This is a genomic window from Dawidia soli (assembly GCF_018598185.1).
GTDB classification, from domain to species: Bacteria; Bacteroidota; Bacteroidia; order Cytophagales; family Cyclobacteriaceae; genus Ohtaekwangia; species Ohtaekwangia soli.
In genome coordinates this window covers 1-57,671 of the sequence record NZ_JAHESC010000034.1, presented here as the reverse complement: position 1 = coordinate 57,671, position 57,671 = coordinate 1, and the positions used below count along the sequence as shown (strand labels likewise).

39 protein-coding genes (1 of these 39 running past the window's edge) are annotated in these 57,671 nt (G+C 53.8%); 11 read left to right on the top strand and 28 right to left on the bottom strand.

Going from position 1 to position 57,671, the window contains the following annotated elements:
* The 6 genes from KK078_RS20825 to KK078_RS20800 all read right to left on the bottom strand — a co-directional run.
* Positions 1 to 1,771 carry the 5' portion of a SusC/RagA family TonB-linked outer membrane protein gene (locus KK078_RS20825; RefSeq protein WP_254092246.1) on the bottom strand. It extends 1,814 nt beyond the left edge of the window, so the window shows 1,771 of its 3,585 coding nt (coding positions 1-1,771); the start codon lies at positions 1,769 to 1,771; its stop codon lies beyond the left edge, outside the window.
* A gap of 52 nt (positions 1,772 to 1,823) precedes the next feature.
* Positions 1,824 to 2,804, bottom strand: a complete 981-nt coding sequence (locus tag KK078_RS20820) for a FecR family protein (protein WP_254092245.1) — start codon at positions 2,802 to 2,804, stop codon at positions 1,824 to 1,826.
* A 268-nt stretch (positions 2,805 to 3,072) separates the two neighbouring features.
* The gene (locus KK078_RS20815; RefSeq protein ID WP_254092244.1) at positions 3,073 to 6,423 is read right to left on the bottom strand and encodes a VCBS repeat-containing protein; all 3,351 of its coding nucleotides are present in this window, start codon (positions 6,421 to 6,423) and stop codon (positions 3,073 to 3,075) included.
* A 7-nt stretch (positions 6,424 to 6,430) separates the two neighbouring features.
* Positions 6,431 to 9,745 (bottom strand): VCBS repeat-containing protein, encoded by a 3,315-nt coding sequence (locus KK078_RS20810; protein WP_254092243.1) that lies wholly within the window; start codon positions 9,743 to 9,745, stop codon positions 6,431 to 6,433.
* 97 nt (positions 9,746 to 9,842) lie between these two features.
* Entirely contained in the window at positions 9,843 to 11,381 is a 1,539-nt protein-coding gene (locus KK078_RS20805; RefSeq protein WP_254092242.1) for a RagB/SusD family nutrient uptake outer membrane protein, read from the bottom strand.
* Positions 11,382 to 11,393: 12 nt separating this feature from the next.
* Positions 11,394 to 14,543, bottom strand: a complete 3,150-nt coding sequence (locus tag KK078_RS20800; protein WP_254092241.1) for a SusC/RagA family TonB-linked outer membrane protein — start codon at positions 14,541 to 14,543, stop codon at positions 11,394 to 11,396.
* A 259-nt stretch (positions 14,544 to 14,802) separates the two neighbouring features.
* Here KK078_RS20800 and KK078_RS20795 point away from each other — a divergent pair, with 259 nt between their 5' ends.
* Entirely contained in the window at positions 14,803 to 16,653 is a 1,851-nt protein-coding gene (locus tag KK078_RS20795; RefSeq protein ID WP_254092240.1) for a glycoside hydrolase family 13 protein, read from the top strand.
* Here the strand turns inward: KK078_RS20795 and KK078_RS20790 are convergent.
* Positions 16,642 to 19,968, bottom strand: coding sequence for a DUF7948 domain-containing protein (locus tag KK078_RS20790; protein ID WP_254092239.1), 3,327 nt, complete (start codon positions 19,966 to 19,968; stop codon positions 16,642 to 16,644). The genes KK078_RS20795 and KK078_RS20790 overlap by 12 nt on opposite strands.
* Positions 19,969 to 20,211: 243 nt before the next feature.
* On the opposite strand from KK078_RS20790, the gene KK078_RS20785 reads away from it, so the two are divergent.
* Together KK078_RS20785 and KK078_RS20780 are read left to right on the top strand one after the other, a co-directional pair.
* Positions 20,212 to 20,985 (top strand): DUF1223 domain-containing protein, encoded by a 774-nt coding sequence (locus KK078_RS20785; RefSeq protein WP_254092238.1) that lies wholly within the window; start codon positions 20,212 to 20,214, stop codon positions 20,983 to 20,985.
* A gap of 145 nt (positions 20,986 to 21,130) precedes the next feature.
* Positions 21,131 to 21,991: a DUF2911 domain-containing protein gene (locus KK078_RS20780; RefSeq protein ID WP_254092237.1), complete on the top strand. Its 861-nt coding sequence runs from the start codon at positions 21,131 to 21,133 to the stop codon at positions 21,989 to 21,991.
* Positions 21,992 to 22,485: 494 nt separating this feature from the next.
* Here the strand turns inward: KK078_RS20780 and KK078_RS20775 are convergent, their stop codons facing one another.
* Both KK078_RS20775 and KK078_RS20770 read right to left on the bottom strand, forming a co-directional pair.
* The gene (locus KK078_RS20775) at positions 22,486 to 25,053 is read right to left on the bottom strand and encodes an ABC transporter permease (RefSeq protein WP_254092236.1); all 2,568 of its coding nucleotides are present in this window, start codon (positions 25,051 to 25,053) and stop codon (positions 22,486 to 22,488) included.
* Positions 25,050 to 25,721 (bottom strand): ABC transporter ATP-binding protein, encoded by a 672-nt coding sequence (locus tag KK078_RS20770; RefSeq protein ID WP_254092235.1) that lies wholly within the window; start codon positions 25,719 to 25,721, stop codon positions 25,050 to 25,052. Before KK078_RS20770 ends, KK078_RS20775 begins: the two co-directional genes overlap by 4 nt.
* An 83-nt stretch (positions 25,722 to 25,804) precedes the next feature.
* On the opposite strand from KK078_RS20770, the gene KK078_RS20765 reads away from it, so the two are divergent.
* Positions 25,805 to 26,419 (top strand): arylesterase, encoded by a 615-nt coding sequence (locus KK078_RS20765; RefSeq protein WP_254092234.1) that lies wholly within the window; start codon positions 25,805 to 25,807, stop codon positions 26,417 to 26,419.
* A gap of 10 nt (positions 26,420 to 26,429) precedes the next feature.
* Here the strand turns inward: KK078_RS20765 and KK078_RS20760 are convergent, their stop codons facing one another.
* Positions 26,430 to 27,212, bottom strand: coding sequence for a hypothetical protein (locus KK078_RS20760; RefSeq protein WP_254092233.1), 783 nt, complete (start codon positions 27,210 to 27,212; stop codon positions 26,430 to 26,432).
* Between the two features lie 257 nt (positions 27,213 to 27,469).
* On the bottom strand, positions 27,470 to 29,980 hold the full coding sequence (locus tag KK078_RS20755; protein ID WP_254092232.1) for a DUF3857 domain-containing protein: 2,511 nt from the start codon (positions 29,978 to 29,980) through the stop codon (positions 27,470 to 27,472).
* A 199-nt stretch (positions 29,981 to 30,179) separates the two neighbouring features.
* Between KK078_RS20755 and KK078_RS20750 the strand changes: the two genes are divergently transcribed.
* Both KK078_RS20750 and KK078_RS20745 read left to right on the top strand, forming a co-directional pair.
* On the top strand, positions 30,180 to 30,785 hold the full coding sequence (locus KK078_RS20750; RefSeq protein WP_254092231.1) for a Crp/Fnr family transcriptional regulator: 606 nt from the start codon (positions 30,180 to 30,182) through the stop codon (positions 30,783 to 30,785).
* A 38-nt stretch (positions 30,786 to 30,823) separates the two neighbouring features.
* Entirely contained in the window at positions 30,824 to 31,789 is a 966-nt protein-coding gene (locus KK078_RS20745; RefSeq protein ID WP_254092230.1) for an NAD-dependent epimerase/dehydratase family protein, read from the top strand.
* A 186-nt stretch (positions 31,790 to 31,975) separates the two neighbouring features.
* Here KK078_RS20745 and KK078_RS20740 read toward each other — a convergent pair whose 3' ends face one another.
* From KK078_RS20740 to KK078_RS20660, 17 genes are all read right to left on the bottom strand, one after another.
* Positions 31,976 to 32,476: a hypothetical protein gene (locus tag KK078_RS20740; RefSeq protein ID WP_254092229.1), complete on the bottom strand. Its 501-nt coding sequence runs from the start codon at positions 32,474 to 32,476 to the stop codon at positions 31,976 to 31,978.
* 58 nt (positions 32,477 to 32,534) lie between these two features.
* Positions 32,535 to 33,086: a hypothetical protein gene (locus KK078_RS20735; protein WP_254092228.1), complete on the bottom strand. Its 552-nt coding sequence runs from the start codon at positions 33,084 to 33,086 to the stop codon at positions 32,535 to 32,537.
* A 101-nt stretch (positions 33,087 to 33,187) separates the two neighbouring features.
* Positions 33,188 to 33,874: a HEAT repeat domain-containing protein gene (locus KK078_RS20730; RefSeq protein ID WP_254092227.1), complete on the bottom strand. Its 687-nt coding sequence runs from the start codon at positions 33,872 to 33,874 to the stop codon at positions 33,188 to 33,190.
* Between the two features lie 7 nt (positions 33,875 to 33,881).
* Positions 33,882 to 34,136: a hypothetical protein gene (locus KK078_RS20725; protein ID WP_254092226.1), complete on the bottom strand. Its 255-nt coding sequence runs from the start codon at positions 34,134 to 34,136 to the stop codon at positions 33,882 to 33,884.
* A gap of 364 nt (positions 34,137 to 34,500) precedes the next feature.
* On the bottom strand, positions 34,501 to 34,824 hold the full coding sequence (locus KK078_RS20720; protein ID WP_254092225.1) for an RHS repeat-associated core domain-containing protein: 324 nt from the start codon (positions 34,822 to 34,824) through the stop codon (positions 34,501 to 34,503).
* The gene (locus KK078_RS30860; RefSeq protein ID WP_394370581.1) at positions 34,760 to 35,107 is read right to left on the bottom strand and encodes a LamG domain-containing protein; all 348 of its coding nucleotides are present in this window, start codon (positions 35,105 to 35,107) and stop codon (positions 34,760 to 34,762) included. Before KK078_RS30860 ends, KK078_RS20720 begins: the two co-directional genes overlap by 65 nt.
* Positions 35,108 to 35,380: 273 nt before the next feature.
* Positions 35,381 to 35,674, bottom strand: a complete 294-nt coding sequence (locus KK078_RS20710) for a hypothetical protein (RefSeq protein ID WP_254092223.1) — start codon at positions 35,672 to 35,674, stop codon at positions 35,381 to 35,383.
* A 345-nt stretch (positions 35,675 to 36,019) separates the two neighbouring features.
* A complete protein-coding gene (locus tag KK078_RS20705) occupies positions 36,020 to 36,316 on the bottom strand; it encodes a hypothetical protein (RefSeq protein WP_254092222.1) in 297 nt (98 codons plus the stop codon).
* A complete protein-coding gene (locus KK078_RS20700; RefSeq protein ID WP_254092221.1) occupies positions 36,291 to 36,887 on the bottom strand; it encodes an imm11 family protein in 597 nt (198 codons plus the stop codon). Before KK078_RS20700 ends, KK078_RS20705 begins: the two co-directional genes overlap by 26 nt.
* Before the next feature lie 1,080 nt (positions 36,888 to 37,967).
* On the bottom strand, positions 37,968 to 39,401 hold the full coding sequence (locus KK078_RS20695; protein ID WP_254092269.1) for a LamG-like jellyroll fold domain-containing protein: 1,434 nt from the start codon (positions 39,399 to 39,401) through the stop codon (positions 37,968 to 37,970).
* Between the two features lie 143 nt (positions 39,402 to 39,544).
* Entirely contained in the window at positions 39,545 to 40,240 is a 696-nt protein-coding gene (locus KK078_RS20690; RefSeq protein ID WP_254092220.1) for a PQQ-binding-like beta-propeller repeat protein, read from the bottom strand.
* A 532-nt stretch (positions 40,241 to 40,772) separates the two neighbouring features.
* Complete coding sequence (locus KK078_RS20685; protein WP_254092219.1) at positions 40,773 to 41,384, bottom strand: hypothetical protein; 612 nt, start codon at positions 41,382 to 41,384, stop codon at positions 40,773 to 40,775.
* A gap of 894 nt (positions 41,385 to 42,278) precedes the next feature.
* On the bottom strand, positions 42,279 to 42,983 hold the full coding sequence (locus KK078_RS20680) for a hypothetical protein (RefSeq protein ID WP_254092218.1): 705 nt from the start codon (positions 42,981 to 42,983) through the stop codon (positions 42,279 to 42,281).
* 3 nt (positions 42,984 to 42,986) lie between these two features.
* The gene (locus KK078_RS20675; protein WP_254092217.1) at positions 42,987 to 43,550 is read right to left on the bottom strand and encodes a hypothetical protein; all 564 of its coding nucleotides are present in this window, start codon (positions 43,548 to 43,550) and stop codon (positions 42,987 to 42,989) included.
* Positions 43,551 to 43,661: 111 nt separating this feature from the next.
* On the bottom strand, positions 43,662 to 44,186 hold the full coding sequence (locus KK078_RS20670; protein WP_254092216.1) for a hypothetical protein: 525 nt from the start codon (positions 44,184 to 44,186) through the stop codon (positions 43,662 to 43,664).
* Between the two features lies 1 nt (position 44,187).
* Positions 44,188 to 45,003, bottom strand: coding sequence for a prolipoprotein diacylglyceryl transferase (gene lgt / locus KK078_RS20665; RefSeq protein ID WP_254092215.1), 816 nt, complete (start codon positions 45,001 to 45,003; stop codon positions 44,188 to 44,190).
* Positions 45,004 to 46,494: 1,491 nt separating this feature from the next.
* On the bottom strand, positions 46,495 to 49,110 hold the full coding sequence (locus KK078_RS20660) for a DUF3857 domain-containing protein (RefSeq protein ID WP_254092214.1): 2,616 nt from the start codon (positions 49,108 to 49,110) through the stop codon (positions 46,495 to 46,497).
* A 964-nt stretch (positions 49,111 to 50,074) separates the two neighbouring features.
* Between KK078_RS20660 and KK078_RS20655 the strand changes: the two genes are divergently transcribed.
* From KK078_RS20655 to KK078_RS20635, 5 genes are all read left to right on the top strand, one after another.
* Positions 50,075 to 53,041 carry a SusC/RagA family TonB-linked outer membrane protein gene (locus tag KK078_RS20655; protein WP_254092213.1) on the top strand — a complete coding sequence of 989 codons (2,967 nt, stop codon included), beginning with the start codon at positions 50,075 to 50,077 and terminating at the stop codon, positions 53,039 to 53,041.
* A gap of 5 nt (positions 53,042 to 53,046) precedes the next feature.
* The gene (locus KK078_RS20650; protein ID WP_254092212.1) at positions 53,047 to 54,372 is read left to right on the top strand and encodes a RagB/SusD family nutrient uptake outer membrane protein; all 1,326 of its coding nucleotides are present in this window, start codon (positions 53,047 to 53,049) and stop codon (positions 54,370 to 54,372) included.
* 23 nt (positions 54,373 to 54,395) lie between these two features.
* The gene (locus tag KK078_RS20645; RefSeq protein ID WP_254092211.1) at positions 54,396 to 55,496 is read left to right on the top strand and encodes a DUF5050 domain-containing protein; all 1,101 of its coding nucleotides are present in this window, start codon (positions 54,396 to 54,398) and stop codon (positions 55,494 to 55,496) included.
* A gap of 9 nt (positions 55,497 to 55,505) precedes the next feature.
* Positions 55,506 to 56,633, top strand: a complete 1,128-nt coding sequence (locus KK078_RS20640; protein ID WP_254092210.1) for a PKD domain-containing protein — start codon at positions 55,506 to 55,508, stop codon at positions 56,631 to 56,633.
* A gap of 70 nt (positions 56,634 to 56,703) precedes the next feature.
* Positions 56,704 to 57,543, top strand: a complete 840-nt coding sequence (locus KK078_RS20635) for a cyanophycinase (protein WP_254092209.1) — start codon at positions 56,704 to 56,706, stop codon at positions 57,541 to 57,543.
* Positions 57,544 to 57,671 lie beyond the last annotated feature (128 nt).

The window sequence follows — 57,671 nt, the reverse complement described above, 5'->3', positions numbered from 1 at the left end:
TATACGCCACATCGCCCTGCAGCTTCAGGTCGATCATCGACAGGTCCAGCGTATTGTTGGCCAGCTCGTGAATGATATTGAAGGGAGCGAAATTGCGTTTGAAGAACTCCAGGTTGCTGTGCTCGTCATAGGGGGTCAGCGTGCGGCTCGTGTTCAGCGCGTAGCTGAAGGGGTTGATATCAAAGTCGCGGTCGTACTTACCTTCCACCGGGTTGCTGCGGCGCGTCACGGTGCCCGGGGCACGCTGATCGCGGATGGAGCCCTGCGTGATCAGGCCCACGCTCAGGCGGTCGGTAATGGTAAAGTTCGCGCGGGCATTCCCCGTAAACCGTTTTACATTGTCGCCGATCGTCCACCCCTCGTCTTTCAGGAACGACGACGAAAAGTATAGCTGCGACTTCTCCGTACCCGACGAGATGCTCAGCGAGTGTTCCTGCATAAATGAATTGCGGAACAACACATCGAACCAATCGGTGTTCTCGCGGCCGTAGCGTTTTAAGAATGCAGCCTTTGCCTCCGGCGTGTTCGCCAGGCCGAAAGCTCCCGCCTCCGCATTGTAGGAGTCGATCAGGTCATACATCTTTACATATACCCCGCCGCTCGCCATGCGCTTGCTGTTGCCAAAAAGCTCCCAGCCCTTCGTATCCAGCTCGGCATACATCGCCATCTGGTCGGCCGAGTTCATGATGTTAAAGGTGTTGTACGATGGCTTCAGGTACGTCGAGAAGTTCCCCGTGTACGATACCAACGGTTTGCCGATGCGCCCCTTCTTGGTGGTGATGACGATCACGCCGTTCATCGCACGCGCACCATACATGGCCGTGGCCGAGGCGTCCTTGAGGATCTGAAAGCTCTCGATGTCGTCGGGGTTCAACCCGGCCACCGACGAGCCGATCAGCGTCTTGGTGTCACCGGTGGACAGCTGCTCGTTCGAAATGTTGACCACATCCTCCAGGATCACACCGTCGACCACCCACAGCGGCTTGTTGTCGCCGGTGATCGACGTCGCCCCGCGGATGCGGATCTTCGGCGCGGTACCGAATGTGCCCGATACATTCTGCACTGACACACCCGCCGCACGCCCCGCCAGCATCCGGCTCACGTCGTTGATACCGTCCTGCTTCACGTCGGCACCTTTCAGGTTTACCGTAGAACCCGTAAAGAGCTTTTTATCGACGTCCTGGTAACCGGTCACAACCACCTCGCCCAGCACGTTCACGTCCTCCTGCAACGTTACATCGACCGTCGAGCGGCCGGAAACCGGTACCTCCTGCGTGGTATAACCGATCATGGAGACCACCAGCACGGCGTCGTCCTTCACCAGCAGCTGGAACGACCCGTTCACGTCGGTGATCGTTCCGTTTGTAGTACCCTTTTCCACCACCGACACGCCCACCATCGCCGAACGTTTACCGCCGACCACTTCCGTGATCGTACCACGAACAGACAGATCGTCCACCGCGCGCGAGCGTTGCAGGATCACCTGATCGCCGACGATCTTATAGACAATGCCTTTGCTGTGCAACGCACGAAGCGATGCTTCCAGCGAGCCCGAGGGATCGCTTTCGATCTGCAGCCCGCGGTTGATCTCGCCGGCATCGTATACGAAGCTGACGTGGTGCTGCTCTTCCAGCCGTTTGAGGAATGCCTCCAGCGTTTCCACCCGGGGCTGGCCCAGGCTGGCCTGCAACGGTACCGGCAGCCAAAGGACTGTCAGTAGCAGGAGTAAGCGGAATGGGTGTGACTTTCTCCGGTAGAGATTTTCATACATAGTGAATGAGATTAAAGGATTTGGATGGGCTCTGTAAAGTCGTAAGGCAATATCAGGGAAGATTCCGGATGACGACGCGCGAGTCGGTATGTTCCACGGCAATGGGATACGTCGCGGCTAACACATCGAGCACTTCGTCCAGCCTGTTATTCCGGAAGCTCGCGTTGAACTTGCGAAAGTTGGCAATGGAATCTTTCAGGCTGATCTGCACGTGATAGTAATCTTCCAGCGAGGTGAGCACCTCTTGCAGCGAAGCATCGACAAAGCGAAGCTCGTGCGTGATCCACGCGTCGGCATTCCGGTTGGTGGCGTCCACCGCCTGCAGCGTGTGCGTCTTGCGGCGAAAGATGGCGCCGTCGCCCGCTTGCAGTATAGACGCCGCGTTGCCCGCGGTGAACCGCACCGTGCCGGTGCGCACGCCGACATATACCTGCTCGGCGCTGGCTTGGATAGTAAAGCTCGTGCCCAATACGGTCACGCTGGAGCCATCCAGTTGCACCGTAAAAGGCCGCCCGGGGTCATGCGATACGGAAAAGAAAGCGTTGCCCTGATCGAGGTATACCGTGCGGGCATCGCCCGCGATGCGGTCGGGATAACGCAACGTCGTGTTGGCATCGAGAAAGATCCGGGAAGCATCCGCCAGGCGTACAGAATCGGTCATGCCCGCCGCAGTCGTACGGGTAATGTACGACACGCGCGAAGCCGCATACCACCACCAGGCCCCCACGCCCACGGCCAGCACTGCCGCCGCCCGCAAGGCCCAGCCCCACAGCGACACCTGACGTACCGGCGGGGTATAGCGCGGATGCGCCTTTAACCGCGCCGACAGACGCGCCGTAGCCTCACGCACCGGCAATACGTCCAGCGACCGCACGTCGGCCGACGAGGTCCATAAGAAGAATACTTCCTGGTAAAAGGTTTCGTGATCGGGCGACTGCCCGCGCATAGTTTCCATCGCTTCCCTGGCCACAACGTTCTCCGGATCGTTCAGATACTGCACGATCGCGCGGAGATACTCCTCGTCAACACGCATGGTTAGATATTTGTCCCCTAAGACAAATAAACCAACCCCACCCCACTAAAGAATTCTGAAGTTTTTTAAAATAAAATTTCAATCACCCAACAACCCCTGGAATTAAAAACGGATTATTCTACATAGAACAAGAGATTCAATCGTTTCCTGGCATTCAACCTGGGCACCGGCAGTTACTGGCGAAAGTCTGAGCGAAGCGGTGATCCCGATAGCTATCGGGAGTGCCTGGCCGGTAGGCAGTTTGCAACTGCCGTAGCCGCGTAAACACCTACAGACGCGGCTTCAACGTAAAAGCCTCCACTGTATCATTATTCCGCACCGCCAGGTAATGCACCGTACCCCCCACCTGCACCGCCCGCAACTGTCGGGTCTCTCCTCTCACGCAAAATCCCGACCGGCACGAAGGAACCGCCGTAAAGTTACCCTTGCCGTCCCCTGTCAGCAACAACCCATAGCCCGCATCATACCGCCCCATCTGAATATTGACAGGATAAAAGTTGCCGGCCAGCAAAATATCAAGCTTGCCGTCGCCCGTATAGTCACCGGGCAGGATCGCCTGCACCGGCGAGAACTGTGCCGCCGTCGGCAACCGCCGGACACGGAACTTACCCTGGCCCAGGTTTTCAATATACGCGCTCGCAAAAGTATAGGCCGTATACTGCTCGGCCTTGTCCAACGCCTCCCGCCCGAACATCTCTTCGATAGACGCATCCGCAAATTTGTGATACGAGAGATACCGCTTCTTCAGGTACGGCATCTGCTTGGTCATCTCGTCGCGCGTATGGAAAGAATACTCCTTGCCGTGAATATAGTGCGTCAACACCTGGTCCGTGCTGTCGTTCTTGTCAAAGTCGGCTACGTACATCCGCGCAGGCTCTTGTACCGAGGCATGCAGCTTGGCGTTCAACCCCAGGTTGCCACCCACCAGGTCCAGGTCGCCGTCGCCGTCAAAGTCCGCGGGTTGCAATGTATTCCACCACCCCGCGGTGTGCTCCAGACCGGAGCCTTCCAGCGGCAGCGGTGTCAGCGTGCCTCCCTGGTTCAGGAAGATCGTTACGGGCGCCCACTCGGCTGCCACCACCAGGTCTTGTGTGCCGTCGCCATTCATGTCTGCCCACGCCGCCTGCTTCACAAACCCGAACGCCTTCAACGCCGGGGCTACAGTCTCCGTCACATCGGCAAAGTGGCCCTTGCCGTCGTTGCGTAGCAAATAACTATCCGGGCGAACGCCGTAGCGCCACACCGTGGTGCGCGCACCGATGAACAGGTCCTGATCACCATCGCCGTCTACATCCGACGCACGGGCGCAAGACCCCGTCAGGAACAGCTCGGGCAGTCCCTTCGACCGCGACAAAGCTCCCTTCCCATCGTTGAGATACAACCGCGGGCACCGGTGCGGCGACTTGTTGGCAAACTCGTTACCTCCGCTCACCACCACCAGGTCGCGATCGCCGTCGCCGTCCGCATCAAACATCACCGCATCGACATCCTCACTCGTACTGTCCGCAGCCAGCGCAGGCTGCGCCAGCTCCACGAACGTACCCTTCGGCGTCTGCAGGAACGTCTGACCCGTGATCCATTTCGCACCCCCTAAGAAGATATCTTCCCGGCCGTCGCCGTTCAGGTCGCCTACCGCCACGGCCGGTCCTTCCGCCGACATCATGTGCGGGATCAGCTGCTCGCGGTTAAACTCCACGAACTTGTTCTCCTTGTGCCGGTACGACAGCGCCAGCGTATCGGTCGAACGCCGGAATACCGGCGTGTACCGGTGAAACGGCGTATAGTCGAATGTGCCCGACGCTTGCTGCTCGTCCAGCGTGATCCGCTGGTTGGCATGTACCTGGCGCAGCGTTTGGAACGCGCCGCTGTTCCAGACTACGGTAACCGAGTCCGCGCGTGCCGCGTCGCCCAGGCCGAACGTTACGCGTGGGTCTACCGCGCTCTGGTAGCCCCGCGTCGGCATGCACTCCTGCATCTGCAGCCCTCCCTGGCGATACACAAATATCTTGGCGCCTACGCCCACCGCGTTGGCCCCGCGGCCCTTCAGTACGAATTGTAAGTACCCCGGCTGCTTTACCGCTTTATCGGCAGGCCGCGCGGTCAGCGTACGGTTCTCGTATACCGACGCCTCGTCCTCGAGGTTGTTCACGACAAGATCCAGGTCGCCATCGTTATCCAGGTCCACATACGCGGCGCCGTTGCCGTACGACGGCAGGTCCAGGCCCCATTCCGGCGCGCGGTTGGTGAATGTCGAATCGCCGTTATTCTGGTAGAGATAGTTTGCCAGTTTGATCTTGGGCATCTTGTCGATGTAGATCATCTCTTTCTCGGTCATCGACTCCTGCGAGATCTTCCGCTGCACCGTGTCGGCCGAAATAAAGTTGATATAGTCCAGGTCGTTCGAACGACGGTAGATACCGTTGGAGATAAAAATATCCTTACGCCCGTCCAGGTCGAAATCGGCAAACAGCGACGACCAGCTCCAGTCGGTCGCCGCCACGCCGGCCAGCAGGGCGATCTCGCTAAACGTGCCGTCCTGGTTGTTGAGCTGCAACGTATTACGCGCGAACTGATGATTATACCCGAAGTTGATCTTGAAATTATAGACATCATAGGTCTCCTCCGCCTGCGAAGCCTTCAGGATCTTCGGGTCCTCCGGCAGCATGTCCATGGCGATCAGGTCCGGAAAGCCGTCGTCGTTGAAGTCGGCAAAGTCCACGCCCATGGTATACCGGCTGGTGTGCGCCATGGACGCTTCCAACGTCTCCCGAAACGTGCCGTCGCCCTGGTTGATATACAGGTAGTCGTTTTCGTGAAAGTCGTTGCCGACGTATAGATCCGGCCACCCGTCGAGGTTCACATCGCTCACTACAACGCCCAGGCCGTACCCCAGCACCGTACTGTAGATCCCGGCCGCTTGCGTCACCTCCACAAAGTGACCCTGCACGTTGCGCAGCAGCTTGTCGCCGGCCAGCGGATGCGGCACCTTGCGCAAGGTAGACTTGCCAAAGGTACCGTTCTGGTGCAACGAATGGTTGAGCATGAACATATCCAGGTCGCCGTCGCGGTCGTAATCGAAGAACGAAGCCTGCGTGGAAAATCCCACCAGGTCGAGGCCATACTCCATAGCACGATCCTGGAAGAGCGGCACACCGTGCTCATCATTGCCTTCGTTGATAAAGAGCTGGTTCTTGCCTTTGTAGATCAGGTAGTCGCCCAGGTTGCTGACATAGATGTCCAGCCGGCCATCGCCGTTCACATCGGCCATCGTCACGCCGGTGGTCCATCCCTGAAAGCCCGCGACGCCCGACACGTCGGTAACATCTTCGAACTTCAGGTCACCCTTGTTGAGATACAGCTTGTTGGGCTCCTGGTTGGACGTAAAGTATAGATCCGGCAGCGAGTCGCCGTTCAGATCGCCCGTGGCCACGCCCCCGCCGTTGTAAAAATACATGTAGTTGAAGATGTTGAACTCCACGCTTTCGGTCAGCGTGTTCCGGAAGGTGATCCCCGACTCGGCCGACGGCACCCGGCGAAAGCGTTTGTCACCGTCCGACGAACACCCGGCCAGCAGGCAGAGACCCAACAAGAACAAAGAAGAGATAGAAGATCGTTTCATCGGAAAATTAACGTAGCGTATAAAATCGAAGGGTGTCGTTATTGCGGACAAAGGCCAGCAGTTTCTTACCACGTGCATTCAGCACGCGCACATGCCGCACCTCGCCGGGCAGCAACAGCCCCGACGTGCGCGACGGCAACGCCGTAAAGCCACCCTGGCCGTCACCCGTCAGCACCAGCCCGTGCAGCGCATCGTACCGGCCGGCTTCCGGCTTCACGGCAAACAGGTTGCCGCCCAGCAAAATGTCCTGCATACCGTCGCCGTTCACATCGGTCACGGCAATGCCATATACCGGCGACACCTGCGCCTCGAACGGCAGCGCCTGCAACCGGAAGCCCCGGGCACCGTCGTTCAGCAACACGCTGGTGCGCGGCTCATAAAACGTCAGCACCGTGGACCGCTTCAGCAAATTGGCATCGAAGATGTCGGCAACGGACTTGCCGGCATAGTCCTGGTAGTATAAGAATTTCTTTTTGAGCGAGCTCATCTGTTTGATCAGGTCCTGCCGCATCGCCATCGGAAAATCCTTTCCTTCGCGACGGAACGCAAACACCGGCTCGACGGAACCGTTCTGATCGAAGTCGTTTACATACAGTGTGACCGGCGACGAAGCCGTCGGTTTGAACTTGGAGTTTAAGCCCAGGTTACCCAGCACAAAATCCAGGTCGCCGTCGCCGTCCAGGTCGGCAGCCTCCACCCGGTTCCACCAGCCCTGCGTATTGGCAAGGCCCGGCACGTCGGTCACCGGCGTCAGCTGCTTGCCGTCGTTGCGGAAGATCGTGACCGGCATCCATTCGCCCGTGATGAGCAGGTCCGGGAAACCATCGTTGTCATACGCAAACCACACCGCGTCCGTCACCATGCCCAACCGCTTCACCGCCGGCGCATAGGCCGCCGTGGCATCGGTAAACGTCCCTTTGCCATCGTTCAGCAACAGGAACTGGTCACACGGCATGCCGTAATACGTCGGCATCACCCGCGTACCGATAAAGAGATCGAGATCGCCATCGCCGTCCACATCGGCAGGGCGCACGCAGCTCCCGCTCTGGTATAGCAGGGGGATCCGGCCCGTGGTCTTTTCGAACACCGGCATGCCGCCACGCAGACCTTTGTTCTCGTAAAAGCGGTCCGTGCTCTCGGCAGACTGCGTCGTATACTCGGCTCCCCCCGTGACCACGTACAGGTCCAGGTCGCGGTCGCCGTCGGCATCAAAGAACACAGCGTCCACACACTCGGCCAGCGAGTCGGCATCAAAGGGCCTGCCCGGCACCGGCGTAAACGTCTGCCCCGGCCGTTGCATATATAACGCCGCCGCGTTGCCGACCGAGCCACCCACAAAAATGTCGTCCAGGCCGTCGCCGTTCAGATCGGCCGTCGCAAAGGCCGGCCCCTGCGTCGACAGCATGTGGTACAGCAAGCGGTCGCGATCAAAGTCGTTAAAATCATTCTCCCGGTGTGCAACCTCCGTGCGTGTAACCGGCTGCAGCAAGGGCTTGACAGGGGCCGCTGGTCTTATCGCCACCGGTTTTGCCTGCGCATGATCGAGCACCAGGTGCTGATCGGCCGGCACATCGGTGCGGACCTCCACCAGCCCATCCGGCCACATCACCACCAGGCTATCCACCTGCTTCGCCTCGCCGAGGCCCAGCACCAGCCGATAATCCATACTCGACTGAAAGCCCCGGATGGGCATGTGGTCCAGCAAGATCACCTCGCCGTCCTGAAAGGCCTTGATACAAGCGCCCAGCCCAAACGTATTCTTTTCCGTGCCCTTGAACGAAAGCGACAAAGAATGCGACCGGCCACGCTCACGGCTTTGGTTGCGATACACAAACACCGGCGAGTTGACATTGTTGACGACCAGGTCCAGGTCGCCATCATTATCGAGGTCACCGTATGCCGCGCCGTTGGAGAAGCCCGGTTCGTCCAGCCCCCACGCCTGCGCCACATTCCGGTAACGCCACGCCGTGTCGGTCAGCGTAAACATATAGTTGGGCAAGGGTACCGAAGGCATGCGTTCCACAAAGGCATTGAAGTCCACCTTCTTGCCTTCGATCGCCGCCTGCATCTGTTCGCTGCTGCCCAGGAAGTCGATAAAGTCCAGGTTGGTCAGGTCGCGGTAGATCCCGTTGCTGACGTAGATCTCCTTGTGCCGGTCGTTGTCGAAGTCCGCGATCAGCGCCCCCCAGCTCCAGTCCGTCGCCGCCACACCGGCCAGCTGGCCGATCTCGCTGAACGTGCCGTCCTGGTTGTTGAGGTGCAGCATGTTGCGCATATACTGGTGATAGTAGTCGTTCTTCAACCGCAGCGTGTATACATCGTAGGTCTCGAACGACGAGATCGTCTTCACCCGGGCATCGTCTTCCGGTAGCATATCCGTGGAAAAGATCTCCGGGTAGCCGTCGTTGTTCAGATCGGCAAAGTCCGCGCCCATGGAAAACATGCTGATGTGCCCCATGTACGACTCCAGCGCTTCCGTAAAAGTGCCGTCGTGGTTGTTGATATACAGGTAGTCACGCTCGTAGAAGTCGTTGGAGATATACAGGTCGGGCCAGTTGTCCTGGTTGACATCGCCCACCGTCACACCCAACCCGAAACCGATCACGCTGCCATAGATGCCCGCCGCCGCGCTCACATCGGTAAAGTGACCGTTGTCGTTCCGGTAGAGCTTGTGCCCGCCGAACTCGTCGCGCTCATGGCGCAGGTTGCGATAACCCAGCGTCGATACCGGGCGATAGGAATTGTTCAATACATAACAGTCCAGGTCGCCGTCCTTGTCGTAGTCGAAGAAGGCCGCGTGCGTGGAGAAGCCCCGGTCGGCCAGACCGTACCGCGCGGCCTGTTCGGTAAAGGTGAGATCGCCGTTGTTGATAAAAAGCTCGTTGTCGCGGTTGCCGCCCTTCACATCGCCGGCGTTGCAGATGTAGATGTCCAGCAGCCCGTCGTGGTTGATGTCGACCAGGCTCACGCCCGTAGACCATACCTTCAGACCTTTCACACCGGCCTTTTCGGTAATGTCTTCAAACTTCCAGTCGCCTTTGTTGAGGAACAGTTTGTTATCGCCCATGTTGGACGTGAGGTATACATCGGGCAGCCCGTCGTTGTTGATGTCGCCGATGCCCACACCCCCACCGTTATAAAAGTTCCGGTAGCGGAACACGTCGAAGTCGGCATCGATCTTCAGCTCGTTTGTAAAATCGATCCCCGTCTCCGCGGCCGGCAGCCGGGTGAACAACGTATTCCGGTTGGCGGCAGGGGCCGGCACATCGTTCTTCTTACAAGCGCTGACAACGAGCAGACACAGGATCCAATATCTCCACATGAAAAATATACGCATATACGATGCTAAAAATAAAAAAAGAAGGCACGCGGTAAACTACGACGTGCCTTCTTTAATTTATCCGGCGTGACAACCGGTATTAGTAGCCTTCGGTCGGCTGCAGGTTCGGGTTGGTCGTCAACGCGTTGGCCGGGATCGGGTATACATTGCGGAATGCATCCGTATTGTTCATATACGGGAACGGCGACGTGAAGGTACCAAAACGCACCTGATCGTTGCGGCGCCATCCTTCGATGTACAGCTCCCGACCGCGCTCGTCCAGGATATCGTCGATCGTAACACCTTCCGCTTCCGATGCGCCGCGGATGCTGCGTAACGCATTATACAGCGTCAGGGCATCTTCACCTGCGGTACCGCCGCGCAGGATCGCCTCGATCTTCATCAGGTAAGCGTCTGCATAGCGCGCCAGGACATAATACCGGTTATAACTTCCTGTGCTCGGGTGATATTTAATAACACGGATACCGTTACGCTCGTTGTTACCTGTCAGGGTCGTGTTGCTCGCAAAATCCTTCGTGAAGATCAGCGGATTACCCGGACGATCCTTCAGCGGGGCGCCCATGGAATCATACTGCTGACCGATCAGGAACCCATAGCCTATACCCTCCTTTACCCGGTCTTCATAGTTCTGCACATAACCCCGGCGTTCCTCCTGATCGTGGCCAGGCTCGTTGTTGTTTGGATCACCTTCGAACAGAGCGTAGAACTCTGCCGTGGTCGAGAAACCGTTCCAGCCGCCACCGGTGTTGGTCGATACACCCTGATTGTAGTGCAGGCCGTTCCAGATGCGGTTACCCCACTCGGCGTCCGTCCAGAGAATTGTCTCGGGGTTGCTCGCATCCTTAAACGTATCAAAGTAGTCCTCATTGAGAGCAAAACCGTCCGCGGTAATCGCATCGACGTGCGTGATCACCTGCGTCATGTCGCTGGCGGCTGCCGCTGTATTCAGGTAGATGTGCTTGTTCAGATAAATCTTCGCCAGCAGGAAATGTGCGGCAGCTTTCGAAGCCTTGATCGTATTGCCGCCGGGGCCGGTAGACGGCAGCGCAGGCAGCGCTTCGGTCAGGTCTTTAATGATAAAGTCCAGTGCCTCCTGAACACTGAATACTCTCGGGTCCGCCGTCACCGCGTCGTGTACGTCACGGAACGGCACCTGCCGATATAAGTCCAGTACATACCACATGTTAAAGGCACGCAGGAATTTACCTTCCGCCGTTTGTTGCGCATCCGCACCCGACTCGCTGGCCAGCAGCTGGTTCAACTTGTACACGTTGCGGTTCAGGTTGTTCCAGGTATTGAGAATGTACTGATGAGAATCATCCCACTCGTGCTGGCGCAAGCTCCGCCAGATGCCGTTGTCACCCCAGTCAACACCGCGCGTAGGCACCAGCAGCTCATCGGACGCTACTTCCGACAGCGCGTACAGGTTCTCCTGGTTTCCCCAGTCCCGCAGGTCCAGGTAGGCTGAGTTCAGCGTCGCATCCGGAGGAACACCCGCAAATACACCTTCTGATTCGATCAGATAAGAGTCCTTCTCTTTTACTTCCAGGTCGGTACATCCTACGCCCAGTATAGCGACCAGGATGCCCGAGGTTATCTTCAGTTTATGTACGTTCATACTCATACTCAATTAAAAAGTTGCGTTCAGGCCAAAAGTCAGGGTTCTCGCGCGCGGGTACGACGTGTAGTCGATTCCCAGGGAGGGAACGCCGTCACGTGCTTTGTTGGTATTTACTTCCGGGTCCAGGCCCGAGTAGCCGGTGATCAGGAACAGGTTCTGGCCGCTGGCATACAGGCGAACCTTCTTGATCAGCGAGGTCTGCTCGAAGTTAAAGTTATACCCCAGATTTAAATTCTGCATTCGCAGAAAGTCGCCCTTCTCCAGGTAGCGTGTCGAAGCATCCGGTGCGTTGGCCGCGGCTTCGCCGGTATACAGCGAGCTGGCAATAATGTTCTTACCTGTCGCCAGCGAACCCAGCGAGAAGTATGCATTGGCCGTGTTGTTGTATACCCAGTGGCCGTACTGCCCGGTCAGGAATGTTGAGAGATCCCAGTTCTTATAACGGAAGTTGACCGAGAAACCCAGGTTGTATTTCGGGATCGGGTTCTTGCCGACATAACGCTGGATGTCGCCGTTGTAGATCGCGATACCATCCTGGTCGAAGCCCTGAAACTCACGAATGAAGTATGTAAACAATGGCTGGTTGTTGGTAATCCGCTGAGCGAAGGCACCCGACAGACCCTGACCGTTGATCTCGCCCGTATTCAGTGGCGCGCCATTGTAGTTCTTTACTTCATTTTTATTGTAGGAAATATTGAAACCGAAGTTCAGCCCGAAATTGTCGCTCTCGACCGCGATCGCGTTCAACGACAATTCAACACCCTGGTTGATCACATCGGCATCCAGGTTGCGCCAGGTAAAGGGCTGTGGCGCGGGCTGCGCCGATGTTACCTGGATCAGCAGATCCGTCGTGTTCTTGCGGTATACATCGATGCTACCCGTCAGCTTGTTTTCCAGGAAACCGAAGTCGAGACCGATGTTCAGCTGTGAGGTTTGCTCCCACTTCAGGTCAGGGTTCTCGAACGCTACGTTCGATGTGCCCGGAGGCGGGGCCTGACCATCGTTACCGATCGTCGGCGCACCGAAACGATTGGCCGTACCGTTGTTATACTTGATCCGCGCCTGGTGCAGGTTGTGCGGAATCTCCTGGTTACCGGTCACGCCATATCCTACGCGGAACTTCAGGTCGGTGAATGCTTCCGGAACAAACTCCTCTTCCGACAGGCGCCAGGCCAGCGAGCCCGACGGGAAATAACCATACTTGTTGTTACCGCCGAAGCGGGTCGAACCGTCCGCCCGGAAGGTGACCGTCGCCAGGTATTTGTCAGACAGGGAATAGTTCACCCGGCCAAAAAAAGACTGCAGCTCATCCGTTGAGTTGAAGATGTCGCCCGTGACTGAGCGCACCGGCATGTTCGTCGGAAGATTATCCAGGTCGATCGTTGTGGGCTCCGGCGACAATGTATTGATATACATGCGCTCGCGATTGCCGTTTTCCGCATCAATCACGGTATAATACCCGAACTGCTGGTACGACTGATCGATCATGCCCTGTACGATGCCGGCGCCGGCATGCAAGTCATTCACCATGCGGTCCATGTTTTCGCCGGCAAAGCCCCAACCCAGCACCGTCAGACCCTTGCGGTTGAATTCCTGGTACGAATACCCCAACACCGCGTTGAGGGTTCCCTTGCCGATGGTCTTATTGTAATTAAAATAGGCTTCCAGCAAGTTGTTGTCGGTTTCAATTTCGGCAAAGCCACCACGGCCGTTGCCTTCCACACCGTTGCTCAACCGTAGCCGGGGAGAGAACACTTTGTCACGTGTAGATTCCGAACGGTCAAAGCCGCCCGTCACTTTAAAACTCAGGGAAGGAAGAATGTCGTAAGAACCCGTTACATTGATCAGGTGGCGGTCGGTTTGCGTATTGTCCTGATGATACTTCAGATAGGCAAGCGGGTTGATGTTTGTATTGGAGAACTGCGAGTCGGCAAACCGCGGCCAGGTGGGATTGGCCATGATCATGGAACCGATCAGGTCACCCTCGAAGCCCGAGTTTTCGGTGATCGCCGCAGCCTGGTCGTCCACCCGCGAGAAGATCATCTGGGTACCCAGCTTCAGCTTGTCGTTGAGGAACGATTTGTTCAGGTTCAAACGGCCGGTGTAACGCTTCAGGCCCGTACGCTCGACAATACCCTGCTGGTTATCATAGCTGAACGACGCCCGATAGTTCAGGGTCTTGTAGTTGTCCGAGAACGAAAGATCGTGACGGTTGGAAACCGACGTCCGGAGCACGGCGTCCTGCCAGTCCGTATCACCTCCAAAGTCCAGCTCCTCGAGGTTCGACCCCAGCCGTGCCGCGCCGTTCAGGAACTGATCGCGGTTCAGCAGATCGTACTTACGCGCCACCCGCGCAAAGCTCAACGTCGCGCCGTATTCCAGCTGACGACGCTTGCCCTTCCCGCTTTTGGTAGTGATCAGCACAACCCCGTTGGCACCCCGTGAGCCATAGATGGCCGTCGCCGAGGCATCCTTGAGAATGTCGATGCTTTCAATGTCGTTCGGGTTGAGGAAGTTCAGCGGGTTCTTGGCCGAGGCGTTACCGCGACCGATATCCAGGCCGCCGCCCGAAACGTCATCCCCCGCCAGGGGCACACCGTCTACCACGTACAACGGGTTGTTACCCCCGCGCACAGACGACGTACCGCGGATCCGGATGTTAGCGCCCGCACCCGGCTCGCCGCTCGCCGAGGTGATCTGCACACCGGCCGACTTACCTTGTATGAGCTGCTCGGGTGATGCGATCACCCCCGTGTTAAAATCTTCGGCTTTTACAGACGCCACGGCTCCTGTCGCGTCGCGTTTCTTGATCTCACCATAACCGATCACGACCACTTCGTTCAGCGCGGTCACGTCGGCCTGGAGCGTTACGTCGATATTCGACTGCGTACCCACCGCGATCTCCTGCGATGTATAGCCCACAAAGCTGAATACCAGGGTAGCTCCCTCTTGTACGGTGATGGTGTACACCCCGTCGGTACCGGTAATGGTACCATTGCTTGTTCCCTTTTCCAGGATGTTGGCGCCTGGGATAATTCCGCCATCGTCAGATGAACTTACCTTTCCGGTAACGGTTCGCCCCTGCGACCAGGCCATGGTAGTGCCGAACAACAGCGCCACCATGAGATACCTGCTTAAATACAGATAAAACTTCGTCATACGTTTAAGTTTTGGGTTAATTCCTCTCTCCCCAAACGCGGCGGCTCAATGCACACGTTTGAAGACTACTCTGAAAGTAGGGAATTCCGTTCGTAATTCCTGTAAGAAATCTTTAAAAATTTAACAGGAATCGAATGCACAAACGTTTCCGAAAACGTAAACTGCAAAACCGGAAGAGCAAAACCGACGTTTTTTGTATTCTTGGCAGTTCCTCGGGAACATCCGAACTTAGACCTCAAGACCCCTAAATCTCCACCCTATGCACCGACGCCGCGCCGTCTTATCCACCCTGTTCCTGCTCCCCTTTTTCCTCCCTCTCCGCGCTCAAAATGTCACGGTCTATCCCCCCTCCTGGTGGATCGGCATGAAGTCTCCCACCCTCCAGTTATTGGTACGGGCCGACGACCCCGCATTTAACAAACGTACCGTCACCGTAAACTACCCCGGCGTCACCCTGCAGCAGGTGCACCCGCTGGAACACGGCAAATACCTCGCGCTGGACCTCGCCATTGCCCCCGACGCCCGGCCGGGCACGGTACCGCTGGTATTCGCCGCCGGCAAAAAGACCACGCGCGTAGACTGGCCGCTCAAGGCCCGCACAACGGACAAGCCCTTCGCGCAAGGCGTCACCAGCAAAGACCTGATCTACCTGGCCATGCCCGACCGCTTCAGCAACGGAGACCCTGCCAACGACCGCATCAAAGGTATGCGCGACCAGTCCCTACACCGCGACTCGATCTTCTACCGCCACGGCGGCGATCTGCAAGGCATCATCAACCACCTCGACTATCTACAGAAATTGGGCGTTACCGCCCTCTGGCTCATGCCCGTGCTGAAGAACGACATGCCCCACCGTACCGAGCACGGCTACGCCATCACCGACCACTATGCCATCGACCCGCGCCTGGGCAACGAGGCCCTCTACACGCAGCTCAGCGACGCGCTGCACCGCCGTAACATGAAGCTGATCCAGGACGCCGTCTACAACCACGTGGGCCTCTACCACTTCTTCGTACAGGAAAAACCGACACACGACTGGCTGCACGAGTGGCCCACCTATACCAACACCACCTACAAAGACCAACCCCTGCTGGATCCCCACGCCGCCCGCAGCGACCGCGACCGCATGAGCAACGGCTGGTTTACGCCGCAGATGCCCGACCTCAACCAGCACAATCCCTACGTGGCGAACTTCCTGATCCAGCACGCCCTCTGGTGCGTCGAACAGTTCCGCCTCGACGGCTGGCGCATCGACACCTACATCTACAACGACCTGGCGTTCATGAACCGCTGCAACCAGGCCCTGCTCGACCAGTATCCCAACCTCTCGCTCTTCGGCGAAACATGGGTACACGGCGTGCCCAACCAGGCCTACTTCACACGCAACAAATTCGAGATCCCGTTCAAAAGCAACCTGCCCGGCGTCACCGATTTCCAGGCCAACCTCTACGGTATCATCTCCGCCCTGAACGAGCCCTTTGGCTGGACCACCGGCGTCAACCGGTTGTACTACACGCTGGCCAACGACTTTGTGTACGAAGACCCCACCCGCAACGTCATCTTCCTCGACAACCACGACATGAGCCGCTTCTTCTCCGTCGTGGGCGAAGACGTGCGCAAACACAAAGCCGGCATTGCATGGCTGCTCACCAGCCGCGGCATCCCCCAGCTGTACTATGGCACCGAGATCCTCATGAAAGGATTTGCCAATCCCGACGGCTGGGTACGCCTCGACTTCCCCGGCGGCTGGCCCAACGACCCGGCAAACAAGTTCACGGCCGCCGGCCGCACCGAAAAAGAGAATGAAGTATTTGACTGGACACGTACGCTCGCCACCTTCCGCAAAACCTCGCCCGCACTGACTACCGGCAAGCTCACACAGTATGTACCCGAAGACGGTGTGTATGTATACTTCCGCCACGAGGGGCAACAAACCGTGATGTGCATCTTTAACACCAACGACAAGCCCACGACCGTAAACACCCAACGCTTTGCCGAAAGCATCGGGCAATACAAGGGTGGTACGGAGATCACCACGGGCAAAAAATATACCCTGGGCAGCGTGTCCGTGCCCGAATATTACCTGCTGGTATTGGAATTAACGGAGTAGCTGCACCCACCCTTTGCAGGTGGCGTGACCTTGTACGGTCACTTCAAAGAAATACGTGCCCGAGGCCAGGCCGCTGCCGTTCCAGTCGTTCTTGTAGTCGGAAGATTCATAGAGAAGATTGCCCCACCGGTTAAAGATCTTCACTGCCACAGGATAGCCCACATCGACCGGCGACTGCGACGGCGTCTGGCCATATCCGATCACAAACGTGTCGTTCTGGCCCGGCGAAGCATCGGGCGTGATGACGTTCGGCACCTTCAGCGTAAAAATATCTACCGGCTGTGATTGCTCGGTGACACAGGTGCTGTCGCCCGCTTGCCGGGCGGCAATTAATTTTACGATATACGTACCGTCATCCTTATACCGATGGGTAAAATCCGTCAGATCCCACAGGGTGCTATCACCCATGTCGAAATACAGCTCATCCGTAGCCACCAGGCTATCGGTCAGGTTGATGACGTGCACTACGGGCTGAGAAAAACAATCGGTGATGCGGTCCAGCGTAAACTCCGCCCGGATCAGCGGCACCACATTCAACTGCACCGTGTCCCTGCCCATGCACCCGCTCACCTCGGTGTAGGTCAGATAATATACCGTGGTATCGGCGGGCATCACTACCGGCGAGGGTGACGCTGACGTAAAGCTGCCGTCGGCGCTCCGCCAGGAATACACCGCGGCACCGCTGGCCTGGAGCGTATACTCCGTGCCCGCGCAAAGATCGTCATTGTCCTGAACCCGGGCTTGTGCATCAAATACATCCACATAGACCGACATGGAGTCGACGCCTTTACACGTCTCGGGCGCAAGGGCCTTTAGCCACACCGTATAGCGCCGGTTAGATTCTTTGTATCGGTGTACGATCGGATCCGTGTTTGTTGTCGTCAACGTTGTACCGTCGCCAAAATCCCACTCATATACCTTGCCGCCATAGCTGAAATTTTCGAACACGATCTCGTCCGGAATACAGATCTTATTCACCCCGGGGTGACTGAAGTCCACGGTATTGGTGCGCACCGCCGCCCGCAGTTGCGACAGGTCGAACTTAAAGACGGCATTATTACAATTGCTGCTTCGGTTGGTGCGATGCGCCTCCGGCACATTCTCCGCCGGAAAATCCGAGAACCCGCGGCAGCCGGCGCATACTGCATGATACACCACGCCCTGCTTATCAAACCGGCTGGTGCCGCCGTCTACGTGTGTCTGCGAAACAGTCCCGCCCAGGAAGGTTGCGTATAACAAGGTTCGCACATCGCCGCTCAATACCATCAGGTAAAAATCGTGACCGTGCCCCACCCGTTCGTAAGCGTCCGGAGTAGTCTGCAACCCCGTGGTGCTGGTACCGTTGATCTCGCCTCCCCAACCACTCAGGTAGATAAATCCACATTCGCTCACCAGGAACGCCGTGGGCGAAAGGACCGGTAAGAACCCGCCTTTGCCGATCACCGTCGAAAGCAACGTATCGCGCAGCGTGTTGGAGAGCTTCTGGATAAAGTGTCCGCTGTTGGCGTTGTAGTACACCTGCTGCCGCTTACTGACCGGGTAGCGCCCCGTGGTCTGGCCGAAGAGATACACATCACCGTTCTGATCCAGGTCCACAAAATAACATTGATCCGTATCCGATGTGCCCACAAACGTGCCGTTGCGCATGGCGCCCGCCGCCGTAAAGGACATCACCCAACCGTCGATGCCGCCCCACGAAGTCCTGCGGAAACCATTCATGCCGGGCAGGCTTCCGTTCGTACCTCCCGCCACAAAGACGTTACCGGCAGGGTCCAGCTCCAGCGAATACGCCACGTCCATACCGCTGCCTCCGATGAAACGGCTCCAGACAATGCCCGACAGATCGGACGTGAGCTTTACCAACACTGCGTCCTGCCCGCCTCCATGCGTCGTCCCGCTATTCACGGCCGGGAAATCGGTCGAATACGTGCTCGATGCGAAATAGACAAGATCGTTGGCGTCGACAATAATGTCTCCGCGCAAAGCATCGCCATAGTTCCGGTTCAGGATATTGTCATTGATACCGTCTGGCTCGGAGCCGCCCACATACGTTCCCGCCAACAGCCGGCTGCCGTCGCCGCTCAGCTTGGCGACGAACAAGTCAACCCCTGTCGAGAAATCAATGCCACCGATCGGCTCCGTGCCCAACCCCTCCTGGAAGGCCGAGCTGTTCGACACCGGAAAATCCGACGAGCTCGTCACGCCCAGCACCACCAGCTCACCGGCATGGTTCACCACGAGGCTTTGCGGAGTCTCCACACCGTCGCCGCCGAGGTAGGTGGCATATAACATCGCCGTTCCGGCCGAATCGAACTTCATCAGACCGATATCCCAATTTCCTCCCTGGTGTGTCACCTCAAACGCGCCGGGTGTCACCGGGTACTGCAATCCCGGAACGTTTTCAACGATGCCCCCGGAATACGCATGGCCCAGGGTATCGTAGGTTGCCGTGAAGCCCCAGTTGTCGGCCGTCGAGCCCGAGTACCCCGAAAATACCAGCGCCGGGTCGATCACCAACGTATAGGCTGGGTTGTATCCCTCCGGGAAATCATACCCCACCACCTGACCGCGCAAGGTATACCGGCACGGCACCGGTGTGCGCCGGCCGTGGATCTCCTGGTATGCATACGGCTTCAGCTCCCACACTTCGTTGACCGAGGTGCGAACGTACAAACTGTCGTTGACGATCGACACCTCGTCGGCCCCCGTATAGCGCAACGCGATCGCCGACGGATCCTGCATCGGCGATACGATCCATTCATATTTCATACGCCCATCCTGCGAGCCATAGACCAGGTCGATGCCGCAGTACAGGTCGTGATAACGCACCCGGCTATACGCGGCAGCACCGGAAGCCCACCGCGCCGGGTCGTCGCCCAGAAAATAGTTGTATTGCGTCACCACCTTCTCCTCCCCGGCTACATACGTCAACGGATTGGCCCCCACAAATATCACGTCTACAACATGCGCGTTCGTGGCCGGCACCAGGTGATGCCCGTCGTCGGCAACGTGCCCGTCGGGCACACGGTGTTCAGACTTGATGTGTTTCGCGGGGGCAGCGCTCCGCCCTTGAAAAAGAAACTGAAGCTTATCGCGTTGAAAGGTGAGATAACCGCCTTCGACCGGCGCGCCAAAGAGAATGCCGGCATGCCACTGATGTTTGTTCTCGATAAAGTGGATGCTCGCCGCAGGCGTCGGAAGCGGATCAGTGGCCCGCACCGTTGTAAAAACCAGCAGACATAACAAGGCGGAGACCCACCACCGTACCATCCGGTACTTGTATACACCCTCCAACCCACGGAAAAATATTCTCATACGCACGATGGACCGATACCCCGGCCTCCTACCAAGGTAACAAATATCATCCACATCAACGGCCGCCTCGTAGACAACCGGTGGCAATCGGCCTGCCTGCCGGTAGGCAGGTCGACCAGCTGCTTGCTTGCCGGCCGTTACAAATGTCCGGCTGGCGCACGGTTTTGTCCACCTCGCCCGTTTCCACCGAACCTGCCCCCGGCAAGCCCGTATTTTTGGATCAGAAAGCAACAAACAACACGTATGAGATCCACGAACGTAATCATAGCCGGTGTCGGAATCGCACTCTTCATCAGCCTGGCCGCCTTCACGACATCCATCCCATTCACGCACAGCACACCTATCGGTGCCAAAGGTTTTGCCCTGCTGGAGCTGTTCACCTCCGAAGGATGCTCCAGCTGCCCCCGCGCCGATGACATCCTGGCCAAAATTCAAGCCGGGGCAAAAGACAAACCCGTCTACGTATTAGCCTATCACGTCGACTACTGGAACCGCCTGGGATGGAAAGACAAATTCAGCGACCCATCGTTTTCAGAACGCCAGAGAACGTATGCCCGCCGGCTGCAAAGCGGCTCCCTCTATACACCTCAGATCGTCGTCAACGGCAATAACGAACGCCTGCATTGGGATGCCGCCACCTTACAGGAAGACATCCGGCAGGCCCTGACAGCAGCCACCGATGCGACGCTCGACCTCCAGGTAACACAAAACAACCGCACCCTGACGGTGAAATACCAGGCCACCGGCAAAACCAACGCCTGCGAGCTCCTGATCGCCCTGGTGCAAAAACATGCCGTCAATAAGATCATCCGCGGCGAGAATGAAGGGCGAACACTGACGCACGCCCAGATCGTGCGAACGCTCACCACCGTCAACCTCAAAGCCGGTCAGCAAGGCACGAAGGTGATCGAAGCACCACCGGACTTCAATCCCCGCGACTGGGAGGTCATCGGATTTATACAAAACACATACAACGGTTCCGTTACCACTGTAACGAGAACGTCACTAAACATATAGTGGGTGTAGGGGCTACACCCCTACACCCACTGCACCTGGCGCGAGTCTTAGCCCGCCGCGGGCGAGACTTGTGCCCGCCATTGTGCCGGTCTCCAGACCGGCCTATAACTCCGCGCCCTATACAGACACACAATCGAAACAAACTATGAAAGCAAAACACATCCTTTTCATCACCCTCCTCCTACTCGCCGCAATCCCCCCAAACACCCACGCCCAGATCCCCGGCCTGCCCAACCCCAGCGCTACACAAACAATCGACCAGGAGATCGGCCTCGGCCACGCCATCGTGACATACTCTCGCCCCAACGTAAAAGGCCGCGTCATCTATGGCGGCCTGGTACCCTACGGCATCGTGTGGCGCACCGGCGCGAATACCGCCACCGAGATCACCTTCTCCGAAGACGTAAAACTGGAAGGCCACAACCTACCCGCCGGAACCTATTCCCTGTTCACCATACCCGGCAAAGACCAGTGGACCATCATAATAAACAGAGCCGTCAAAGAATGGGGCGCCTATCGCTACAACGCAGAGAACGACCAGCTGCGGTTCACGGTAAAACCGACAGCCATTCACGACAAGCAGGAAACCTTCACCATCCAGTTCGCGAACGCCACATCAAGCTCCGCCGACCTGCAGATCATCTGGGATCACACCACCGTCACGGCACGAATAACCGTCGACGACGACGCCAAGATCACCGCCACGATCGAAGCGCTGATGAACGCCGAGCACAACACCAACCTGGCATACTTCAACGCGATCCAATACTACTACACCAACAACAAAGACGCCGACAAAGCCCTGGCCTGGATCAAAAAAGCAAAAGCCGACGTACCCACCAACCCAGCCTACCACCTCTTCGAATCCCGCTTCCTCCTACGCAAAGGCAACAAAGCCGCCGCCATCACCGCCGCCGAAGCCGGCCTCAAACTGGCCACCGAGCGCAACTTCGACGAATACATCAAACTCCTCACCGAAGCCCTCACCACCGCCAAAAACAAATAGTTCCACGCCGCTTGCCGCGGCAGTTGAGGATTGGAATGCCAGCAAAAGACAGAATCTGAAAGGGCGCAACAATTCGGGTATGTGCGTACCCCGAAGTTGTTACGTCCTTTCAAGGCTTACTATATATTCCACGTTGTTTACCCGGGCCTGCGCTATCGCTTCAGCCCGGGCTATTATATCTCGCCCCTTCAGGGCTGACCGGAATGAAGAACAAATTAACGTACTCTTGGGATTAATTAAAAAGCACCCGATTTCGCGTATAGGCAAACACAGCCCTGTAGGGGCGCAACATACTAGCCCAGGCTGAAGGCCTGGGGTAAAGGTATACGGAAAGGCAAAGCCCTGTAAGGGCGCAACAACAATTCCAGGCAAAGCCCGTGCGTGATTGTTACGCCCTTCAGGGCTTTTGTGTTCGGCTCCTGGTTCAGGTCTTCCGACCAACGGAAGGGCTAAAACAGCGTAAGCGTGCTCGCTCTCACACTCACACTGACTCACTACCCCTCTCCCCGCAATATCTGCAACGGCGGAGCACTAATCACATCACGCGAGTTCCACCATCCGATAACCATCGTCAGCAGGATCACCCCACCACCGATCAATAACAGCTCCATCCAATCAAAAGCAAACGTGATCTCAAAGAAGAACTTCGTCAACAACCAGCCGCCGCCCAGCGACAGGACCATGCCCGTCAAGGCCGAGAACAGCCCCAGCCACGCATACTCGATCAACGTGATCATCGTGATCTGACGCGTGCGCGCCCCGATCGTGCGCAACAGCACATTCTCCTTCTTCCGTATAAACTTACTATTGATCACAGCGCCCGCCAGCACGATCAAGCCGGTCAGTATGCTGAACAAGGCCAGGAAGCGGATCACCAGTCCCAGATCGTTGAAGAGCTTGTTGATCGTGCCCAGGATCAGCTGCAGGTCGATCAGCGATACGTTGGGATACTGCTGCACCAGCTGCTGCTGAAAGCGACCGGCCTGTTGCCGGTCCGTGATGCGCGTCGAAGTAACGTAGATCTGCGGTGCATCCTCCAATACGCCCGTCGGAAACACAAAGATGAAGTTGGGTGGATCCTTCGGCCAGTCGATCTTGCGCACGCCGGCCAGGTATACCGTCATGGGAACACCCTGCATGTCAAACACCAGCGAGTCGCCCATCGTGATCGCCAGCCGTTCCGCCACATCTTCCGACACCGTCACCCACACCGAGTCCCGGCCCGCCTTCTTGTGCTGCACCTCTCCTTTCAACAGCTCCTCCGACCGTGTCAGCGTATCGCGATAGGTTATGCGGTACTCGCGCGTCAGCGCCCAGTTGGACCGTTGCCGCGTCGTATCGGCCGTCAGGCTCTCCACCGTCTTGCCCTTTACCTCGCGCAGGCGGCAGGTAATGATCGGCACCACCTGGTTGACCTTCAGCTGGTGATCCTGCATGAGCTGGATCACACCGTCCCGCTGCTCGCGTTGAATATCAAAGAGAATGGTATTCGATTGATTCTCCTGCCCGGTGAACTCCACCTGCGAGAGCATGCTCTCCTGGATCACGTTCAGCGTGGAGATGATAAGGGCGCCCAGCCCGATCGTGACCAGCAGCACCCGCGTCTGGTTATTCGGCCGGAACAAGCTCGACAGCGAATGCCGCAGCACAAAGCCCGCGTTCGTCGGGAAGAACCGCCGCACCGCCCAGAGCAACGCCAGGGCTACTCCGGTCAGCGCGAGCAACGCCCCCAGCAATCCCAGGAAAAAGAACGTACCCGTCAGCCAGCTCCGGGTCTGCCAGGCGGCAAACGCCAGCGGGAACAACCCGATCAGCGCCATCGCCACCAGCTGCGTCTTGGAACGCCGCGGCGCCGTACCCGGCTGCGCCCGCAGTACCGTCAGCGGCGGCACAAAGCGCACCGCGACCAGCGGCAACAAGGAGAATAAGAATGACACCAGCGTACCCAGCAACAACCCCAGGATCAGCGGACTCCACGAAAAGGTAAAGCCTACCTCAAAGGGAATGATATCTTTCAACAGCAACGGCAACGCCTGCGTAATGCCGATGCCCAGCACCGAACCGATCACACTGCTGATCACCCCCAGCACAAAGATCTGGATAAAGTATATATTGAACGCCTGCCATCCCGACGAACCGATACACCGCAGCACCGCCACTTCCTCGCGCTTCTCGCCGGCATAGATGTGCACCGAGCTGGCCACACCGATGCAACCCAGGATCAGCGCCAAAAAGCCCAGCAACGAAAAGAACCGGTAGATGGACATAAAGCCTTCCCCCAGCCCTTCCTTCCGCGACTGCACCGTGTCAAACGAATATCCCCGTTGCTTTACGATAGGCCCCAGCGATTCTTCCAACTGTTTGGCACCGGCATCGTTCGCCGTTTTAAAATACCGTTTATAGGTCACCCGGCTGCCATACTGCACCAGGCCCGTGGAATCCAGCTCGCGCAGTGGGATATAGACCGACGGCGTAAACGTGCTCATCAATCCGCCGCCACCGGGGATCTCATCGACTACCCCCGCCACCGTAAAGACGCTGTTCCCCACCCGGATCGAATCACCCGAGCTCACCTCAAACTGCGTGGCGAGCGACGCATCCAGCATCGCATACCGCCCGCGTTGCAGCTGCGCGGCGGCATTCGCCGGTTGCGTCTCCACCTTCCCATAGAACGGAAAACCTTCGGTCAACGCCACCAGACGGATCAACCGCGACTCGTTCGACCGCATAAACAACACCATCGACGCCATGTCGGCTTCCGATGCCTGTGGTAATCCCGTCGAGTCGAACAACGCCTGCAGCTCGCTCCCGAATTTCTTATCACCGCTCACCGCAAAGTCGGCGCCCAGCAGTTCCTTCGCATTGCGATCGATGTCACCCTGCAACGTGCGATTTAAGGAGTCCAGCGCCACCACGGCCGTGATCCCGGTAATGAGCGAAGCCGCGAACAGAAAGAGGCGCGAGAAGTTATGCCGTGCATCGCGCCAGGCCATCGACCACACCCAGCGGTCGCGGAACACCGGCCGCACCGTGCGCTTCAGCTTGATATAATATTCCATCATACCACCATGCGCCCTCCCCGCATCTTGATCACCCGTTGCGTCATGGCCGCCAGCTCCAGGTTATGCGTCACCAGCACCAGCGTGGTGTTCTGTTCTTTGTTCATGCCGAAGAGCAGCGACGTCACATGCTGCGCATTCTCCTCGTCCAGGTTGCCCGTGGGCTCGTCGGCAAAGAGGATCTTCGGGTCGGTCATAAATGCCCGGGCGATCGCCACCCGCTGCTGCTCCCCACCCGAGAGCTGCGACGGGTAGTGGTTCAGGCGCTTGGACAGACCCACCCGGTCCAGCAAGGCCTTCGCTTTGGGCGCCACATTGCGCTCGCCGCGCAGCTCGAGGGGCACCATGACGTTCTCCAGGGCCGTCAGCGTCGACAGCAGCTGGAAGTTCTGGAACACAAACCCCACATACTGGTTGCGCAGGTAGGCGCGGTCGTCTTCGCTCATGGCACTTAACTTAAAGTCCATCAGCGAGATGGTCCCCGACGTGGCCACGTCCAGGCCGGCGCATAGCCCCAACAGGGTGGTTTTGCCGCTGCCCGACGGGCCAATGATGGCCAGGGAATCGCCCTGCTCCACGGAAAAGGATACGTCGTCTAATACGGTGAGGAAATTTTCGGCGGTGCGGTAAGTCTTTGTCAGATTTTCGGCCCGGAGCACTACGTTCGGCATAGTTTTGAATATCGATTAGTAGCAATTACGCGTTAAACGTTTAAAATTGTTTCAGAATCCTTAAAAACGTCAAGATTCACCATATGGTCGGAAGAATTGCCCTGTTTATTTCATGCCTCCTGTTATTTCAGGCCACCACGGCCCCGGTAACGATCCTGTTCTACGGCGACAGCCTCACCGCCGGCCACGGCCTCAACTCCCCCGACCAGGCCTTCCCCACCCTGGTGGAGAAAAAGCTCACCGCCCAGGGCAAACAGGTCAAAGTCATCAACGCCGGCCTCAGCGGCGAAACCTCCGCCGGCGGCCTCTCCCGCCTCGACTGGGTCCTGCGCCAACCCGTTGACATCTTCATCCTGGAGCTCGGCGCCAACGACGGCCTCCGCGGCCTCCCCCTCGACCAAACCCGCAAAAACCTGCAAGCCATCATCGACAAGGTCAAAGCCAAGAACCCAGACGTCAAGCTGGTCATCGCCGGCATGATGGTGCCCCCGAACCTGGGCGCCGACTACGGCACCAGCTTCCAAAAGATCTTCCCGGAGCTGGCCAAGAAAAATAATGCGTCATTAATACCCTTTTTGCTACAGGGCGTAGCGGGTGATGAGAAACTGAATATTTCCGACGGGATTCATCCGAATCCCGCCGGGCATAAGATTCTGGCAGATAATGTATTGAAGGTAGTTGGGCCGTTAGTTAAATAACGCCCGGATACTATTCAAAATCCTTTGAATCCATAAACTTTACAGAAACCAGCGAGTCATAGGCAAAACAATATTTTACGGTATCGAACGGATGCTCCGGCTTTCCTCTTCTAACAGAGTACTTTATCAACCCTCGATCATCAAAGTAATCAATAGTGTTTAAAACTCCCCCCCAGTAAAAATCGATTCTCACAAGAATACCATCATTATACGAATACGACCACCTTTTTACGTAGCCCTCATCTCCCAACAGAAAAGTATCTCGTTTTTCGATTAATTTACCATCCTCATACGAGTATTTCGTTATCGTATGATTTAAAGTTGTGTCGATTTTCTCTGTTATTTTACCAGAATCATCCAATCGAAAGAGAAGCCAATATACATCCCTCTCATACAAGCTATCCAATTTATTATCCCAATCTATAGCCGACATTAAACGCATCTTCTCTACATAGAATTTATCCATTGTATCATACGAACAGATATAATATGCAGGAAATTCACCAAGATCCGCTTGTCGTATCACCCTGTGATGCTCATCCCATTCTTTCAGCAATTGGATGCGTCCAAATGACGAAACCCGAATACAGTTTCCATAAGAATCAAAAAAAATCGTATCAATTATACCTCTCCCCATATCGGCTACCATATATTTCACGCCCTTACCCCAAAAGGAACTTTCATATGGATCAATCGAACATAGATTAATGGTTTTGTTTCCATCTTTTTCGCAAGCAGACAATAACAAAACCACGCAAAACAAACAATATTTTAGTCTTATTAATACCGGCATTTCAGTCGTTTTTGTATCTATCTTTCACTGATGGTGATGAGTATCGCTCGTTCATCCTACGAATATATTTCTGATTGTACTCCACTTTAAAGAGGTGCTTATATTGGTAATTGATGTACTCTCGCTGTAGTTTATTTCCATCAGCCATTACACCATCGTCTTCATGAGCCTTCCCTGCCTTGCTACTATGCCCTGCACCGTGATTGATAAACCGTGCACAAAATCATCCCGCTTGTATTCCTGCCGCGATCCCATGATCATTCTCCGCGCGCGGGGACGACAAACGTGCGCTTCACCTGGCTGGAGGACCTGAAATACCCGATCCAGATACCCGCCAGCAGCAGCACAAATATGAGCGATCCGGGCGACCATCCGCCGCCATTGGCATCCTCCGTAAACATTGCGATCGCCGTGAGCAACGGCATGCCCACCAGTGCGCCAAAGAACACCGACGTTACGCGGGGCGTCGACGACCGGCCTTGCTGGAACAGCGCAATCGACATCACACCAACCGGCACCAGTACCGCGCCATATACCTGGTACACCGCATACAGCACAGCGCTCCCATACTGCCCCGCCATCAGCTCGGGGAGCCAAAGGTTGCCTGAGAACAGGTATGGATTGGAGATCACCTCTACGATCAGCATAAAAAGCGTGAGGACCAGCCCATACCGTGCGTAGACCAGGTTGCCGTCGATCGGGCGCGCCCACTCGGGCGAATGATCGGGCACGGGATCATACCGGCGATAGATCCATACCGACAGCAACACCGAGATCGCCACTGCCATGGCCAGCCACGCCATTCCCGCGGCGGTAGGCGACGACATGGACTGACCTGCAAAATCCGTATCGTATGTCAGGCTATACCACAGGTTGTCGCGCATGGCATTATGATCATCGATATACTGCTGATAGAGATCGACGGGAACGGACGCGTCCTTGGTCTCATAGTGTGTTGTGATCATGACCTTCCGGTCCACATACCGGCGGGAGTACTCGTAGGCATATTGGTCGCGGTCGATGCGCTGGTCTTTGTCTTCGATAGTCCAGTCCTCCGGCACGTTGATCACGATCGTGTGCGTATAGTTCAACGGATACGTCAACCGGAACGGGGCGGTACGTTTGGCGAACTTCGACACGCTGATCCGGCTATCGATGGACTGCGCCGACACGTCGCACATCAGCGTCTTCGGATCCTTCTCGTCCGGTTTCCAGAACGTCGGGATCGTATAATACTCATCGATCACCACGATGTTGCTATCGCGCTGATCGGTAAACCGCAGGGGCTGACGCACCTCGATATCCGGATATGTGTCGCCGTAGAATTTCAAATACCGCTTCTGGATCTCCTCCCGGCTGTTGCCGTAAAACTGCGACCGGACGTCGTCGGCCTCACCGCCGATACAGACCGTCCGGACGGTAAGATTCGCCGCGCCGCCGATGCTGTCGATGTCGACGGTCTGCGTTTCCGTGATCGCATAGGGCTGCGGCGTATCCAGCGACACGAAGTCACGGCTCCGGCCATCGATCACAAGGCCCTTGCCATACCGGGGAAAGTAATGCCGCCCGGACATACCACCCTGGCCGCTGATCGTCGCATCGATGTAAAACGTAGAATCGTTCAGCTTGACTTGCGCCACACAGTGGTCGAATGCATAAAGGGATGGCGCCGACTCCGACACATGCGCACGATCCGACGTATGGACCAACATCGGGTACGCCTCGATGCCGCGGGCGTTCAGCAGTGTCGTTAGCAGAAGCGCCTTGTCCTTGCAATCGCCGAAACGTTGATTGTATACATCCAGCGGAGCGTGGGGCTTATGCGAGTTCAATCCGGTTTCAAAGCCCAGGTAGCGCACTTCGTCCTGCACAAACCGGATCACTTCCTCTGCGTATGCTTCGGGGGTTGTCGCGCTGAATTGCCCGGCGGCCATGGCGATCAGCTTCTTCCGGTCGGCCTCCTGTACCGTATACAGCGGCCGTGCCCAGTCCGCCACCTGGCCCCAGTCGGCAAAGGTGGTCATCGTCACCGACGAAAACGCCGAGTACCACGACGGCACTTGCTCGTCCGTTACCAGCCCCGGCACCTTGGTAACGGACCAGGTATATGTACGCTGACCGGCCTGGTCGGCAATAACCGGCTTCTGTTCCGTGTTGGTATATTTCAGGTATACGGGCAATGTCGTCGGAACGACAACGCGCTGAAAAATAGACTCGGTGCCCGAGCTGTAATTCAAGGAGATATACCAGGTGTTATGTCCCCGGTTGACGGGGTTTTCGCCCTTCCGGCTGTAGGCATATTCGATGATGTCACCCACCCGCACGTCGTTCAGGTTGATGACCGCGGTGAGGCTGCCGTCGTAGATAAACCGGTCCATGCTTTGCTCACGCTGAATGGTGCGGATCGTCTTCTGCATCTGGTCGATCACCTGCCCGTTGCGGTGAATGCGCAGCGTGTGCACCGCTAGTTGCTGATACGCCGGATCGAACGACACGCTGATGTCCGACATCGCCTGCAGGCCCTCGCTCGTCAGGATCTTATACGCATAATGCCGGTAGCCTTCCTCCTGCTGCGCATGGTCCTGCTGGTCCACCAACAGAAAATAATACCCGATTCCCTGTCCGTACGCCGGCATGCCCGCAGCATCAAAAGGTCGTGGCTCCACCCAACGGCTGGGCGGCCGCACCGCAACTTTCGCAGACTGGGCCAACAAGCCGGCTATGGGAACAAAAAACAGGCAGAACAGACCAAAAAAGGACTTTTTCATATCAGGCAGGCGCAAAGCAGGTTAGCAAAACTGCGCGTAACAAAGATATACCGCCGGCAATCACCGCGCCTGGAAAAATGCCGGTATTATTACATGGCGCAGAAAAGTCCAAACGCTTCTTCGTGAAGCGTATCGGTGATCGTCCCTCGGACGTCAAAGTAGGAAGTCGCCGGCGTTTACTAAATTACAGGCTGCTTCCATGAAAGAACAGAAACTACTTTCCTATCTCGGCAAATTCTGCCCCTTGAACGAGGCATCCATTTCTATACTCCGCGATTCGCTGCAGTTTGAAACATACGCGCGCGGACAAACGCTTTGGAACGCCGGTGAAAAGCCAGAAGAAAAATACTTCCTCCTGGAGGGCCTGATCCGGCTATATTCGTACAACGAAGACGGTGATGACATCACCGTGCACTTCTCCGACGCCGGAAATTTCCTGGCCGACCTCGACAGCTTCAACAGCGACATCCCGTCATTGGTCACCGCCGTGGCGGAGCGCGACACGGAAGTGATCGCCTTTCACAAACCCACGCTGGAGCGGCTCGCCCGCGAAATACCGGAATGGAGCGGGCTCCTCGCCCGGATCACCGAGAAGGCCCTGTTCGACAAAGTAAAGATCCGGTCCGACCTGTTCCAGCGCGAAGCCCGGGACCGGTACCTGTCGTTTCTTACATACTTTCCAAATGTTGCCAACCACGTCAAAGCCGCCCACGTTGCCTCCTTCCTGGGAATCTCGCAGTACACCCTGAGCCACATCAAAAAAGAGCTCCTGCACTCCGACTTTTTGCGAAATAGCAAAAATTAGTCTCCGCCAACCCCGCTCCTTTGCAGAAAACAAAGGACATGAAAAGAGTATTTGTAACCGGCGGATCAGGCTTCGTGGGGCGGAATCTTATCCAAAAACTAACGTCGGAAAACGTCGAAGTATTCGCCCTGAGCCGCTCACCCGAATCGGACCAAAAGATCATACAAGCAGGTGCCACCCCCGTCCGCGGCGACATCCACAGCGTCGCTGTACTCAATGGCGCATTAGCCGGTATCGACACCGTTTTCCACCTGGCCGCCGCCGTCGACTTCTGGAAGTCGCGCAAGCACCTGTGGCCCGACCACGTAGGCGGCACGACGGTCTTACTGGACGCCGCCCGGAAAAACAACGTATCCAACTTCGTCTACCTCGGGGCCGCCTCCGTCATTATGAACGGCAAGCCTATTCTGCACGGCGATGAGAACACCCATTCCGACAACCTCATCGACGGCTATTCACAAACCAAGCTCGAAGCCGAGCAGCGGGTATTAAAAGCAAACAGCTCCACGCTCCGCACCATCTCCGTTCGCCCGCCGCTGATCTGGGGCAAAGGCGACACCTCTGCCCTGCCGCAGATCAAAGCCGCGGCTGAAAAAGGAAACCTCGCGTTTATCGACGGCGGCACCCACCCGATCGTTACCTGCCACGTAGCAAACGTCTGCCATGCCCTGACGCTGGCCGCCAGGGCTGACGTTGGCGGCGAAGCCTTCTTCATCACCGACGGTGAAAAGCTTCCGTTCCGCCAGTTCATCACGGACATCTTGAAAACTCAAAACATGGAGGCGCCCAACAGAACGGTATCCCTGGGCATGGCCCGCACCATGGCCCGTATCTTTGCATTCATCTGGACTACGTTCGGGCTGAAAAGCACACCGCCGCTCTTTCCCGGCATGGTCAATACGCTTGGGCTACCGTTTATTGTTTCGGATGTTAAGGCAAAAAAGCTATTGGGTTATCGGCCAATAGTTTCGGTCAAGGAAGGACTCGAGGACATGTCGCGCTGAATATGGAATCACTGGTTCTTTCACTTTGTACGTTTTATTGTCAGATATGATCGCCAACCTTTAAGATTCTCTCTTCTCTTCTACAACCCTTCCAGCCAATGGAGACTTCATAATTTAGTTACGACGATGATATGGATGAAGAACTGCGAGAGACGGCTAAGGTTGACAGGCTTAAAGAAAATCTGACTATTGATTTCCCGATTGGTTAAAAAAACGCCTTATATGCGACTGTATTACCAGGATGCCAAATACAAAGGCAATAAAAAGAAGAAAAATTATCTCTACTCTCAGCTTTTTATTTTCCGAGTAGTCTTGATTGATCGCGAAAGCGGTAGATATGAAGTATATTATATAGAAGAATGAGGCTACAAACAAAAATGCGAAGCTTAGGCCCAGTATTGGATCTATATATACATCCTTTAGGACAGACGAGGCCGCTACCGCCAAAACACCATAAAAACAACAGATAATAAAAGGCACATCTGATTTCTGCTCATCCTCTGGCAAATTGTCGTTCAAAGCTGTTCCCGACAGCATAAACCATCCGAATACACCAACTGCTAATAGAATCGATAAAGCGCTCTTCCAAATACCTTGATCATTCGGGATGCTGCTGTATGAAATTATTACAACCCACCAAACAAAAAATATTTGCCAGCCTTCCACAGATACGACAATCTTTTTCATTCTTCCCATATTATCCTTAAACCACTTTACGTCCTTCATTCCTTCAAAGCGACAACTACTACTCGCCTTCTACTTCGTCGTCCATATCGCGGTTATACCGCTGCATGGCTTCGCCCACCTTCTCCATCTCCAGTAACGCGAGTGCCTCTTCATGTCCGGCCATACGCCCACGTAGATAGTCTATATCGACACGCTCGACAACGCCTCCACGCTCGATCTGCATGTATGCCACGTGACGCGGTGAACGGTCGGGATACGGCGAATAACCCTGGATGGCGCCGGTCACCACGCGAAATACCCAGTTATTTCCGTAGGGCAAGCCTACCAGCTTCTCATCTCCATAAACGCGGCTCATACGCACAGTGCTGTCGGGTTTGATAATCTTGAAATTACGGTTGTTGCCTACGATAAAAACATCGCCAATCTCGTACTTCTCGATCCGCCCTTCGCGCACAATGACGTCACCGTTCCTGAGTTCGATTTCATACTGATACCGCCCTGCACCCGGCATGCGCTTGTTAGCGGACCGTCGCGTCGTACCCATGGTATTGAACTGTTGCATCCGATGCATCGTCTCCATGTTGGACTGCTCGACCATGTTTCTTTGCATTTGCTGAACAGCTTGCAGTGCCCCGGGGGGCTGTGCCTGAACATGATATGCGATCAGAAGAATAATAACTATTCCAAAATATTTTGTCATGACAAATTGCTTTATCCGATTCTTTTTAACGCCTCTAAAATCACTTTCTTTCGACTGGATTTAGTTTTAGGCAGTAAGTCCAAAAGCAAGCCCTTTGCCTTTTTTGACCTAATTCCTCCCAACGCCCTTACCGCCGCTTCCAGAAGCTGATCTTCTTCATTCAATAATTTCATTAAAATAGATTCAATGCGATCTGAATCTCCTTTTACTCGTCCAAGCGCTGCCACAAACATAAACCGCGACGGTCCATTCTTTCTGTCTTCTACTATCTGCAAAATTGCTTCCACGTCTGTGCTTGTAAATGTAACATAAACCGCGTTTCCGATCGCCGACCTGTAACTATCCTTATCAAGAGGAGTCCGATAATATTCTTCGATCAAGCGCGGTGCAGCGACACCAATCGCTTCCTTTACAGCCAATGCTCGAACTATACCTTCTTTATTGCGATAGTGAAAATTATTAGAAAGATACCTAATCAAAACAGGAATAGCTTGAGGGTAAGGCTCTTTCGTGTTTACCAAATCCCAAATACCCTTGCATAGAACACCCACGCTTCGAAGATCACCAAGCAATTCGCTCACCTCTTCTCGAAGCTCATTCACGAATTCATCACGAAATCTTTCCAATTGCTGCATTTCATCTCTTGTCTTAATTGGATTATGCAACAATTCAATATATTCTAACTCAACACTACTCATTTTTAACTTACTTAAAGTCCCGGCTAATATTCGCGATCTTCTCAAACTTTACACCGGTGAGCTTAGCTGATTGCAGAGCGTTCTTCATTTCCCAAAACATCCCCGGCACACCAAACAGTGCCAATCCCTCCACTTTGGCAATCGAATAGTAAGGAAGAATCATAATATTGCTACCTTCGACAAATTTTGTTTTTACACTATCCAGAACATCGTTTTGATCCCCAAGACGTGACAAATGATACTTTGGCAAAACAACAGTCAATACTATGGCGTTTTGATCTGCTTTAATAATTTATCAGAACCCCAATATTTCATAAACAACTTCCTCACTTAGGTTTACCAACAAGATAGAACATAATTCTCTATGGTTAGAGACTCCTAAAATGCAGTTTTTAGCAATAGGATACATATAAGAAGCTTATTCAGACCACAAAAAACACAAATTTTTATCGGACCGTAAAATTCAATAGGCTTTGAAATATCCAATTCACCTTCATCTTCAATACAACCCTCTAATCCCCATTCCCAGGTCTGTTCACTCAAGCTCGCTGCGGCACCAGAAGCGGCTCCTGCCCCAATTAGCAATGGAATCGACGCCCCTCCCGTCGCTATTGCCGAACCGACGATCAAATCAACGTGGCCCCCGCAATAGCTCCTGATACAGCTCCTTTCCAGACATTTTCACCCTTCCAGGCAGAAACACCTGCACCAACCAATGCCCCGATGATAGTCCCCGCCAATTCACCATTCGGATCCACAGAAACAACCGGGTTATTCCTCATGGCCAAATAAGGACTCCAATGCTGCCCCGCGGGGTCTGGCACCAACCACCGGCCGATGACAGGATCATACTCCCGCGACTCGAAATGACTCCACCCCGTCTCCTTATTCAACTCCGCAAGCTGCCCCTGGTAGGCATACCGGTACGACCGGTCCACCGGTCTCAGCACCTGGTCGATAGTCTTCGGTCGATGCCCCTGCCGCCAGCAGGCGGATCTCCGAATCGCTCAAAGCCTTGTCAAAGATATGAAGTTCATCGATAGCGCCATGCATCGGCAACACCACACCGGGCGCGGCATTCCGGGTCGCACCGATCAGGACGTCGTTCGCCGAGGGTCCCATGCTGAAACTCGTGATAGTGGTGTTATAGCCGCTCGCCACGCCGTCCACATAGAAACGGACCGATTTTCCATCTCCCACTACGGCTACGTGGTGCCAATTCAGGTCATTGATGGCGTAGTCGCTGCCCGCCCCGACGTTTATAGTGCCCGCGTCGCCCCTCGAACAATCGATCAGCAGAATGCTTCAGGTCGCACAACAGCTGGATGTGCAAAAAATCGCTCTACCCAAAATCGGCACCGGCTTAGGCCGTCTGACAGGAGTGACGTAAAACAGATTATCGACAATGCTTCAAAAGCGCATTCAACTATTGACCTTTTTGTCATCGAAAACTTCAGACAAAGTTCAGATTAACGATATCGTTCGTATACATTGGTAATGCCGAGTCTACACTTTAGCAATCAACATCTTCTCCAATCTTTTGAACAGATCATCTTTCTCCATTTCCTCCTGCGGCTCCAACATTACATTAAGAATTACATCCCTAACTTCATTGCTCCAAACAAAAACGTCCAACCACCCCGAGCTCCAAAAGTCAACAGTACCCGCGAAGACTTCGGAATTGAATTCAACTCTTGACAGGAACCCAAAATCTCCTTCTTCCTCAAAGGATTTATAAATCAACTCATACCCTTTCAGATTAGGCGACATATTACGCTTAAACCACTCTATGTTCTTCATTTAAATCATTCTCGTGACTAACATGGGTCAATTTTCGGTGATGCTAAAAACTCATATTCCTAGCAGAATACTAGCAATATCGAGCATTTTACTCTCCGCAGCCCATCAATTCCCTATCGTTTCCTCTACTTGATTGACGGATACCGATCAAACCATTCAACCCATAAATATCATTTGCCAATATGGCATCGATGTCATCAAAGGAATACGTTGCTGCATCGCCGTTATTAAAGAACAAAAAGTCATTCGCATCCGTGACAATCCTGATATAATATATTACATAACGTATCGTATCGTTTGTCTTCGCTGCCCCAATTTAATACTCTTAATTTCATTATCTAATAGTCATCCCAAGTCGTCTATGCGTGGATCCACCTCAACGGAAGAATATAGCTCATAATCAGGATCTTTTACTGATACGGCTTTATCGTTACCCTCAAATAAAACAGTCTCGCCATCAAAATCAACACTTAATTTGAATGACTTTTTCTCATTTAAATTCTCAATATTGAAATATAATTCCTGAAGAATTTCTTCCAGGGCAATTTTTACTATGCTTAGTATTTTAAACCCAGTCATATCAGATGCAGGTCGTCCAGTTTTAATAAACCTAGCATTAGCTAATATTCGCGATCTTCTCAAACTTTACACCGGTGAGCTTAGCTGATTGCAGAGCGTTCTTCATATTTTCGCTAACATAAATTGAAGCGGTAATTTCCCAAAACATCCCCGGCACACCAAACAGTGCCAATCCCTCCACTTTGGCAATCGAATAGTAAGGAAGAATCATAATATTGCTACCTTCAACAAATTTTGTTTTTATACTATCCAGAACATCGTTCTCTTCTGTGAAACGTAAAATATAATAAGTTCTTTTTTCATCGCCCCCATATACATTTGCTGCTATCCAATCGATCTTTTCAGCACTTGTAAGATTCTGCTCGATAACATTCCGCATTTTAGGCGACATTAGCGGCCAACGCAAGCTATTTAACAAATAGTCACGCCAAAGATCCAACCCGGTAAGATCATCACTTTTCACCAATCCCGACTTATTTGATTCAAGCTTTAAGAGCGAAAAATCAAAAGGAAGTTCAAATTTCCCGGCTAACAATGCAATGTTCTCATGCGCGACGGAATAAGCGTCAGGAGCAAATGCAGAAGCAACTGGATCCTTCCCTTTATACTTAAAATCTAATTCAAAATAATTCATATACATTATTGTCTACCATATTTATTCAACATACCGGGATTTGTAAGCAGGGGGTGTATAACAAGTTGATCATATACTTCAAGAAATTTAAATTTGTCTCCCCGGCAATCGCGTCCGCCGCCTTCATTCCTCGCTCAACAAATTCATGATAGACTTTCGGATGCTTTGAAAAATGCGAAGTTACTGAATCGAAATTTTATTCCATTCCTAATCTAACTTCAGTCCATATGGAAAAGCAAGTATTCCGGTCTGGATGTCCAGCACCTTAAGAAGGATTTGGAAGCGGAGTTGTCGCAGTACAAAAAGATCGTCACAGAGCAAACCTGGCAGATCCATATACTAAAGGATGTGATCGAAAAAAAGCTCTAAGGCCTGCCGAAAAGCGTGAGTTGATGAGGTATATCAATGAAGAACACAAGGGGACAGCATCTTTGGCATTATACTTAAAATCTAATCCAAAAAAATTTCATAATAACTAAACCAAGTCACTTACAAGGAAGCCGCTTCGTTCTCAATATTATTGTTTTTATACCAGCTACTGATGATCTCCCTGCCTTCTTTAGCCCTGTCGGCTTTTTCCAACCACCGCCAAAGGCAGTGGCACAAATAACATTTATTTATCGATTACCCGCCGTTACTATGAAAGATAAAGAGCATCATCACAGTAAAAAAGCTAGAGCCCGCAGTAATCAAAATGTAATTACGCGCTAACCTCCCTCCGCTATATGGATACTCCTTAATAATTTTTTTATAACGATCTCCATAAAAAATAAAAAAATAATTAATCACGCAACAAATCAATGTAAACTGAATAAAAAAAGCAGCAGCACTATTCAACCGGGTCCCCGACATATAGGAGAACCGCAGCAAGAAAGTATTGATGCCAAATAACTTAGGAAAAGAAAACAAGGTCCATAAGTTCAGTGAATTCAACCAGGTCATAATTATAAAACCCTGGAATTTCCAGTTCTGCATATCTGGTCTATTTTTGGCGCGACTTACTAAAAAATCAGTCCAGATCAAGTAATATAGTCTCATAATTTATGATCTCTCCCTAATACACTATTGCTATAAATACCACTATCTAAACCACTTATGATTGTCTGTACCATACCACTTGCTTGGTCCCCAATACGTTCCAATGTCATACCATAATCTTCCCCAACCATACAAAGCTCCAACTTGCCCCAATGCAGCAGGTGCCGTAGCAAGTCCTAAATATTCCAAACCTGCAGTGATCGCCCCTGCCGTTCCCATGGCAGCATCTGCTGCATCTAAATAAGTACCGTTGCCTGTACCTATGTTATAATAGGCTATCCCTGTACCAATTACTCCGAGAGTGTTCCCCACACCTTTCACAACAGCTGATCTTGTAGCAAAAATCCTGGCACGTTGCGACCTAGCTGCGCCCGACAATAGAAAAATTGGTTTGACAATTCCTTTAGTGGTCAGGTAGGTCTCATGGTTATATGTAAAATTATCAAAATTATCAAAAGCACCCGAACCAGCATCAAACGCAAAAGTACCATTATTAATTGGATCTTGATCAGCCGCAGGGAAACGGGCAAGATTGCTCAGACTACTTGATCTAGCTCTGAACGCGACTCCAGACGAGCCGATAGCTGGCACTGAATTTTCTGGTAATGTTAATAATTCTCTTATCCCGCTGCGGGCATCATCTCCAAAATGTGCACCCGAACTAGTATTAAAGCCCCAAATCTCCCGACCGTTGTCCATGCCACTTTGGTAAATCTCACCTCGCAACCCAAATCCACTTCGCCACCAGGCACCTGCTCTTGAATACCCACCATTTGGATCCGTACGACTCACTGGGTTGTTACCCATGCCGACATAAGGGCTCCAATATTGTCCAAACGGATCTCTGGCGTGCCATCTACCTATTACCGCGTCATACTCCCGCAACTCAAAATGACTCCACCCCGTCTCCTTATCCAACTCCGCAAACTGCCCCTGGTAGGCATACCGGTACGACCGGTCCACCGGTTTCAGCACCTCGTCGATGTCTTCGGTCGATGCCCCTGCCGCCAGCAGGCGGATCTCCGAATCGCTCAAGGTCTTGTCAAAGATATGAACTTCGTCAATAGCGCCATGCATCGGCAGAATGATTGCCGTCGGCGTGTTCCGCGTAGCACCGATCAGGACATCGTATGACGACGCCCCCGTGCTGTAGGCGGTGAAGGCCGTTTTGTGCCCGTCAGGCACGCCGTCCAGGTAAAACCGAAACGAATGCCCGTCGCCCACTACGGCTACATGGTGCCAGTCGTGATCGTTGATGGCATAGTCGATTCCCGTACCGATATTCAGGATGCCTGCGGCGCCGGTCGACGAGCTGAAGCGAAGCGCATGCGTACCGTTTTCGCCTCCGAAGGTATCGTATGCAAACGTGAACCCTTTTCGGGAAGCCGTATTGGTGCTGCCGACAATAACGCTACGGACACTCAGGTCGCTCAGCTTGATAAACGCCGTGATCGTAAAAACGCCCGTGTTCTGAATGAACGAGAGGCTATCGGCTGAACCCGGTAGGGTAATATAATCGTCTGTTCCGTCAAAATTATACGCCTGGTTAACGTTGCCGTCTCTGTCTGTCGTCAGCGGTAGCGCCGGTAACCGTGCCGTTTAGTAAATCCAGAAACCATTCACTTCACTACATAAACGATACCCGCCGAAAATGCATTGGCCTTAGAAGACTCCTCCGTTAAATATTCCCCTTCGCCATTTTCATAAAATGGCTTTAATGCCTTCACATATCGATAGGCGGCCTTCACCGCACAGCGAGCATTAATCGGATAGAGTACCGACCCGCTCCAAAAATAGTTCGGTATAAACGTATTATTGGTTTGCGGAATGCCAGGGGCAACGCCTTTTTGAAAGTCTTGTGAAGAAGACAGCTCAAAACCCGCACAAAAACCACCGTCGAGGGCTACCGAAACAGACTTAAAGATCCGAGGATTAACACCCACGCCCAGGGGCACGGTAATGTAATCCAGTGTGATATCCATCGGAAAAACCAGGGAGGTATTTGTTAGCCCCCCACCGTGTCGGGTATATCCAACACCACTTTTAATGTACACAAAACTAAACAACTTTTTATAGACCGTAAGATCCGCCATGACGGCCTTCCGAGATAACCACTCCGGGGCCCGCTTATACTGAGATCCATACCACCTCTGGGCAAAGTCAGCATACGACCCAAAAATCCTGCTTTCGCTATACCCAACATCGAAACCTACGCTCCATTTACGCGCCAGCGGCCCAACGTTGTCTTGCGACCAGGCCGAGGTTACGGTTAAAAAAAATAACGCTACGAGCTTAATACTTACCAATTGACGCATTCTGCTAATTCGTTTTTTAAATTGAAAAACAATCTCTCTACCGTGAGTTCAATAAAATCTTCCCCGGATCAATGATCATGGGGTGCGCCTCTCCCCTCATGCGCTAACGCAGATATACGAAAAATAACAGACTCCCTTTGATGTTCCCATATCGTCGTATGTCTCTTTATTTATTTCATCATAATTACCCTCGCGACGTCCTCTCCAGCTTTTTAGCACTCCAAATGGAAACGGATTATAAGGAAAACCTTTCACCGAATACCTTGCAAATTTACCATATCCACCTCACCATTGATTTTCTGACATCATTCACATACCATGCGTCTATGACAAGGAATTCTGTATTCAAACTCAACAACAAATCCTCTCCCTTTGAAGAAACATTATTTATATTACTGGTTTCTAACCAATTCGCTTTAAGGCCGCTGAAATTACTTTATTTAAAGAAGTCCGAGATTTAGGTAATAATTCCAAAAGCGCACTTTTAGTTGCCGGATCACCGCCGGAGTCTAACGTCACTAGGAAACTGTGACTAAAAACCATTGGCTGCCGGAGGGCTATTCTTCAACAAGAATATAACATTGCCGATAATATTAGCCGCACTAAAATCCAAATTATCCTTGCCTAAAACGGTATACTTCAGGGTATCAGATTCTGGCAAAGCACGTAAGCTACCACCAAACTGGCCATCATCAAAACTGAGTTGTTCCAGCCCTCTATACCCGCTCTTATTATTTCTTATAACCCAAGTTCCTTTTTTGGACTCCATCCGAGTCCCAATACGAACAGTATAGCCTAGATCCGGCAGGGTCGTCCAGTACCAATAGCCACCAGCCCAGGACCTTTCTACCCATCCTTCCTCTAGGGCAAGTATCAGTGTATCAGTCCCCTTATAAGGGGTATATAGGGGCTGTATGTCACATATGTACACGCCCCTCTTTATAGCTTCCTCCTTTGAAGCACTGGCTGAGGGTAAATGCTCGCCTCCTGTAAGTAGATTAAATCGAAGTGACTTAAAAAAAATTGGCAATGAAATAGCGAATACTCCAGCCGAAATAACGACGATCACTATTTTTCTTGTAGCTCTAACAAAATAGGCCACCAAAAAACAAACGATAAAAATTGCAACAATGATCAATGCCATGTTTCCTAATCTGATTATTCCACAAATCCAGTAAAGACTGCCTCACCAACCTCTACCGCCCCTTCCGGTAATTTCTCCTCAATAAAGTGAACGTATCCCAGAAATGGAAATTAGGAAGATTTGCCCAATCGTAATTGCCACTACCAAGAATATCATCAAACACTTGCCAGAAGGTATCATTAGGCAATGCTTTGTCATAATAGCTTCGAGATAATATTTGCTCTTGTATCAATGGCCTGGTTGCTGCCTGAACACAATTGCATGCAAGTAAATCATACCATTTTCTCGCCTCTGCCTCCCAGTACCATACTTTATCCGATTCTTTTTAACGCTACATCAATTTCTTCTAACTAGATTTAGTTTTAGGCAGTAAGTCCAAAAGTAAGTCCTTTGCCTTCTTTGACCTAATCCCCCCAGTGTGAACTTGCAGCGTGACGGAGGGTTTCATATATCCCTAGCGTTGGAAAAAAAATTCTGCTTACCCGCGGCGAAAAAAAATCTATTTTCCATTACTCTATTGGATAAGCTGTTTTACCCGGTATAACTATTGCTCGAGTGGCAGGAACAATCGTTCCGTCTAGCTTAATTAAAACGTCCCTATTTTCCTAAACTGCTTTTTAATTTTTGTTGTATATCTTATACAATTCATCCGAATCGCCACTTTCCGAAATCACTGCAATTCTTCCCGCCACAATGACTTCTTCATTTCCCAAGAAAGCTTGCACTATTCCAATATAAAACGGTTCAATTCCATTTCCCGTGTGAATGAGTTGTGATTATCATCCCAAAGAACAGCGCCAATAATGCATAATTTGTTTTTATTCATAAAAGATTTAATGACCATCTCAGATTCAGGTCGTCAGTCTCCCCACATTCTATCTCGATTCTCTTTCACTATTTCCTCCGATAAACTTCTCTGACGACTTTCAATTCTCTAATCAGTTCTTCTTTGGAAAGAATGCTTCGGCTTAAATCCCTGGCAGATTCAATATTTCTATTATAATAAACCTCATAAGCCCCCCCTTTAGATGGGTTCTCAAACAGAGGGCAAAAATCTTGAAATCCAACAAATTCAATCGCTTTCTTTACGAGCTCGTCTGACGCTCCCCTCACTATCCTATTTTTGAAAGCATTCTGAGCTACGATGACCCGGGCCCGTTGTTTTGCCTTTCGTAAAGATGATGCCTTGACAAGGGAGTGTACGCTAAACGTAAAACTATGTCTCTCCTCATCTGGATCATTATAAAAAAATATGGACCTAAAATTGAACCAACCGACGTTTGTAATTTTAGACGAGCCAAAAGGATAAGATTTCACTGGCAATACCAAAGTCAAAGCTTCTCTTTTTTTATTTAGCTCAAAGTACGTTGTTCTTCCCAGCATACTTCCTTCTCCGGTACCGCTGGTGGTAAAGACGTCGTTAATTCCCAAAAAGCTCAGATCTGGATTCCTCTTCATTTCAAGATTTGCCTTCTCTTTTGCTCTTAACATAACATCGACTGTCCTAAGGGTTCTTATCGGCAAGGAATATGACTTAAGAACCCCGATCTTTGCATTCTTTTCATTAAGAATAAAGAGTAAAGTTAACCCAACTCTCATCGTTTATTTCCTTTTGTTTCGATTCTGATTCCAATCATCCTTTTTCCTTTTTTTGTCATTATACTTTTGCTTATCCCTCCTCACTCCTTTATCATGCTTTGTTTTTTTAGCACCTTTAAGTCTTCCTGTACTTTGACTCTTTTTACCATGGGCAAAATGTATAGCTACATTACCCAACGCCACTCCCGCTGTTGTTGTCCCCTCAACAGTGATTGCCACTCCTAAGGCAGCGGCGGGCGCTGTTACTACGGATAAAGTCCCTCCACTGGCAATAGTTCCTCCAATTCCCGCTTCCGTAAGTATAACTCCTCCGTACGTTTCAGCGGCAGCCATAGCCACCGTTGCCAAATCACCGGCGAATTGGCCTTGTTGAAATGCTTCGTCGTCGATATTCTCCCGTCCAACCCCCAACACGTGATTTGTAACTACAGCATTCCTAAAACCATTGGCAAAGCTCCACGCGTCACGTACCGAAATTCCGATGCCCAACCCTTCGCTTCCATAATTTTTAGCAACGGCGGCCCCGTCTGCACCCCATGTAGCGAACCAATTCCCATCATCGTCCATCCCGTACTCTCCACCATGTAGCGCTGCTCCTATCTGTGCCCTCAGCTTTCCTAACCATGCTCCATCGGGATCAATCCCGTTGATGAAGCCGATAGTTTAAACACCGCCAAATCATGCCAACCTCAGGTAATTCTGAAACAACGAGTGCTCGTAAAAAAACGGTAGTTTCTCCTTCACAACGAAAATAAAATCCTGTAAGAGAGCAGTAGCCATTTGCAGAATTCTATGCCAATCGTCTTCAAGCGCGGGAAAAACGGGATCCCACTCAGAATAGCTCCGACATTCAATGGTTATCTTAAGATCGCGCACAACAAAATACAAAATCCTTTGTAAGCCTTGCTCATAAAAATCCAGCACTGAATTCTTCCCGGCCTGCAACGACGTCAAAAAGAGCGGAAACTGTTCCATCACCACAGCTAAATGCATCCACACATCCGTCCGCCAATCATCTAATCCGAAACCACTAACCTGAAAATCAACCGCCCCTAGAGAACTCAAACGTTCACATAACTCCGATATAAACACCGCGATAGCGGTATCGGAATCATCGCCATCACTTGCATAGCGCTCGTGAGAGGCAGGAATCTCCGCAAAATTTCCAGCAAAGGTAAGTCGAAAAAAGAAGTCGCATTCCATCCTATAAAACACGCTGTTCTTGTTTCCCGCGCTCCCCCTGTCTCCTACTCCAGAATAAGAAAAACATACCCGCCAGAATAAACGGGATGCTCAGCACCTGCCCCATGTTCAGCACCAGGTGATCTTCAAATTCCACCTGGCTTACTTTGAAGAACTCGTCTACAAAGCGCAAGGTCCAGAGCACAATCAGGAAGAGGCCGAAGAGAAAGCCGTTGCCCAGGTGGGCGGCGCGGGTCTTCCAGAGGTAGAACAGCACAGCGAACAGGGCGATGCAATACAACGCTTCGTATAGCTGCGCGGGGTGGCGCGGGATGTTATCGATGCGTGTAAAGATAAACGCCCACGGTACGTCTGAAGGCAGGCCGATCATTTCGGAGTTTACCAGGTTGCCCAGGCGGATGCAGGCGCCGGTAATGCAGGTGACAATGACCAGGCGGTCGACCATCCACAGGTAGTTGTAGTGCAGGTTGCGGCAAAAGAACCAGAGGCCGATCAGCACGCCGATAGCGCCACCGTGACTGGCCAGGCCGGAGTACGGCGGCAGCACGATGTCGAGCGGGTCGGTCAGGAACCGGCTGGGCTCATAGAACAGGAAGTGTCCCAGGCGGGCCCCCGGAATCGCGCTGATCAGGATATACATCGTCAGTGTATCCACATCCTTGCGCGGGCGGTTTTCCTGCCGGAAGATGTAATACATAACCTGCTGGCTGAGCACAAGCCCCAGCACCCACATAAGCCCATACCACCGCAGGGGCCAATGCGTTCCAGGAATAGTGAAGAGAATGGGGTCGACGTTCCAGGTGATGTACGGGATCATGGTCAGGGGTGAATAAGGTCACGGGAAGATAGTCATTTTTTTCTTCGTCCGGTACTGCCGGCGGCGCCGTATACGCGTAGGTATAGGTCTTTACCGCGGATGAATGGCCCTGCGGCGGTGGCTCCTTGGCAACGTATACATAGGCCGCCACGGGCGGCTGATAAGCGCTGTCGTTCTCTGGCAGCGCCCGTGTCTCTTCTGGCACGGGCATCATGGTTTGTGCATCACTATGTACTTCTTCGGGCGCAGCCGCCTCTGCGACAGCGTCCGTTTCAATTGCATCCCTGTCATCTCCGGGCGTCTCCGCTCCTTCCGGCAGCTCTTTGCCACGCAGCGCCAGGATCTTCGCCGCGCCAAAACGTTCTACCTCTTTAATGCTTCCTCCTACACGCAGCGTGCCGTATTCAATGCCGATGGACAGGATCAGCGTCCAGCCTTCCTCGGGCGGTATATCGTCTACGGCAAGCGACAGCGTTGTGGCGTCCATGCCTTCGTGCGACGGGTGCCACCCGGTGGATACGTATCGGGCATTAAATTTACGGCTGAACCACTTGGGCGGCAGGTATTCTTTATAGGCCGCTTCGTAGCGCATGTCGGGCGCGACGCCGAGCGTTACGGTCACGCGGAACAACGCATGATCGTTCTGCGGGAAGTAGTTGATGCCACGCTTCAGCTCGGGTATGTCCACCTGCGCGGTGCGTGTGGCCCGGTCCAGCGTATAGTATACCGGGTTGCGTACCACCGAGTCGAACGTGGGATTACTATTGTTAAGTGGAAAGCCTTCCAGGATGCGGGCGTGCTCGGAAAGGATTATATTGCGTCGTCCTTTCAGGCTTGTGCCATCTTGTAATTGCACCTGGCGCATGATGCTGTTGATGTCACTGCCGAAGTTGTTATCGGCCAGCATGCGAATGGGAAACAACGTCATGCGCACGTGCTTACCCATGCGTGAGCAGCCGCCGAACTCCGACATGGTGTGGCGCGTATTGGCAAAGTTGGCGCCTTTTTTAATGTGGTCGGGCTTTGGCCCGCCCTTGCGGCGGATGACAATTTTCGAACATCCGCGCATGCGGTAAGCGCTCAGCATATCGAGCTTACCGGTGAAGAGTACTCCTCCTTCGAGAAATGGCATACCAGATCAGGTTTCGTTCAACGATCGATTTTAACACAACCAGCAGGGGTCACACCGGTATAGGGCGAATATAGCTAGTGTGAGCCAAGGCCCGATAAAAGAAAGTATTTAAATTTTGGGGAAATAGATCTTAGCAGGGGATATTGAAGACCTTTTAAATTCTTGAATATCTCTTGAATATCTTTTAATAAGATACTAAATATCTGTTGCTTATATAGGCAGCTGCCATATAACTAAACAGCCTCGTTATCGCCACTGGCATCGGACTGACGGGCATCGGCCGGTTACACCGGAATCCGGCCGCCGTAGCCCCGGAATGATAGATCCGCGTACAAAACCAATAGGTCTATATCACGGCATCAGGCTTGTGTGGCGTCGGGGTCTTCGGCCCGTACTACCACTTCGTCTGACGTAGGCTCATCCGGCATGGATAATTCCGTAGTATCCGTTGGCGTCTCGAAATCGTATTTACGGCGGGTGAACACAAACGTGCGCTTGACATGGTCGGAGATGTTGAGATACGGGATCCAGACGGCCGCGGCGATGATCGCACGGATCAACTCGCCACTGTTGTCGGTCTCCGCGGCGCCGTCTTCTGCCAGCGCATGCGCCACGACTGTGTTTACGATCACAACCAGACACGTCACACCATAAAAAATAGAAGCGATGCGTGGCGTCGATGAGCGACGCTGGAAAAACAACACGATCACGAGGATCAAAAACAGCACCTGAACGATACTATATACCTGCATCACGATCAGGAATATGGCCAGTCCCGGTCTGCCGATCGCAAACAACGACATCGGCAGCTGGCCGCTCATCAGCTCGCGTTGCTCCCACATATCATTCAACAACGTGAAGGGCGAAATGATCAACCCAATGGATAGCAGCACGAGCCAGCCACTGATCTGCTCGGCGTATTCGGTGGAATAGGCCGGCTTGGGATCGTAACGGTAATACAACCATATCACCAGCACGATACCACCGCCCAGCGCCAGGAGTGCTACCAGCAATTCCGGCCAGGTACGCGCGGCCGTCGAAAAAACATGTTTATTATACGTCAATGTATACGACATGTTTTCAGCCATCTGCTGGTGATCTTTGATGAACCGCTCGTAGTCTGTCGCCGCAATGTCCGGTTGCAAGGTTGTATAGTATGTCGTGAGGGTAAGCGTGTTTTCAGCGTATTTTGTTGCATGAAAGAAGTTGTACTCCGGATGATCGATCTCTACACGGTCGTTGGCAATGTTCCATTCCTCCGGGAGCTGGATGTTCATGGTATGCGAATAGTGCGTCGGATAGTTCAATGCGTAGGGCGCGGTGCGCTGGGCAAACTTGCCGACATTCAGGTATTGCTCCAGCGACTGGGCGGAGAACTCGCAGTGAAAAAGGTCGGCATCGTCTGCTGCGGTTTTCCAGAATTCGGCTATGCGGTATTGCTCTTTTACGGTGAGAAAATTTTCTTCCCGGTTGTCGGTATAGTTTACGGACCCTACCCGCTCGATCGACGGGTATTGGTTGCCATAGAACTTGAGGTAATTCTTTTGGATCTCTTCCAGCGAGTTGCCGGAGAATTGGGAACGCGCGAAGTCCGCCTCGGCGCCACGGTATATCGTTGTTATTTCCAGGGTTGCCTCGCCGCCAACGGCAGGCAGTGTATACGTATGGATCTCTGCAATGGAAGCTTCGTCGGCGGTGCCGAACAAGGTGAACGCTCCACCCTGTTCGTTGAGGACAAGACCTTCGCCGAAGGCGGGGAAATATTGACCTTTGAGCCGGCCGCCCTGGCCGCTGCGTGTAGGGTCGATATAGAATCGTTTGCCGCCAAGCTGGATCTCGACCACACAGTGGTCAAAGGCGTAGGCCGACGGCAGCAGTTGTTCGCGCACATGGCCCCGCAGCTCGGTGTTGACCAGCACGGGATGCGCTTCGATACCCCGTGCCGCCAGGAGGGTGACCAGCAGCAACGACTTGTCCTTACAATCACCGAAGCGGCGGGTAAATACTGTCATCGGCGGGTACGGCTGGTGCGTGTTCAGGCCGGTCTCGAAGCCCAGGTACCGCACTTCGTCCTGTACGAACCGGATGACCTTCTGCGTGTACTCCTCATCGGTGCCACCTGGAAATTGCTCCTGGGCAGCTTTATACAGCGCTTTTTTGTCCGACTCGGATACGGTAAACAAACGCGACGCCCACCGGCCGACGGCGGTCCAATCGGCAAAGCCCGACAACTGTACGACCTGGTATGGGTTGTACCAGCCGGGTACGTTGTCGTCGGGTACCACGGGCGGGGTATTCTCCGCAATCCAGGTATAGGTGCGCGTGCCGTCAGCTTCGGTGATGACGGGCTTTTGCCCGGTATTGTTGTTCTTGATCTCTACCTTACGGAACGCGGGCAGCGCGATGCGTTGAAAACATTTGGCGACGCCCACGTTATAGTTCAGGCTGATCCTGCGATCGATGTTGTTGCAGTGCACCGGGTTGCAGCCCTTGCGGGTGAGCGAATATTCGATCACGTCGCCGACGCGTACGTCGCTCAGGTTGACAACCGTGGTGAGGGCGCCGTCATAGATATAGCGGTCCATGCTTTGCTCGCGCTGGATCGTCTGAAAGGTTTTCGGCATCCGGTCGATGACCTGGCCGTTCCGGTGGATGCGCAGCGTGTGCAGGATCAACTGCTCATAGGCCGGGTCAAATGAAAAGCTCAGATCCGACATCTCCTGCAGGCCTTCGCTGGTCAGGATCTTGTAGGCATAGTGGCCGAAGGACTCCTGCGTCTGGAAGTTTTCCTGCTCGTCGAGCAACAGGTAGTAGGCGGACCGCTCCTGCCCTGCCGGCGGCGTGGCGGCCGGATCGAAGGCAACGGCTTCCACCCAGGGCTTCGGGGCCTGTACAACGACTTGGGACGACTGCGAAAATACGACGACCCAAACCGGCAAAAACGCCAGGGTCAGCAGCAAACGGGGTTTTTTCATGGTAGGTGTATGATGCACTCAGCTCCGTAAAGGTACTCACTAAAAATGACGACGAAAGGTCGATTTTGGGGTTATTCTTACATTAATAAATGACGAGTGTCGGAAAGGAAAATTGCCACAAAGGCGATTTTTGATTGAAATCGGCATAAAGGTGCTATTTTTTTGTAGCGTAATGCGTGCGTCGAATTGTTACGCCCTTACAGGGCTTTTTGCCAATGCTATTGGATGGCCCAGGCCTGTGCTGCCGCTCCAGCCTGGGCTATTATGTTACCCCCCTTCAGGGGTAGAAGGAAGAAGAAGGGGCGTAACAGTTCAGGCCATGGCCGGTTTATCGCGCAAGCAGCGATACCAGCCCTGTAGGGGCGCAACATCTCAACCCAGGCTGGTAGGCCTGGGTTTACCACGCAAGCCGCGACATAGCCCTGTAGGGACGCAACATCTCAGCCCAGGCTGTAGGCCTGGGTTTACCACGCAAGCAGCGACACAGCCCTGTAGGGACGCAACATCTCAGCCCAGGCTGTAGGCCTGAGTTTACCACGCAAGCAGCGACATAGCCCTGCAAGGGCGCAACATCTCAGCCCAGGCTGTAGGCCTGGGTTTACACACAAGCAGCGACACAGCCCTGTAGGGGCGCAACAATATCGGCCATGAGCGCACTCTTCCGCCTCAATGCGATGTATTTAACGGTACGCATATGCGCTCACGTGCGAAATGAATTCACCGGACATTAGGGTCAAGCGCTCGGATTACTACGTACTCTGCAAATGACGCCCGGCGCGGATGCTAACGTTGGCTTTGCCGGTCATCATAATTTTTACTTCCGTTAATCTGCATCTTTTAAATGTCTGTGAATATTCCGACTTTAGATATTCTTCCGTTACCCGTACGAATGATGATCGCGGGTGGTCGTTTTCGATCACCTTATGATGTCGTGTCTTATGATGAACCTAACCCTATATCCTTTATGAGGAAAAGTCTACTGTTTTTACTCTTTGCCTTCCTGTCGCAGATCGCGTGGGCACAGGAACGGACGATACGCGGAAACGTCACGAATGCGGAGGACGGATCTCCCCTGCCCGGGGTGAGCGTCGTCGTGCAGGGCACCAACAGGGGTACCGTTACGGATGTCGGGGGGCAATACCGGTTGCCGGTAGCCGACGGCGATGCCGTGCTGGTGTTCACGTTTATCGGGATGCTGGCGCAAGAACAGACGATCGGCGCCCGTGATGTCATCGATGTACAAATGTCGCCCGACGCCAAACAGTTGTCGGAAGTGGTCGTGGTGGGGTATGGCACCGAGCAGCAGAAGCTTCTCACGGGGTCGGTAGGCGTTGTGAAGTCGGATGCGATCAGGGACCTGCCCGTTTCCACCATCGACGGTGTGCTGCAGGGACAGGCCGCGGGCGTACAGGTGCTGCAGAACTCCGGTACGCCGGGTGGCGGCATGTCGGTGCGCATCCGGGGGACGACGTCGATCAGCGGCTCGGGGCAGCCGCTCTATGTCATCGACGGCATTCCGGTGACCACCGGCGACTATGCGCAGGTGGGGTACGAGGGCCAGGGCATCAACTCCCTGTCGGACCTCAATCCCAACGACATCGAGTCGATGAGTGTCTTAAAAGATGCTGCCACGGCGGCGATATACGGCGCGCGCGCATCCAACGGCGTGGTGCTGATCACCACCAAACGCGGCAAGAGCGGCAAGTCGGTGATCGGCTTTAACGCCTACTATGGCGTGCAGCAGGCCTGGCGCACGCTCGACATGCTCGATACCGAACAGTGGATGGAATACCGGAACGACCTGGCCGGGTCGGCCGTGTTCAGCGAAGCGGACATTGCCAAAGCCCGTACCGGCGATACGACCAATACCGATTGGCAGGATGTGATCTTCCGCACGGCGCCGATCGCCAGCTATGAGCTGTCGGCTACGGGGGGCACTGACAAGACGCGGTTCTTTATTTCGGGGGGATACTTCGACCAGAAGGGTATTTTGATCGGCACGCGGTTCCAACGGATGAATACCCGCGTGAACGTGGATCATACCGTCAACGATAAATTCCGGATCGGCACCAGCATCGGGTTGACGTACTCTACGTCCAACCGCGTGGAAGGCGACCAGTCGCTGCACGGCCCGCTGCCCAACGGCATCTCTACGCCTTCCATCTTTCCGGTGTATAATCCGGACGGCACCTATAACCAGAGCGGGCCTTATTCCAACCCGGTGTCGATTGCCAACGAGGCTACGAACGAAAACTTCACCTACCGGGTGATCGCCAACGTCTTCGGCGACTATGAGATCCTGCCCGGGCTGACGCTGGCCTCTAAATGGGGCATCGATTTCTATAACCTGCGCGAGCATGCGTTCGAGTATAATACGGTGCAGGGCCAGGGCTACAACGGCCTGGGATTCGAGACCTATACCAACGTGCGCAACCTGGTCAGCAACAACACGCTGAAGTATGAGAAGACCTTCGGTCGCCACGTGGTGGATGTGATGGCCGGCTATAGCTTTGAAAAGCGCGAGACGACCTCTTCGTTTATCCGCGGCCAGGGCTTTGCCGACGAGGACACGCCGTATATCAACTCGGCTTCGCTGATCGCACAGGCCAGTGCCGGCGCCGTGAGCTCGGGGGTGCGTTCGTACTTTGCCAAGGCAAACTATAATTATGCCGACAAGTATCTCGTATCGCTTACCGGACGCATCGACGGGTCTACCAGCTTCGGTCCCAATAACAAGAACGGTTTCTTCCCGGCGGCTTCCGTGGCGTGGCGCCTCAGCCAGGAGGACTTCCTGCAGGACAACGTGCCCGTGATCTCCGAGCTGAAACTCCGGGCCAGCTACGGGTTGCTCGGCAACGACAATATTTCGGCCTTTCAATATGCCGAGCTATACCGCGGTACCTCCTACCTCGGCAAACCCGCCATCTATCCCAGCAATATCTCGAACCCCGACCTGAAATGGGAAACAACGACACAACTGGACGTGGGTGTAGACATCGGCTTGTTCAGCGATCGCCTGATGTTGTCGGCGGACTATTACAACAAACAAACCAAAGACCTGCTCCTGGCGCGGCCGATGCCGGGGTCGTCCGGATTCCAGAGCGTGGTGCAAAACATCGGTGAGCTGGAGAACAAGGGTGTGGAGCTGACGCTCTCCGGTGAGCAGGCGTTTGGCAACGTGCGGTGGAGACCTCAGCTGAACCTGTCCTTTAACCGCAACAAGGTATTGAAGCTGTACAACGATCAGCCGATCGACGACCTGGGTCGCGGCGGCAACCGCGTGATGGAAGGCCAGCCGCTGGGGATCTTCTATAGCTTTAGGTCCCTCGGTGTCGATCCGTCCACCGGCGACATCGTGTATGCCGACACCGACGTCGACGGTGAGATCACGACCGCGGACCGCACAGTGGTCGGTGATCCCAATCCCAAATTCACCGGCGGCTTTACGAACAACTTTACCTACAAACAATTCGACCTGAGCGTGTTCCTGCAGTTCGCGTACGGCAACGATGTCTTCAACGGCTCGCGGCTCTTCCTGGAGTCTCTGCAGGGCGGTGACAACCAGCTGGAGGATGTTACGCGGCGCTGGCGAAAGCCGGGCGATATCACCGATATTCCGCGGGCTACGTCCGATGCCGACAAGGCCGGCGAGAACAAGCGTACATCGTCGCGGTTTATCGAGGACGGCTCGTACCTGCGGGTTAAAAACGTAACACTAGGCTATACGTTGCCGAACGCCCTGAGCACCAAGCTGCGCTTGTCGAGCCTGCGTGTCTACGCCAGTACGCAGAACCTGTTCACCTTTACCCGCTACACCGGTCTCGACCCGGAGGTGAACTACAGCGGTAACGACACCCAGGTGATCGGTACAGACTTCTTTACCTTCCCGCAGGCCCGGACGCTGACGTTCGGCGTGAACCTCAAATTCTGAAAGACATGAAAAAGATACTATATTTTGCGTTGCTCCTGGTCGTCGCTACGGCGTGTGACGTGCTGGACGTAAAGCCCACCGACAGTATTTCCGCCGACGATGCTTTCCAGGACAAGAACGGCATCGAGAAGGGTGTGCAGGGCGCTTACACGGCGTTCCAGAACCTGGGCTACTACGGCCGCACCTATTTGTTATTCTCCGACCTGGCCTCCGACAATATGTTCCATCCCGCCGAGGCGACAGCTTCCGAATACGCGCAGGTGGACAACAATAACATCCTGCCGGAGAACGGATCGATCGACGGCATCTGGACGTCGGCCTACCAGGGCATCAACTATGCAAACAATGTGATCCTGAAAGTGCCCGCGATCGCCGACATGAGCGACGAGGAAAAAGCCCAGGCGCTGGGCGAGCTGCGTTTCGTTCGCGCGCTCAATCATTTTAACCTCCTGAACTTCTTCGGTCCTATACCCATCAAGCTCACGCCCACGGTGGGTTCAGCGGGCGTCGATGCGCCCCGATCAGGCGCCGACGCGGTGTATGAACAGATCATTGCCGACCTGATCTATGCCGAAGAGAACCTCGCGGTCTCGTCGCAAAAGGCCCGGGCCTCCCGGCACGCCGCGACGGCGTTACTGGCGCGTGTGTATCTCTATAAGGGTGACTACGCGCTGGCCAGCACCAAGGCGCTGGAAGTGATCAACAGCAAAGCGTATACGTTGGTAAAAGATTATGACAAGGTGTTCGTCGACCAATCCAGCGAGTCGATTTTCGAAATAGACTTCACCGTCACGAACCGGAACCGCATGGCCGAATATACCTTTCCGACGCTGCTGAAAGGACGCCGGGAGGCGGCACCGCCGGCGGAGATGCTGGCGGCGTATGAGGAAGCGGACACGTTGCGAAAGAAAGCGAGCATCCGCGATACGCTCAATATTTCCTACGCGGCCAAATACAAAGACCTGGCTACCGGCGCCGACAATATCATCGTCCTTCGTCTGGCCGAGATGTTCCTGATCCGTGCGGAAGCCGAAGCCCGCTCAGAGGGCATCATCGACACGGTCAAGCTGAACCTGAACAAGGTCCGCCATCGTGCGAAGCTGGAGGATACCGAGGCTGAGACGTATACAGCGTTGCTGAGGGCGATCGAGCATGAGCGGCGCATCGAGCTCGCGTTCGAGGGCCATCGCTGGTTCGACCTGGTGCGTACGAACCGGGCGCTCGAAGTGCTGCCGCTGGTCAAGGACGTTGACCAGACGCTCTTCCCGATCCCGCTGGAAGAGATCCTCACCAACCGGCATCCGGACATGGAACAAAATCATGGCTATTAATCCCGACTATATCCTTACGCAATATGAATACAAAACTTTATAGATACCTGACCTTTCTCTTTCTGCTGATCGTTGCCTTTTCTTGTAATGACGACAATACCACTCCCCCACAGGCTACGTCGGGCTTTACGTCTGACAAGTCGGAGGCGAAGATCGGTGAAGAGATCAATTTCACGAATACGTCTGCGAATGCCACGGCCTTCAAGTGGAGCTTTGGTGACGGTACAACGTCGAAAGACATTTCTCCCCGGAAAAGCTACGGGGCCTCGGGTACGTATACCGTGAGTTTGTTATCGACGGGTGCGGGTGGCTCGACGATCTCCAGCCAGAACATCACGGTGTTGCCGGATCCGCAGTTATATTATGTAGCGATGGGCGCATCGTTGATTCAACACTTTGGTATCAGTACGCCGGGCGATGTCACCGACTTTCTCAATATATCAGAAAAAGAAGGTCCCGGGCTTGCGTATGATGCGGAGCATCAGAAAATATATTTCAGCGACTTCTATGAGACCGGCGCCGGTAAGATCTGGAGTGTGAATCTCGACGGAACAGACTTGAAGGTAATTATCGACGGGCTTTACGACCCTTACCAGATTGCCCTCGACATCGAAAATGGAAAGATCTACTGGGCGGAAGATTGGTTCAACGAAGACACGGGGCACATCGGCCGGGCGAACCTGGACGGTACCGACCGGGAATACGTCGTCGATGTGCCCGATGGCAGGCTCTACGCCGTAGCCGTGGACACCCAGCATGACAAACTATATTACAACGACTGGCAAAACGAAGAGCTGTACCGGGCGAACCTGGACGGAAGCGACGCGACGCCCATCCTCTCCGGCGTATACGGTTACGCGATCCAGGTAGATGCCGAGAACGACAAGATCTATTTCGAGGATGACGCGACGTTGTACCGCGCCAATCTCGACGGCAGCAACGTAGAACCTGTTAACGAGGGCGGGAGCCTGATCTATGGCATTGTAGTCGACAATACAGAGAACCTGTTATACTGGTCGGGCCGGGAAACGGGCGAAATCTACCGGGCGAACCTGGACGGCACGCATAGATCTGTGCTCAAAGCAGGGCTGGACAGTCCCCGGGGTATATTCTTAAAAAAATAAAGGGCGATCATGATGCGTAATGTATATATCCTTCTGATGGCGATCATGCTTGTCATGGTCCATGGATGCGGCGAGGAAGATTATCCTGTGCCGCCGGCCAGTACTGTACCGAAGTTTACCGTGGCGATCGATAACGACGAGTTCGCGCCGGCCCAGGCCACTTTTACAAATGTTTCCGTTATCCCGGATCGTGCGGGTACGGTGGAGTATTACTGGAGTTTCGGCGACGGCACGTCGTCGATGGAGAAAGATCCGGTGCATGTGTACAAAAAGCCGGGGCTTTTTGATGTCAAGCTGGTGATCGTTACCGGGAGCTCGAACGAAATTAACGAGTTTACGCAGCAGGTAATCATCAAAGATCCCAATGCAACGGGCACACCGGTGTATTTTACCAACGGCGGCACGTTATTCATCGCCCTGATCAATGACCAGGCTCCCCTGGCGATCCCTACCGGGATCAATGCCCTTGGCGATTCCTACTGTATCGCGATCGACACGGCTAATGATAAATTGTACTTATCCGATTATGACGGTGATAAAATCGTGGTAGCCAACCTGGATGGCACGGAGGCAACAGATTTCCGGACAGCCATCGGCACGCCGACGTCACTGGCGATCGACTACGCCAACAACATGCTGTATTGGGATACCGACACGGGCATTCGTCGTACGAGTCTCGACGACGATGATGTCTCGGCATTCGAGGAATTTGCCACTGATCAGAACGATCCGGAGGGCGTATCGGTCGACCCCGTCACGAAACGCCTGTATTGGAACACCTATACCGGCGGCGTTTGGCGCCAGGATCTCAATGGTACCACGGCCACGCTGACGGTCCCGGGCGATGGCGGCGGCAGCATGCTAGTGGTCGGCGACCGCATTTACTTCGACACACGGGATGTAGCCCTGGGCACATCCCAACTGGTGTCGACAAAGATGGACGGAAGCGGACGTTCGATCGTCACCGCCGGAATGGGCGACAGGATCTATGGCATTGCCTTCGACGGCATCGAAAACAAACTGTACTGGGCGGACCGGGACAGTGACCGGATCATGCGCGCCAATGTAGACGGGACGGAATCCGAGCCCTGGTATACCGGCATGTCGGTTCAGGGCCTTGCCGTTGGTAAGGAATAAATAACACTAATCCGTAAGACGTTCACGTCTGCCCTGCGGGCGTGAGCGTCTTTAATTTCTATATCGCTCTATGAAACGTTACTATATAACACTGTCTGTTTTATTGCTCTCGGCAGGCTGCATTTGGGCGCAATCGGGACGTGCCGGAAAACTTTTTATCATCGGTGGCGGCGCGCGGCCGGACGCGCTCATGGAACGGTTGATTGCCGAAGCGGGACTTCGGCAGGGTGGCTACACGATCGTGCTGCCGATGTCGAGCGCTGAACCTGACTCGGCGGTATATTATGTCAAAAGCCAACTGATGAAGCTGGGCGTGCCTCGTGTCTACGGCATAAACTTTACGAAAGGTGAACCGCTGAAGCCGGCCCGGCTGGACTCGGTGCGTCGTGCTAACCTCATCTATATCTCGGGCGGTGATCAGAACCGGTTTATGGACGTTGTGCGCGGGACGGAGATCGAGAAGGCTATACTCGAGGCGCGAAGCCGCGGTGCGGTCGTCAGCGGTACGAGCGCGGGGGCGGCGGTGATGAGTAAGGTCATGATCACCGGCAATGAGCTGAAGCATCCGGATTATGCGTCGACGTTCCGGAATATCGAAGCGGAGAATATCGAGACAAAGCCAGGGCTCGGACTTATGACGCAGGCGATCGTGGACCAGCACTTCGTACGGCGCAGCCGGTATAACCGGTTGATCAGCGCGGTGATCGAGTTTCCGCAGTTGACGGGGATCGGGATTGACGAGGCTACGGCGATCCTGGTGGATGGTGACAAGATCGAGGTGGTTGGAGAGTCTCAGGTGATTGTGCTGGAGAATCCGAAGCGGTCGAAGAGCCTGCGTAGCGGAAAGTTGGGGGCGAAAGATTTGAGGTTGACGATCTTGCTGCCGGGGGATGTGTACCGGTTGAAATAACTCCCGCCGCTGGCGCAAGTCTGAGCGAAGCGGTGACTTGTGCCCACACTGTGGGCAGTTTGTAACTGCCGTCAGCCTTCTGCCCGCCAGTTACAAACAGGCGCCCTGGCTCGTATACACATCTGACG

What these genes read in the sequence shown, in the direction of transcription:
- KK078_RS20795 (WP_254092240.1), top strand. Translation starts at nt 14,803, where the DNA reads ATGCACCGACGCCGCGCCGTCTTATCCACCCTGTTCCTGCTCCCCTTT.
- KK078_RS20745 (WP_254092230.1), top strand. Translation starts at nt 30,824, where the DNA reads ATGAAAAGAGTATTTGTAACCGGCGGATCAGGCTTCGTGGGGCGGAAT.
- lgt (WP_254092215.1), bottom strand. Translation starts at nt 45,003, where the DNA reads ATGATCCCGTACATCACCTGGAACGTCGACCCCATTCTCTTCACTATT.
- KK078_RS20640 (WP_254092210.1), top strand. Translation starts at nt 55,506, where the DNA reads ATGATGCGTAATGTATATATCCTTCTGATGGCGATCATGCTTGTCATG.
- KK078_RS20765 (WP_254092234.1), top strand. Translation starts at nt 25,805, where the DNA reads ATGGTCGGAAGAATTGCCCTGTTTATTTCATGCCTCCTGTTATTTCAG.
- KK078_RS20635 (WP_254092209.1), top strand. Translation starts at nt 56,704, where the DNA reads ATGAAACGTTACTATATAACACTGTCTGTTTTATTGCTCTCGGCAGGC.
- KK078_RS20785 (WP_254092238.1), top strand. Translation starts at nt 20,212, where the DNA reads ATGAGATCCACGAACGTAATCATAGCCGGTGTCGGAATCGCACTCTTC.
- KK078_RS20700 (WP_254092221.1), bottom strand. Translation starts at nt 36,887, where the DNA reads ATGAATTATTTTGAATTAGATTTTAAGTATAAAGGGAAGGATCCAGTT.
- KK078_RS20810 (WP_254092243.1), bottom strand. Translation starts at nt 9,745, where the DNA reads ATGTGGAGATATTGGATCCTGTGTCTGCTCGTTGTCAGCGCTTGTAAG.
- KK078_RS20685 (WP_254092219.1), bottom strand. Translation starts at nt 41,384, where the DNA reads ATGGCATTGATCATTGTTGCAATTTTTATCGTTTGTTTTTTGGTGGCC.
- KK078_RS20750 (WP_254092231.1), top strand. Translation starts at nt 30,180, where the DNA reads ATGAAAGAACAGAAACTACTTTCCTATCTCGGCAAATTCTGCCCCTTG.
- KK078_RS20775 (WP_254092236.1), bottom strand. Translation starts at nt 25,053, where the DNA reads ATGATGGAATATTATATCAAGCTGAAGCGCACGGTGCGGCCGGTGTTC.
- KK078_RS20710 (WP_254092223.1), bottom strand. Translation starts at nt 35,674, where the DNA reads ATGAAGAACATAGAGTGGTTTAAGCGTAATATGTCGCCTAATCTGAAA.
- KK078_RS20755 (WP_254092232.1), bottom strand. Translation starts at nt 29,980, where the DNA reads ATGAAAAAGTCCTTTTTTGGTCTGTTCTGCCTGTTTTTTGTTCCCATA.
- KK078_RS20655 (WP_254092213.1), top strand. Translation starts at nt 50,075, where the DNA reads ATGAGGAAAAGTCTACTGTTTTTACTCTTTGCCTTCCTGTCGCAGATC.
- KK078_RS20800 (WP_254092241.1), bottom strand. Translation starts at nt 14,543, where the DNA reads ATGACGAAGTTTTATCTGTATTTAAGCAGGTATCTCATGGTGGCGCTG.
- KK078_RS20770 (WP_254092235.1), bottom strand. Translation starts at nt 25,721, where the DNA reads ATGCCGAACGTAGTGCTCCGGGCCGAAAATCTGACAAAGACTTACCGC.
- KK078_RS20660 (WP_254092214.1), bottom strand. Translation starts at nt 49,110, where the DNA reads ATGAAAAAACCCCGTTTGCTGCTGACCCTGGCGTTTTTGCCGGTTTGG.
- KK078_RS20675 (WP_254092217.1), bottom strand. Translation starts at nt 43,550, where the DNA reads ATGGACGATGATGGGAATTGGTTCGCTACATGGGGTGCAGACGGGGCC.
- KK078_RS20790 (WP_254092239.1), bottom strand. Translation starts at nt 19,968, where the DNA reads ATGAGAATATTTTTCCGTGGGTTGGAGGGTGTATACAAGTACCGGATG.
- KK078_RS20690 (WP_254092220.1), bottom strand. Translation starts at nt 40,240, where the DNA reads ATGCGTCAATTGGTAAGTATTAAGCTCGTAGCGTTATTTTTTTTAACC.
- KK078_RS20820 (WP_254092245.1), bottom strand. Translation starts at nt 2,804, where the DNA reads ATGCGTGTTGACGAGGAGTATCTCCGCGCGATCGTGCAGTATCTGAAC.
- KK078_RS20680 (WP_254092218.1), bottom strand. Translation starts at nt 42,983, where the DNA reads ATGAGAGTTGGGTTAACTTTACTCTTTATTCTTAATGAAAAGAATGCA.
- KK078_RS20650 (WP_254092212.1), top strand. Translation starts at nt 53,047, where the DNA reads ATGAAAAAGATACTATATTTTGCGTTGCTCCTGGTCGTCGCTACGGCG.
- KK078_RS20740 (WP_254092229.1), bottom strand. Translation starts at nt 32,476, where the DNA reads ATGAAAAAGATTGTCGTATCTGTGGAAGGCTGGCAAATATTTTTTGTT.
- KK078_RS20735 (WP_254092228.1), bottom strand. Translation starts at nt 33,086, where the DNA reads ATGCAAAGAAACATGGTCGAGCAGTCCAACATGGAGACGATGCATCGG.
- KK078_RS20815 (WP_254092244.1), bottom strand. Translation starts at nt 6,423, where the DNA reads ATGAAACGATCTTCTATCTCTTCTTTGTTCTTGTTGGGTCTCTGCCTG.
- KK078_RS20760 (WP_254092233.1), bottom strand. Translation starts at nt 27,212, where the DNA reads ATGCCGGTATTAATAAGACTAAAATATTGTTTGTTTTGCGTGGTTTTG.
- KK078_RS20670 (WP_254092216.1), bottom strand. Translation starts at nt 44,186, where the DNA reads ATGGAATGCGACTTCTTTTTTCGACTTACCTTTGCTGGAAATTTTGCG.
- KK078_RS20730 (WP_254092227.1), bottom strand. Translation starts at nt 33,874, where the DNA reads ATGAGTAGTGTTGAGTTAGAATATATTGAATTGTTGCATAATCCAATT.
- KK078_RS20805 (WP_254092242.1), bottom strand. Translation starts at nt 11,381, where the DNA reads ATGAACGTACATAAACTGAAGATAACCTCGGGCATCCTGGTCGCTATA.
- KK078_RS20645 (WP_254092211.1), top strand. Translation starts at nt 54,396, where the DNA reads ATGAATACAAAACTTTATAGATACCTGACCTTTCTCTTTCTGCTGATC.
- KK078_RS20780 (WP_254092237.1), top strand. Translation starts at nt 21,131, where the DNA reads ATGAAAGCAAAACACATCCTTTTCATCACCCTCCTCCTACTCGCCGCA.